The 48,773-nt window shown below is 68.5% G+C and carries 49 protein-coding genes (1 of these 49 only partly in view); 22 read left to right on the top strand and 27 right to left on the bottom strand.

Annotation, left to right across the window (positions count from 1 at the left end):
• From gloB to GGR89_RS16995, 4 genes are all read right to left on the bottom strand, one after another.
• A protein-coding gene (gene gloB / locus GGR89_RS16980; RefSeq protein ID WP_125976003.1) for a hydroxyacylglutathione hydrolase crosses the window boundary here: on the bottom strand, positions 1-54 show its 5' end (the start). The gene continues 681 nt to the left of window position 1, outside the view; 54 of the gene's 735 nt are visible here — the first part of the coding sequence; the start codon lies at positions 52-54; its stop codon lies beyond the left edge, outside the window.
• A gap of 4 nt (positions 55-58) precedes the next feature.
• Positions 59-493, bottom strand: coding sequence for a VOC family protein (locus GGR89_RS16985; protein ID WP_125976001.1), 435 nt, complete (start codon positions 491-493; stop codon positions 59-61).
• 63 nt (positions 494-556) lie between these two features.
• Positions 557-1,390 (bottom strand): tetratricopeptide repeat protein, encoded by an 834-nt coding sequence (locus GGR89_RS16990; RefSeq protein WP_125975999.1) that lies wholly within the window; start codon positions 1,388-1,390, stop codon positions 557-559.
• Positions 1,366-2,091 carry an alpha/beta fold hydrolase gene (locus tag GGR89_RS16995; protein WP_125975997.1) on the bottom strand — a complete coding sequence of 242 codons (726 nt, stop codon included), beginning with the start codon at positions 2,089-2,091 and terminating at the stop codon, positions 1,366-1,368. The genes GGR89_RS16990 and GGR89_RS16995 overlap by 25 nt, the downstream gene beginning before the upstream one ends.
• A 107-nt stretch (positions 2,092-2,198) precedes the next feature.
• Between GGR89_RS16995 and GGR89_RS22710 the strand changes: the two genes are divergently transcribed.
• Entirely contained in the window at positions 2,199-2,333 is a 135-nt protein-coding gene (locus GGR89_RS22710; protein ID WP_277600107.1) for a hypothetical protein, read from the top strand.
• Here the strand turns inward: GGR89_RS22710 and GGR89_RS17000 are convergent.
• Genes GGR89_RS17000 through ypfJ form a run of 3 tightly spaced genes read right to left on the bottom strand, consistent with a single transcriptional unit; the run spans position 2,330 to position 5,449 of the window.
• Positions 2,330-3,385: a M48 family metallopeptidase gene (locus tag GGR89_RS17000; protein WP_125975995.1), complete on the bottom strand. Its 1,056-nt coding sequence runs from the start codon at positions 3,383-3,385 to the stop codon at positions 2,330-2,332. The genes GGR89_RS22710 and GGR89_RS17000 overlap by 4 nt on opposite strands.
• A 13-nt stretch (positions 3,386-3,398) precedes the next feature.
• Positions 3,399-4,499: a YjgN family protein gene (locus tag GGR89_RS17005; RefSeq protein ID WP_425338774.1), complete on the bottom strand. Its 1,101-nt coding sequence runs from the start codon at positions 4,497-4,499 to the stop codon at positions 3,399-3,401.
• Positions 4,500-4,552: 53 nt separating this feature from the next.
• Positions 4,553-5,449: a KPN_02809 family neutral zinc metallopeptidase gene (gene ypfJ, locus GGR89_RS17010; RefSeq protein WP_125975991.1), complete on the bottom strand. Its 897-nt coding sequence runs from the start codon at positions 5,447-5,449 to the stop codon at positions 4,553-4,555.
• Positions 5,450-5,563: 114 nt separating this feature from the next.
• Between ypfJ and GGR89_RS17015 the strand changes: the two genes are divergently transcribed.
• Genes GGR89_RS17015 through GGR89_RS17030 form a run of 4 tightly spaced genes read left to right on the top strand, consistent with a single transcriptional unit; the run spans position 5,564 to position 9,500 of the window.
• Positions 5,564-6,712 (top strand): patatin-like phospholipase family protein, encoded by a 1,149-nt coding sequence (locus GGR89_RS17015; protein WP_125975989.1) that lies wholly within the window; start codon positions 5,564-5,566, stop codon positions 6,710-6,712.
• 13 nt (positions 6,713-6,725) lie between these two features.
• The gene (locus tag GGR89_RS17020) at positions 6,726-7,511 is read left to right on the top strand and encodes a 3-hydroxybutyrate dehydrogenase (protein ID WP_125975987.1); all 786 of its coding nucleotides are present in this window, start codon (positions 6,726-6,728) and stop codon (positions 7,509-7,511) included.
• A complete protein-coding gene (locus GGR89_RS17025) occupies positions 7,508-8,134 on the top strand; it encodes a DUF4893 domain-containing protein (RefSeq protein WP_125975985.1) in 627 nt (208 codons plus the stop codon). The genes GGR89_RS17020 and GGR89_RS17025 overlap by 4 nt, the downstream gene beginning before the upstream one ends.
• Positions 8,135-8,186: 52 nt before the next feature.
• The gene (locus GGR89_RS17030) at positions 8,187-9,500 is read left to right on the top strand and encodes an amidohydrolase (protein WP_125975983.1); all 1,314 of its coding nucleotides are present in this window, start codon (positions 8,187-8,189) and stop codon (positions 9,498-9,500) included.
• 211 nt (positions 9,501-9,711) lie between these two features.
• Here GGR89_RS17030 and GGR89_RS17035 read toward each other — a convergent pair whose 3' ends face one another.
• From GGR89_RS17035 to GGR89_RS17070, 8 genes are all read right to left on the bottom strand, one after another.
• Positions 9,712-10,350, bottom strand: a complete 639-nt coding sequence (locus GGR89_RS17035; protein WP_125975981.1) for a hypothetical protein — start codon at positions 10,348-10,350, stop codon at positions 9,712-9,714.
• A 106-nt stretch (positions 10,351-10,456) separates the two neighbouring features.
• Positions 10,457-11,089 (bottom strand): SURF1 family protein, encoded by a 633-nt coding sequence (locus GGR89_RS17040; protein WP_125975979.1) that lies wholly within the window; start codon positions 11,087-11,089, stop codon positions 10,457-10,459.
• 1 nt (position 11,090) lies between these two features.
• A complete protein-coding gene (locus GGR89_RS17045; protein WP_241213118.1) occupies positions 11,091-11,492 on the bottom strand; it encodes a DUF983 domain-containing protein in 402 nt (133 codons plus the stop codon).
• A gap of 1 nt (position 11,493) precedes the next feature.
• Complete coding sequence (locus GGR89_RS17050; RefSeq protein ID WP_125975975.1) at positions 11,494-12,378, bottom strand: cytochrome c oxidase subunit 3; 885 nt, start codon at positions 12,376-12,378, stop codon at positions 11,494-11,496.
• 36 nt (positions 12,379-12,414) lie between these two features.
• Positions 12,415-12,954: a cytochrome c oxidase assembly protein gene (locus GGR89_RS17055; protein WP_125975973.1), complete on the bottom strand. Its 540-nt coding sequence runs from the start codon at positions 12,952-12,954 to the stop codon at positions 12,415-12,417.
• Positions 12,951-13,121 carry a hypothetical protein gene (locus tag GGR89_RS17060; RefSeq protein WP_164521665.1) on the bottom strand — a complete coding sequence of 57 codons (171 nt, stop codon included), beginning with the start codon at positions 13,119-13,121 and terminating at the stop codon, positions 12,951-12,953. The genes GGR89_RS17055 and GGR89_RS17060 overlap by 4 nt, the downstream gene beginning before the upstream one ends.
• Positions 13,118-14,023 (bottom strand): heme o synthase, encoded by a 906-nt coding sequence (locus GGR89_RS17065; protein ID WP_125975971.1) that lies wholly within the window; start codon positions 14,021-14,023, stop codon positions 13,118-13,120. The genes GGR89_RS17060 and GGR89_RS17065 overlap by 4 nt, the downstream gene beginning before the upstream one ends.
• 40 nt (positions 14,024-14,063) lie before the next feature.
• Positions 14,064-14,348 carry a hypothetical protein gene (locus GGR89_RS17070; protein WP_121072049.1) on the bottom strand — a complete coding sequence of 95 codons (285 nt, stop codon included), beginning with the start codon at positions 14,346-14,348 and terminating at the stop codon, positions 14,064-14,066.
• Positions 14,349-14,579: 231 nt separating this feature from the next.
• Here GGR89_RS17070 and GGR89_RS17075 point away from each other — a divergent pair, with 231 nt between their 5' ends.
• A complete protein-coding gene (locus tag GGR89_RS17075; protein ID WP_125975969.1) occupies positions 14,580-16,661 on the top strand; it encodes a TonB-dependent siderophore receptor in 2,082 nt (693 codons plus the stop codon).
• A gap of 58 nt (positions 16,662-16,719) precedes the next feature.
• Here GGR89_RS17075 and ctaD read toward each other — a convergent pair whose 3' ends face one another.
• Complete coding sequence (gene ctaD, locus GGR89_RS17080) at positions 16,720-18,378, bottom strand: cytochrome c oxidase subunit I (RefSeq protein WP_121072043.1); 1,659 nt, start codon at positions 18,376-18,378, stop codon at positions 16,720-16,722.
• A gap of 3 nt (positions 18,379-18,381) precedes the next feature.
• A complete protein-coding gene (gene coxB / locus GGR89_RS17085) occupies positions 18,382-19,494 on the bottom strand; it encodes a cytochrome c oxidase subunit II (protein WP_125975967.1) in 1,113 nt (370 codons plus the stop codon).
• A 171-nt stretch (positions 19,495-19,665) separates the two neighbouring features.
• Between coxB and pyrE the strand changes: the two genes are divergently transcribed.
• The 7 genes from pyrE (at position 19,666) to GGR89_RS17120 (ending at position 26,256) form a co-directional block, all read left to right on the top strand.
• Positions 19,666-20,250, top strand: coding sequence for an orotate phosphoribosyltransferase (pyrE, locus tag GGR89_RS17090; protein WP_125975965.1), 585 nt, complete (start codon positions 19,666-19,668; stop codon positions 20,248-20,250).
• Positions 20,247-20,975, top strand: coding sequence for a pyridoxine 5'-phosphate synthase (locus GGR89_RS17095; protein ID WP_125975963.1), 729 nt, complete (start codon positions 20,247-20,249; stop codon positions 20,973-20,975). Before pyrE ends, GGR89_RS17095 begins: the two co-directional genes overlap by 4 nt.
• Positions 20,976-21,153: 178 nt before the next feature.
• Complete coding sequence (gene acpS, locus GGR89_RS17100) at positions 21,154-21,567, top strand: holo-ACP synthase (protein ID WP_125975961.1); 414 nt, start codon at positions 21,154-21,156, stop codon at positions 21,565-21,567.
• Positions 21,567-22,457 carry a signal peptidase I gene (gene lepB, locus GGR89_RS17105; RefSeq protein WP_125975958.1) on the top strand — a complete coding sequence of 297 codons (891 nt, stop codon included), beginning with the start codon at positions 21,567-21,569 and terminating at the stop codon, positions 22,455-22,457. The genes acpS and lepB overlap by 1 nt, the downstream gene beginning before the upstream one ends.
• The gene (locus GGR89_RS17110; protein ID WP_125975956.1) at positions 22,454-23,551 is read left to right on the top strand and encodes an AI-2E family transporter; all 1,098 of its coding nucleotides are present in this window, start codon (positions 22,454-22,456) and stop codon (positions 23,549-23,551) included. Before lepB ends, GGR89_RS17110 begins: the two co-directional genes overlap by 4 nt.
• A gap of 4 nt (positions 23,552-23,555) precedes the next feature.
• The gene (maiA, locus tag GGR89_RS17115; protein ID WP_125975954.1) at positions 23,556-24,197 is read left to right on the top strand and encodes a maleylacetoacetate isomerase; all 642 of its coding nucleotides are present in this window, start codon (positions 23,556-23,558) and stop codon (positions 24,195-24,197) included.
• The gene (locus GGR89_RS17120; protein WP_125975951.1) at positions 24,190-26,256 is read left to right on the top strand and encodes a TonB-dependent receptor; all 2,067 of its coding nucleotides are present in this window, start codon (positions 24,190-24,192) and stop codon (positions 26,254-26,256) included. The genes maiA and GGR89_RS17120 overlap by 8 nt, the downstream gene beginning before the upstream one ends.
• Here GGR89_RS17120 and GGR89_RS17125 read toward each other — a convergent pair.
• Both GGR89_RS17125 and GGR89_RS17130 read right to left on the bottom strand, forming a co-directional pair.
• The gene (locus tag GGR89_RS17125; protein ID WP_125975949.1) at positions 26,241-27,335 is read right to left on the bottom strand and encodes a glycosyltransferase; all 1,095 of its coding nucleotides are present in this window, start codon (positions 27,333-27,335) and stop codon (positions 26,241-26,243) included. The two genes, GGR89_RS17120 and GGR89_RS17125, sit on opposite strands and share 16 nt — an antisense overlap.
• Positions 27,336-27,536 carry a hypothetical protein gene (locus tag GGR89_RS17130; RefSeq protein WP_125975947.1) on the bottom strand — a complete coding sequence of 67 codons (201 nt, stop codon included), beginning with the start codon at positions 27,534-27,536 and terminating at the stop codon, positions 27,336-27,338. It abuts the gene before it with no gap.
• On the opposite strand from GGR89_RS17130, the gene GGR89_RS17135 reads away from it, so the two are divergent.
• The 3 genes from GGR89_RS17135 to GGR89_RS17145 are packed head-to-tail and all read left to right on the top strand — an operon-like array spanning position 27,535 to position 30,175.
• Positions 27,535-28,449, top strand: coding sequence for a hypothetical protein (locus tag GGR89_RS17135; RefSeq protein ID WP_125976090.1), 915 nt, complete (start codon positions 27,535-27,537; stop codon positions 28,447-28,449). The two genes, GGR89_RS17130 and GGR89_RS17135, sit on opposite strands and share 2 nt — an antisense overlap.
• Positions 28,446-28,964, top strand: a complete 519-nt coding sequence (locus GGR89_RS17140; protein ID WP_125975944.1) for a DUF2141 domain-containing protein — start codon at positions 28,446-28,448, stop codon at positions 28,962-28,964. Before GGR89_RS17135 ends, GGR89_RS17140 begins: the two co-directional genes overlap by 4 nt.
• A gap of 8 nt (positions 28,965-28,972) precedes the next feature.
• Positions 28,973-30,175 carry a glycosyltransferase gene (locus GGR89_RS17145; RefSeq protein WP_125975942.1) on the top strand — a complete coding sequence of 401 codons (1,203 nt, stop codon included), beginning with the start codon at positions 28,973-28,975 and terminating at the stop codon, positions 30,173-30,175.
• Here the strand turns inward: GGR89_RS17145 and GGR89_RS17150 are convergent.
• Complete coding sequence (locus GGR89_RS17150) at positions 30,109-31,659, bottom strand: hypothetical protein (RefSeq protein ID WP_125975940.1); 1,551 nt, start codon at positions 31,657-31,659, stop codon at positions 30,109-30,111. The genes GGR89_RS17145 and GGR89_RS17150 overlap by 67 nt on opposite strands.
• A gap of 269 nt (positions 31,660-31,928) precedes the next feature.
• Between GGR89_RS17150 and GGR89_RS17155 the strand changes: the two genes are divergently transcribed.
• A complete protein-coding gene (locus GGR89_RS17155) occupies positions 31,929-33,551 on the top strand; it encodes an alkaline phosphatase D family protein (protein ID WP_125975938.1) in 1,623 nt (540 codons plus the stop codon).
• Positions 33,552-33,683: 132 nt separating this feature from the next.
• On the opposite strand, the gene GGR89_RS17160 is transcribed toward GGR89_RS17155, so the two are convergent.
• Together GGR89_RS17160 and pepN are read right to left on the bottom strand one after the other, a co-directional pair.
• On the bottom strand, positions 33,684-35,192 hold the full coding sequence (locus GGR89_RS17160) for an ABC1 kinase family protein (RefSeq protein WP_125975936.1): 1,509 nt from the start codon (positions 35,190-35,192) through the stop codon (positions 33,684-33,686).
• On the bottom strand, positions 35,192-37,780 hold the full coding sequence (gene pepN / locus GGR89_RS17165; RefSeq protein WP_125975934.1) for an aminopeptidase N: 2,589 nt from the start codon (positions 37,778-37,780) through the stop codon (positions 35,192-35,194). The genes GGR89_RS17160 and pepN overlap by 1 nt, the downstream gene beginning before the upstream one ends.
• A gap of 191 nt (positions 37,781-37,971) precedes the next feature.
• Here pepN and GGR89_RS17170 point away from each other — a divergent pair, with 191 nt between their 5' ends.
• Genes GGR89_RS17170 through GGR89_RS17180 form a run of 3 tightly spaced genes read left to right on the top strand, consistent with a single transcriptional unit; the run spans position 37,972 to position 42,059 of the window.
• On the top strand, positions 37,972-39,624 hold the full coding sequence (locus GGR89_RS17170; protein WP_125975932.1) for a M28 family metallopeptidase: 1,653 nt from the start codon (positions 37,972-37,974) through the stop codon (positions 39,622-39,624).
• A gap of 6 nt (positions 39,625-39,630) precedes the next feature.
• Positions 39,631-41,235: a M28 family peptidase gene (locus GGR89_RS17175; RefSeq protein ID WP_125975930.1), complete on the top strand. Its 1,605-nt coding sequence runs from the start codon at positions 39,631-39,633 to the stop codon at positions 41,233-41,235.
• Positions 41,236-41,285: 50 nt separating this feature from the next.
• A complete protein-coding gene (locus GGR89_RS17180) occupies positions 41,286-42,059 on the top strand; it encodes a Rossmann-fold NAD(P)-binding domain-containing protein (RefSeq protein ID WP_164542660.1) in 774 nt (257 codons plus the stop codon).
• On the opposite strand, the gene GGR89_RS17185 is transcribed toward GGR89_RS17180, so the two are convergent.
• The 5 genes from GGR89_RS17185 to GGR89_RS17205 all read right to left on the bottom strand — a co-directional run bounded on the left by GGR89_RS17185 (position 41,969) and on the right by GGR89_RS17205 (position 46,807).
• Positions 41,969-42,886 (bottom strand): DMT family transporter, encoded by a 918-nt coding sequence (locus GGR89_RS17185; protein ID WP_125975926.1) that lies wholly within the window; start codon positions 42,884-42,886, stop codon positions 41,969-41,971. The genes GGR89_RS17180 and GGR89_RS17185 overlap by 91 nt on opposite strands.
• Positions 42,883-43,884 carry a threonine aldolase family protein gene (locus tag GGR89_RS17190; RefSeq protein ID WP_125975924.1) on the bottom strand — a complete coding sequence of 334 codons (1,002 nt, stop codon included), beginning with the start codon at positions 43,882-43,884 and terminating at the stop codon, positions 42,883-42,885. Before GGR89_RS17190 ends, GGR89_RS17185 begins: the two co-directional genes overlap by 4 nt.
• A 43-nt stretch (positions 43,885-43,927) precedes the next feature.
• Positions 43,928-44,905, bottom strand: coding sequence for an L-histidine N(alpha)-methyltransferase (gene egtD / locus GGR89_RS17195; protein WP_125975922.1), 978 nt, complete (start codon positions 44,903-44,905; stop codon positions 43,928-43,930).
• Positions 44,905-46,167, bottom strand: a complete 1,263-nt coding sequence (egtB, locus tag GGR89_RS17200; RefSeq protein ID WP_125976088.1) for an ergothioneine biosynthesis protein EgtB — start codon at positions 46,165-46,167, stop codon at positions 44,905-44,907. Before egtB ends, egtD begins: the two co-directional genes overlap by 1 nt.
• A gap of 73 nt (positions 46,168-46,240) precedes the next feature.
• Entirely contained in the window at positions 46,241-46,807 is a 567-nt protein-coding gene (locus tag GGR89_RS17205) for a cob(I)yrinic acid a,c-diamide adenosyltransferase (protein ID WP_125975920.1), read from the bottom strand.
• Positions 46,808-46,921: 114 nt separating this feature from the next.
• Between GGR89_RS17205 and GGR89_RS22395 the strand changes: the two genes are divergently transcribed.
• Positions 46,922-47,362 (top strand): DUF2231 domain-containing protein, encoded by a 441-nt coding sequence (locus GGR89_RS22395; protein ID WP_125975918.1) that lies wholly within the window; start codon positions 46,922-46,924, stop codon positions 47,360-47,362.
• Positions 47,362-48,654: a PQQ-dependent sugar dehydrogenase gene (locus GGR89_RS17215; RefSeq protein WP_125975916.1), complete on the top strand. Its 1,293-nt coding sequence runs from the start codon at positions 47,362-47,364 to the stop codon at positions 48,652-48,654. Before GGR89_RS22395 ends, GGR89_RS17215 begins: the two co-directional genes overlap by 1 nt.
• The last annotated feature ends 119 nt before the right edge of the window (positions 48,655-48,773 follow it).

A 48,773-nucleotide genomic window follows, 5' to 3' on the forward strand; every position in this document is an offset into this window, starting at 1 on the left:
CCAGACATAATTGTCGGTAAAGGCGGCGACGCGGACGATCTGGAGCGCGGTCATCGCCTCACCACTCGCCGGTGTTCGGCATCGACGCCCAGGGCTCCTGCGGGGGCAGGCTGCCGTTCTGGAGCAGCTCGATCGAGATCTTGTCGGGCGTGCGGACGAACGCCATGTGGCCGTCGCGCGGCGGGCGGTTGATCGTCACGCCGGCATCCTGCAGCCGCTGGCAGGTTGCGTAAATGTCGTCGACCTGGAAGGCGAGGTGCCCGAAGTTGCGGCCGCCGGTATAGTCTTCCGGATCCCAATTATGGGTCAGTTCCACCTCGGCGGTGCCGCGGCCGGTTGCCGGATCGATGTCCGCTTCGGTGGCGAGATAGATCAGCGTGAAGCGGCCCTTCTCGCTGGTGATGCGGTGGGTCTCCTTGAGGCCCAGCAGCTCGAAGAACTTGATCGAGGCGTCCGGGTCGGTGACGCGGATCATGGTGTGGAGGAACTTCACGGGGGCACTCCCTGGATTGGCGTTTCCCGCCAGATAGGGGCGCCCCGCGCTCGGTTCCACCCGCTACTTGGCCGGTGCGGCGTCGAACTGGGCGAGCGCGGCCCGGGCGGCGGTGGCTTGCGGGCTGCTCGGCGCGGCGGCGACGACCTTGTTCCACGCCGCCTTGGCGCCCGCTTCGTCGCCGCTCGCCGCCGCGATGTTGCCCGCCTCGATCTGGACCGCGGCGTCATCCCCGGCGCGCTTGACCGCCTCGGCGATGTCCTTCTGCGCACGCGGCAGGTCGTTCATTCGCCGCGCGAGCGTCGCCGAGAGCAGCCAGGCGAGCGGATCGTCGCCGGCCTTGGCAAGTGCGACGTCGATATCGGCACGTGCGCCGACATTCTCGCCGGAGGCGACAGCGGCGCGGGCGCGGTCGAGATAGGCCTCGCCCAGCGCCAGCCCCTTCAGCTGCCCGCTGGCCAGCGCGGCGTTGATCGCCGCGCGTGCCCTGGGCGGCTTCTTGGCGGCGAGCCAGGCATTGCCCGCCTGGGTCCAGTAGACCGCGGCACGGGCGCCGTCCTTCGCGGTCTCCGCCTCGCCTGCGGCCTCCTCGAACGCGGCCGCGGCCGAGTCCCAGCGGCCCTGGTTGGTATAGGCGACGGCGAGGCACTGCCGGGCGAACATGCCGCCCTTGTCGGTGCCCCATTTCACCGCCTCGTCGATCGCCGCGCCCGGATCGCCGGTGGCGAGATCCATGCACTTGGTGAAGCGCGGCGGCTCGCCCGCAGGCACCGGCGCGGCAGCCTTGGCGGCAGCGGCGCGGGCGCGCTCGGCATCGCGCAGCACCGGGCCGGCCTTGGGCGCGATGGCGGCGGGGGTCTGCTGCTGGGCGATCAGCAGGAGGAGGGGGAAGAGCATGCGATCAATACGTCCTCGGTGGCGCTAAGCAGCAGGCGGATGTCGGCGTCGCGCGACAGGCGGTGGTCACCGCCCTTGACCAGCGTCACCTGCACATCGTCTGAACGAAGCGTGTCGGCGAGCCGCAGCGCCAGTTCCCACGGCACCTCGGCGTCGCGCTGGCCCTGGAGCAGGCGCACCGGGCCGTCAAAGGCGATCGGCGCCTCCAGCACCAGGTTGGCCTCGCCCGAGGTCCAGAAGGGGAGGGTGGTGACCATCGGTTCGGGGCCATAGTCGCTCGGCTGTTCGAGCCGGCCCTCCTTGGCGAGCGTCGCCTTCTCGGCATCGGTGAAGCCCCAGCGGGTGAAATCGGGCGCGGCGGCGATGCCGACCATGCCCACGACGCGCCCGGGCCGCGCCTGCGCCACCAGCAGCATCAGCCAGCCGCCCATCGACGAGCCGACCAGCACCACCGGCCCTTCCACCACCGTGTCGATCATCCGCAGTGCGTCGTCGCGCCAGCTCGCCAGCGTCTGGTCTTCGAAGGCGCCCGCGCTTTCGCCGCAGCCGGCATAGTCGAAGCGCAGGAACGCCTGGCCGCGGTCACGCGCCCAGCCCTCCATCGCCAGCACCTTCGATCCCTGCATGTCGGAGCGATAGCCGGGGAGGAAGACGATGGTGGGGGCGGCGCCGGGCGTGTGGTGATGGGCGAGCATGGTCATGGCCGGCGGTGTAGCCGCTCCCGCCTTTCGCCGCCAGCGACGGAACCGATCACGGCCATCGGGATTGATCATAGGACATCGCATCCCGGAAGGAGCATCTAGGCGCCATGAGCAAAGTCGAGAAAGCCATCGCCCTGCCGGTCCGCCGGTTCGTCCCCAGCAGCCAGCTCGTCTTCGGCGCGGCGATTGTCGTGTCGGGCCTCTCGGTCCTCGCCGGCAAGCTGATCGCGGCGCTCGCCTAAGGGGCGGTCGCCGGGCTGTCGCCGCACATCGCGCGCAGCGCCTGCCATTGCTCGGGGCTGAGCGCGGGCTTGTACGCAGCGCCCGGTTTGGCGCTCGCCCGGAACGCCTGTTCGCGCGCCGTCGATAGCGGGTGCGAGGACAGATAGGTCATCATCACCGCTGCATTGCCGGGCTGCGCGTCCTGCTCGGCCAGCCGTGCGAACAGCGCGGCCGTCGGCAGCGGGGAGATATTGGCGGCCTGCAGCCGCCCGATCGCATAACCGTCCGCCCCCGCCTCGGCCTTGCGCGAATAGCGGGCGTTGAGCAGCGCGTTGCCATAGCCGCTGACATTGCCGTCGAACCCGCCGAGCAGCAGCTGCAGGCCATATTGGCGGATCAGTGCCTCCATGCCGTCGCGGTGGGCGACATGGCCGAGCTCATGCGCGAGCACCCCCGCCACCTCGTCCGGCGACTTGGCGTTCTGGATCAGCCCGTCGAACAGCACCACCTGCCCGCCGGGAAAGGCGACGGCGTTGATCATCGGCGCATGGACGACGCGGATGGTCACGTCGCCATCCTGGCGCAGCCGCGCGCCGAGGGCTTTCAGTGCGGCGTCGCCCTGCGGGCTGGCGCAGGCATAGGTGCCGAGATTGCCGACGATCAGCCGGCCCATCCGCTGCTCCACCGATTGCGGCACCAGTCGCGCCAGTAGCGGCGGCAGCTTGAGCGTGAAGGCGACGACCAGCACCGCGAGGATGGCGAGCACGCCCGCCGAGCGCCACAGCCCGAACCGATCGATCCAGGCCCCGTAGCGTGCCGGCTTGGGCAGTTGCACCGCGATTTCGGACGGCGGGAACTCGAGAAAGGTGATCCGCCAGCCCGGCCGTCCCTTCAGGCCGAAGGCGCGCTCATGGTGCGAGGTGCCGTGCGGCTCCAGGTCGGCAAAGGCATAGGGGCCCGGATCGGCGCCGTCGCCCTGGAGCGTGAATCGCCGCTCGTCGGCGCTCGGCACGAGCACCGGCATGCGCCGTTCGCCGCTGCGGCCGTCGTAATGCCAGACCCGGGTTTCCACCTGTTGCCCTCCCTCAGAACGCGCCCATGTCGAGGCTGTCGAACAGCCCCTCGCCCTGGCCGGGCGCGCGCGTGTCCGATTGCGTGAACTGCTCGAGATCCAGCGTACCATAAGCGCGCAGGTGGCGGATGAAGAACGCCCAGTTGCGATAGCCGATGAAGATCGAGCCGATGCCCAGCGTGCACACCACCAGGGCAACGGTGCCGAGCATCAGCTTCAGCCAGTCCTTGGTACGCGCGGTGAACTCGAACTCGAGGTGCCCGAGCGTCAGTGCGCCGATCGCCTGGCGAAAATAGGCGGCGTAGAAGGAAAGGCTGATCAGCCCGAACAGCGCCAGGAACAGCAGGTAGAACACGAAGAAGCCGACGATCAGGAACAGCGGGGGGGCGACGGGCCCAGGCGCCGTTTGCGGGGTCACACCGAACCACAGGCTGAGCGCCACGGCCACGATGCCGCCGATAACCAGCGCCACGGGCAGCAGGTAGAACAGCAGATAGCGCCGCATCAGCCCGTCCGAGCTGGCGCCGGAGCGAAACGGATAGGGCCCGAAGCTCATCGCGTTCCAGCGTTCGTTCCACAGCGTGACCAGCGCCCAGGGCACCAGCAGGCCGAACGCGGCGCTGCCCAGCATCATCCGCCAGAGATAGGAAAGACCGTAGCGAAACCCCTGGTCGTCGCTGCCGCCGCGGATGCCGTGCCAATAGGTGCGGCTCAGCCGGTAGCGCAGCGCGCGGAAGATCGCGACGCCGCCCAGCAGGAACAGGAACAGGTAGAGACCGAAGAAGAGCAGGCCGGCCGCAGCGGCGCCCTCGGGCGTGCCCCGCATCGCCAGCGCGCCGACCAGCAGGTTGAGCCCCGCTACCGGCACGAACACCAGCACCACCACGACGATATAGCCGAGCAGCAGTTCGCGCCCGGTGCCGGTCCATTCGAGTCGGTCGTCGATGAAGCGCGTCCGGCTCCACAGATACTGCCGGGTCCGCGTGCGGCCCCAGAAGTTGTAGATGCCGAGCGTTACGATGGTCAGCAGCAGGTTGGTGAACGCGATCGGGGCGTATTCGCGCCACGCGCCGTAAAACTCGAACGCACCGCGCTCGGCCTGTTCTTGCATGATGGTCCCCCTTGGCCGCCATCCAATAGCGGCCAAGGGTTGACGTCAAGTAACGATCAGAGCGCGCTGTTGAAGGTGTCGCACTGGCGCGGGTCGCCGGTCTCCATGCCGCGCTTGAGCCAGGCCATGCGCTGCGCCGAGGTGCCGTGGGTGAAGCTGTCCGGCACCACGCTACCTCGCGCCTCGCGCTGCAGCGTGTCGTCGCCGATTGCGTTGGCGGCGGTCATGCCTTCCTCGATGTCGCCGGGTTCCAGCCGGTCGCGGTTGCGCGCCGCCCAGACGCCGGCATAGCAGTCGGCCTGCAGTTCGAGCTTCACCGACAGGCGGTTGCCCTCGGTCTTCGAGGCGCGAGCCTGGGCCTGCGATACTTCGGTCGAGGTGCCGAGCAGGTCCTGGATATGGTGGCCCATCTCGTGCGCGATCACATAGTCGCGGGCGAAGTCGCCCTTGGCGCCGAAGCGGTTCTGCAGCTCGTCGAAAAAGGCGGTGTCGAGATACACGCCGTCGTCGCTCGGGCAATAGAAGGGGCCGACCGCCGAGGTCGCCGCGCCGCAGCCGGTATTGGCGCCGCCCTTGAAGAAGTTGATCGTCGCGGGCCTGTAGTCGCTGCGGCCCATTTCCTGGAAGATCTTGCCCCAGGTGTCGTCGGTGCTGCGCATCACCCGGCACGCTTCCAGCCGGCGCTCGTCGACGCGGCAGACCTGCTGGCCGGACTGGCCCGCGGTGGGCGAGCGGCCGCCGCCGCCGCCGCCGCCGCCGCTCTGCCCCAGCATGCCGCCGCCGCCGCCCAGCCCGAACATCACCAATGCGATGATGCCCACCAGCACGATGCCGCCGCAGCCCATGCCCCGGCCGAGGAACATCGGCAGCAGGCCGAGCAGCGGAAAGCCGCCGCCGCCGCCCGAGCCGAGATCGCGGGCATTGTCGGTAGGATCGAGATCGTCGAGCCGCATTGGGCCTCCCCTTGATTTGGTTGCCGTAACAATGCGCCAATCGTCTGCGCGTTGCACGTGCCGCTAGCAAGGTTCGTATTGCTCCGCAGCATGGGATGCGCCACATCGCACCGCATGGCCGATGCTGAGTCCCGCCCGCACCGTCGCCGCCATGCCGGACCCGGCATGCCGCTGCCGGATACCGTCGCGCTGGTGCTGCAGGGGGGCGGGGCGCTCGGCAGTTTCCAGGCCGGGGTCATCGAGGAACTCGCCACCGCCGCGATCGACGTGGACTGGGTGGCGGGCATTTCGATCGGCGCGGTCAATGCCGCGCTGTTCGCCGGCAATCCGCCCGAAAAACGGCTCGGCGCGATCCGCGCCTTCTGGGAGCAGGTGACCTCCGCACTGCCCGAATTCTCGCTGCCGATGAACGACCAGGCGCGCGAGATCAGCCATGAATGGGCCGCCGGCGCGGTGATGCTGGGCGGCGTTCCCGGTTTTTTCCGCCCGCGCCCGATCCCGCCCGCCTTCGCCGTGCCGGGTACGCCGGGCGCGCTGAGCTTCTACGATACCAGCCCCTTGCGCGAGACGCTGGATCGGCTGGTCGACTGGGACCTGCTGAACGACGGGCCGGTCCGGCTGTCGGTCGGCGCGGTCAATCTGCACAGCGGCAATTTCCGCTATTTCGATACGCGCGACGAACGCATCGATGCGCGGCACATCATGGCGTCTGGTGCGTTGCCGCCCGGGCTGCCGCCGGTCGAGATCGACGGTTGCTGGTATTGGGACGGGGGACTCGTCTCCAACACCCCGCTTACCCATGTCCTCGATCGGCAGGAGGCCGAGATGCTCGTCTTCCAGGTCGATCTGTTCCCCGCGGAAAACGAACTCCCGCGCACGATCATGGACGTGATGGGCCGCGAGAAGGAAATCCGTTTCTCCAGCCGCACCCGCGCCATTTCCGACGAACGGCTGCGGCTGCGCAAGGCGCGCGAGACGGTGCGGCGGCTGCTCGACAAGCTGCCCGAGCATGTCGCCGACGCGCCCGAGGTGCAGGCGGTGCGCGATCTGGTGACCGAATATCCGGTCAATGTCGTGCAGCTGATCTACCGCGCGAAGCTCTGGGAAGGCGGCTCGCGCGACTTCGAATTCTCCACACGGACGATGCACGAGCATTGGGAGGCCGGCCGTATCGCGGTCGCCGAAACCATGGCCAATTCGCGGCTCGTCGCGCAGAACATCCTCGACGGCAAGACTGCCGCTTTCGATCTCACCCAGCGTTAAAAGGAGTATGCCGATGTTCCTCAAGGGCAAGTCCGCGATCGTCACCGGGTCCACGTCGGGCATCGGCCTCGCCTATGCGAAGGCGCTGGCGGCCGAGGGCGCGAATGTGCTGATCAACGGCTTCGGCGACGCGGCGGCGATCGAGAAGGAGCGCGCGGCACTTGCGGAGACCAGCGGCGGCAAGGCGCTGTACGACGCCGCCGACATGACCAAGCCCGACCAGATCGCGGCGATGGTCGCGCGGGCCGAGGCGGAGTTCGGCGCGGTCGACATCGTCATCTCCAACGCCGGCATCCAGCATGTCGCGCCGATCGACGAATTCCCGCTGGAGAAGTGGGACGCGATCCTCGCGATCAATCTCAGCTCGACCTTCCACCTGATGCGCGCGGCGATCCCGGGCATGAAGCAGCGCAAATGGGGCCGGATCATCTCCACCGCCAGCGCGCACAGCCTGGTCGCCAGCCCCAACAAGTCGGCCTATGTCACTGCCAAGCATGGCCTGGCCGGCCTCACCAAGACGGCGGCGCTGGAAGTGGCGACCCACGGCATCACGGTGAACTGCATCTCGCCGGGCTATGTCTGGACGCCGCTGGTCGAGAACCAGATCCCCGACACGATGAAGACGCGGGGCCTGACCCGCGAGCAGGTGATCAACGACGTGCTGCTCGATGCCCAGCCGACCAAGCAGTTCGTGCTGCCCGAGCAGGTGGCCGCGCTGGCCCTGTTCCTGTGCCGCGACGAAGCCGCGCAGATCACCGGCGCGAACTATTCGATCGACGGCGGCTGGACTGCCGAATGATGGTGCGCACCCTGGTCGCCTTGGGGCTGGGCGCGGCGCTGGCCGGCTGCAGCGTCTATCACGAGGCGACCTCGCCGGGGATGGACACGCGCCTCCCCTGGCGCCGGATCGCGACCGACACGGATCGCACCAAGCTGCGCAACTGGCGCAAGGCGTGGAGCGAGGCGCTGCCGCTCGCCCGCGCCGCCGACGTGAAGCTGATCGAGGGCGACCCTGCGCTGTTCGATCCCGATCGGGCGCTGGACACGGCGATGCCGCCGGCCGGCGCCTATCGCTGCCGCACCATCAAGCTGGGCGGCGGCGGCACCGCGGTGACCGCGATCGTCACCTATGATTGGCGGCCTTGCCCGATCACCGCGGATGGCGACCTGCGGCACTTCCGCATCGAGGGGGGCTTGCAGCGGCCCGAGGGCAATTTCTTCCCCGACGTGACCGCCCGCGTGACCTTTCTCGGCACGCTGGAAGTGGGCGACGACAGCGCACCGCTTCGCTACGGGCTCGACAACAAGCGCAACCTGATCGGCTATGGCGAGCGGATCGGCGACCAGCGCTGGCGGCTGGTGATCCCCTATCCGGCGTTCGAATCGAAGGTCGACGTGATCGAGATCGTTCCCGCGGTTTGACAGGCGGGCGGCCAGGCGTGACACTCGTGTCCATGACCGCAAAGGGGGCCCGATGTTCACGTCTTTCCTGCTGGCCGGGGCAATGAGCCTCGGCACGCCCGCCGCTGCTGCCGCCGATCCGGTGCGCGACGCCACGGCCAGGGCGATGCCGCAGCTGATGGCGCTCTACCGCGACCTCCACGCCCATCCCGAACTCAGCCTGCACGAGGTGCAGACCGCCGCCAAGCTCGCCGCCGCCGCGCGCGAGGCGGGCTATGAGGTGACCGAGAAGGTCGGCGGCACCGGCGTGGTCGCGGTGCTGCGCAACGGACCCGGCCCCGTCGTGCTGATCCGCGCCGACATGGACGGGCTGCCGGTGGTGGAGAATACCGGGCTGCCCTTCGCCTCCAAGGTCCGCGCGACCACCGACGAGGGGATCGAGAGCGGCGTGATGCACGCCTGCGGGCACGACACCCACATGGCGAGCTGGGTCGGCACGCTGCGCAACCTCGCGGCGATGAAGGATCGCTGGCACGGCACCGTGGTAATGATCGCCCAGCCCGCCGAGGAGCGCGGGCGCGGCGCCAAGGCGATGCTCGACGACGGGCTGTTCACCCGCTTTCCCAAGCCGGGCTACGCGATCGCCTTCCACGACAGCGCCAGCCTGCCCGCCGGGCAGATCGGGGTGACACCCGGCTATGCGCTGGCAAACGTCGACTCGGTCGACATCGTGGTGAAGGGCGTAGGCGGCCACGGCGCCTATCCGCACACGACCCGCGACCCGATCGTGCTCGCCGCGCGGATCGTCACCACGCTGCAGACCCTGGTCAGCCGCGAGATGGATCCGCAGCAGCCGGCGGTGGTGACCGTCGGCGCGATCCATGGCGGATCGAAGCACAACATCATCGGCAACGACGTGACGATGCTGCTCACCGTGCGCAGCTTCACCCCCGATTCGCGCCAGCAGCTGCTCGACGGGATCGCGCGCATCGCCAAGGGCGAGGCGATCGCGGCCGGCGTGCCGGAGGACCGGATGCCGGTGGTGACGGTGAAGGACGAATATACCCCGGCCACCTTCAACACCCAACCGCTCGCGGGGCGGCTGCAGGGGCTGTTCACCACGCGCTTCGGCAAGGACCGGGTGGTCGAGACCAAGGCAGTGATGGGCGGCGAGGATTTCAGCCGCTACTGGCTCGCCGACAAGAGCATCCAGAGCACGATCTTCTGGGTGGGCGGCGTGCCCCAGGCGAAGTGGGACGCTGCGCAGGGCGGCAAGGCGATGCTGCCCTCGCTCCACAGCGCCGAATGGGCTCCCGATGCCGAGGCGGTGGTCAGCACCGCGACCGAGGCACTGACCGCGGCGGCGCTGGATATCCTGCAGCGGTAGCGGGCGGGAAGGTCTGGTGTCGTTATGCGGTCAGTTTCCGCTGCGGCCGAGCGCTCTCGCCAGTGCCCCGAAGATCGTCATCCCGGCGAAAGCCGGGGTCCATCCGCCTCTCCGCCGCTGCAAGAGCTTCAGGCGAGACCCCAATGGGCCCCGGCTTTCGCCGGGGTGACGGTTTGGGAGTAGCGATGGCTATTATCAGTGCGGCCTGGCATCAAAGCTTGCCGAACACCGCTTCATAGCCCGCCCTATCGCCCTCGGCGAGGAAGCGGGCCTGGTCGATCCAGCGGTCGCGGGTCATGCGGCCCTGGAAGCTGCCGAGCTGGGCGTCGAGCGCCTTGGCGCCGGCCTCGTCGAGCGCGGCGAGCTGGGCGAAACGGGTGATGCCGAGTTCGTTGAGCCGTGCGGCCAGCTTGGGGCCGACGCCCTTCAGCCGGGTGAGATCGTCACCGCCCGCTGCGGGCGCCGCTTCCACAGGTGCGGGCGCGACAGGCGCCGGTTGGGCATTGGTATCCGCCGCGAGCGCCGCCGATGGGGCCGCGATCGGCGCGGCGGCCGCAATCGGCTCGTCGGCGAGCGGGCCGGGCGCGGGCATGGGTGCCGGCACTTCGGGCGCGCTGGTCGTCACCGAGGGAGGCTCGATCGGCTTGGCCGGATCGACGACTTCGAGCTCGCCGCGCTCGTCCAGTTCCTCGCGCGCCTTGCGGCGGCGGATCGCCAGACGCGTGCCCCAGATCAGGATGAACACCGCCAGCGCCGCGCCCAGCGCGATGAGGACGAACGACGTGGTCAGCCAGCCCGTCTCGGCGGTAGCGGCGACCGCGCCATAGCCCTGGGAAACCTGATCGTTCATGCGTGCCGCTCCAAGGTTCGCTTGCCTTGTCCTTCCCTTAGCGTGCGGTGCGGCCGCGTCCACCCATCTGCGCGGCGGGACGCACGCTGCAGAGGATAGCCGGGCGTTAGCGGATTCGCGGCTCGGGCGCGCCGCGGGCGCGCAGGCGCAGTGCCAGGACGTAGATGATGATCGCCACGCCGGCGAACAGGAACCATTGCACCGCATAGGCGAGGTGGTTGTTGGGCACGCTGGCGATGTCGGGCGGGGCGCTCGGCTCCAGCCCCGGCGCTGCCTGGTCGGAGACCAGCATCAGCGGCTGGGGTGCGGAATCGAAGATGCCGGCGATCAGCGGGCGGTGGTCCGGCGCGCGGGTGAGGGTGCCGCTCACCACCCCGCCGGGCCAGTGCGGGCGGAACATCGGGTCGCGGGTCACTCCCATGTCGACCAGCAATGTCGCGTCGGCATGGGTGCGGCAGGTGGCGATCTGCCGCCAGCCCTGCAGGCCCTGGACCCCCCGCCCGCCCTGGCGCGCCCAGCGGGTGACCGACTGGCAGGCAGAACGGGCATGGCGGAACAGCAGCGAGGCATCGGCCGCGCCGCTCTCGATCGTGATCGTCGGCTGCATCGTGTTGGCGGCGAACACCGCCAGCGCGCTCTCCTTCTGCGCCCGCCGGTCGAGCTGCCAGAAGCCGAGCGCGATCATCGCCGCGACGGCGAGGCCGACTAGCAGGGTAGGGATCAGGGGCACGCCGCGCATGTCAGTCCTCGGCGATTCGGCCCTCATGGGCCCGGTTGCGAAATTCGAGCGCGAGCAGCAGCCCCTTGGCCACGCGCAGCGATCCCACCACCATCGCCAGCGTGACCGGCGGCCAGAGCAGCAGATGGACCCAGACGGGCGGGGAGAAGCTGAACTCCACCCATAGCGCCAGGATCGTCACCAGCGCGCCGATGCCGAGGGTGAGGAACACCACCGGCCCGTCGCCGACGTTGAACTTCGTGAAATCGAGCCCGCAGGCGGAACAACGCTCGGAAAAGGCGGTGAAGCTGCGGAACAGCGTCCTGGCGCCGCAGCGCGGGCAGCAGCCGTAGAGGCCCGATGCGATCGGGGGCGGCAACGCAACGCTGCCGCCCCCTGTGGGATCGGGTGTCGGTGCGGCCACGTCAGCCGGCGTGGACCGGCGCGCCCCAACCGCCCCAGACATAGATCGACGCGAACAGGAACAGCCAGACGACGTCGACGAAGTGCCAGTACCAGGCCGCCGCCTCGAAGCCGAAATGCTGGCGGGGGGTGAAGTCGCCGCGATAGGCGCGCACCAGGTTCACGACCAGGAAGATCGTGCCGACGATCACGTGGAAGCCGTGGAAGCCCGTCGCCATGAAGAAGGCGCCGCCATAGCTGGAGCCGCCCTCGCTCGCCGCCTTGAAGGGGAAGGGGGCCTCCATATACTCGTACGCCTGGAGGCAGCTGAAGATGAAGCCGAGCACCACGGTGAGCCACAGGCCCTTCTTCACCGTGTCGTTCTCGCCCACGCCGATCAGGCCCCACAGCCCGCGCAGTTCGCCGCCGCGCTCGTTGTGGATCAGGCCGTGATGCGCCCAGGTGACGGTGCAGCCCGAGCAGAGCAGGATCAGCGTGTTGAGCAGCGGGAACTGCCAGGCATCGAGCACCTCCATGCCCTTGGGCGGCCAGGTGCCGCCGACTGCCTCAACCGTGGAGGGGAAGAGCGCGAAATCGAACCAGGCCCAGAACCAGCCGACGAAGAACATCACTTCGGAGGCGATGAACAGGATCATGCCGTAGCGCAGATGGAGCTGGACGATCGGGGTGTGATCGCCGGCATGCGCCTCCTGGATCACCTTGCCCCACCAGCCGAACATGGTGAGCAGCACCAGCAGGAAGCCGGTGGTCAGCACCAGCGTTCCGTTCGCCATCTTGTGCATCCACATCACGGCGCCCGAGGCGAGGACCAGCCCGCCCAGCGAGCCCAGCAGCGGCCAGATGCTCGGCGGCAGGATATGATACTGGTGGTTCTTTGCTCCAGCCATGGGCGTATCCCAATCCTCTCTCTATTTTGCGCGATGCTAGCTTGGTGTCTTCGGCGAATCCACTGGATAAAATGTATAGGACAAGGTGATCTCCTCGACGTCGCGCGCGTCGGGATCGTTGAGAATCTTCGGGTCGACGAAGAAGATCACCGGCATGCGGACGGTCTCGCCCGGCTGCAGCGTCTGCTGGGTGAAGCAGAAGCACTGGATCTTGGTGAAATATTTGCCGACCTGCGCCGGCGTGACGTTGAACGTCGCGGTGCCGGTAAGCGGCCGGTTGGAGGTGTTGGTGGCGGTGAAGAAGGCCATGTCGCGGCCGCCGATGTCGATTGTGTCCTCGCGCCGCTCGGGCGCGAACTTCCACGGCAGCTTGGGGCTGACATTGCTGTCGAACGCCACCGTAATCTTCTGCCCCGTGGCGCCGGGCGCGCGCAGGCCGCGCTGGGTGGTGCCGTTGAGCCCGGTCGCCTCGCAGAACATCCGGTAGAGCGGCACCGCGGCAAAGCCCAGCCCGGTCATGCCGCACACCAGCACGGCACCCATCAGGCCGACGCGCAGGTTGCGGCTGATCCTCATCCGCCGTGCCCGAGCTGCATCTTCACGATCGAGATCGCGAACACCAGCACGACGAAGCCGCCGAGCAGCAGCGCCATCACCCGGGCGCGCGATCGCTGGCGCGCGCGGATCAGCTCCAGTTCCGATGCCGGCATGTCGTTACCATCCTCTCCGCGGGAATCGTTCATCCGATCCACCTGTCGATCACGAGCGCACCAAATAGCACGAACAGATACAATATCGAGAATTTGAACAGCCGCTTTTCCGGGATCATACGGTCTTCCGGTTCGGTGCGGCGGGTGGCGACCTGGATCGCCATGGCGAGGAAGATGCCGGACATCACCGCGGCGGTGAGGCCATAGACCATGCCGCTCAGCCCCAGCGGCCAGGGCGCGGCGGCGGCGGCGATCATCGGCAGGGTGTAGAGGCCGATCTGGATGCGCGTGGTGCGCTCGCCGGAGACGACCGGGAGCATCGGCACGCCGGCATTGGCGTAATCGGTCTTCACGAACAGCGCGAGCGCCCAGAAATGCGGCGGCGTCCACAGGAAGATCAGCGCGAACAGCAGCACCGGCAGCGTCGCGACATTGCCCGTCGCCGCCGCCCAGCCGATCAGCGGCGGGAAGGCGCCGGCCGCGCCGCCGATGACGATGTTCTGCGGCGTCCGGCGCTTGAGCCAGATCGTGTAGACGAACACGTAGAACAGGATCGAGACGGCGAGGATCAGCGTCGCGACGAGGTTGATCGCGACATACATCAGCACCAGGCTGAACACCGCGAGCCCCACGCCGAAATGCAGCGCCGACTGGCGGTCCATCCGGCCCGCGGGTAGCGGGCGCCCTTGCGTCCGCTTCATCTTGGCGTCGAGATCGGCCTCGTACCATTGGTTGAGCGCGCCCGCGGCACCGGCACCGAGCGCAATGCACAGGATCGCGGTGAAGCCGAGCACCGGGTGGATCGGCACGGGTGCTGCGAGCATGCCGCACAGCCCGGTGAAGACGACCAGCGTCATCACCCGGGGCTTGGTGAGGGCAAGGAAATCGCGCCAATCGGCGGGCAGTGCGGGATTGGCGTTGGTCACGGACATCATCGTTCCCGATATACGGCGCGCGCCCGGCGGGCGAAAGAGGTCAGCCGAGTCGCTTGGCGTTGGCCCGCACCTTGCGGCGATAATGCCGCAGCGTCTTGCTCGCCTGCGCCTCGGGCGTGCTGCCCAGCCGGCCGGTGGCGGCGGCGACCTGAAGCTCCCAGGCGGCCTGCATCTTCTCGGCGACCATGCGCTGTGCCTCGGCCGTCGCGCCGGGGCCGCCGGCAGCAAGCTTGGTCAGCCGCATCCCGATCACGGTCGAGGCCTCGATGCCCAGCATCCAGCTGTCGAGGCCGATCTTCATCCAGTCGGCATAGGGGCTGCGCATCGACGTCTCCAAAATACTACCGGACCAACGAGCAAACGCGCGAGCGACGCGTCCGGGGGCGTCGTGCAGGATAGCGGATAGAAGTTACCGAAACCGCTGATGCGCCCATCGTCGCGGCGAGGCCAGCCGATTCGGTGCCGGTGTGCCGCGTGGTGACACATGCTATTGCAACTGATTATTAATACGCCTATGCGGCCGCCCAACGAGAATATCTGCATCGGGGCGCATCCAATGAACCTATCCTCCCTTCGCCGGCACAGCATCCTGCTGGCCGCGTTGGCCAGCGGCGTCGCCATGCCCGCGGCGGCGCAGGCGTTGCAGGGAGAGGACGATATCGTCGTCACCGGGCGCACCGCCAATGCCAGCATCCTCGGTGCCGACGTGCCCGCCTTCACCTATCCCCAATCGGTCCGCGTGCTCGATCGCGATCTGATCGATGCGGTCAACCCGACGCGACTCGGCGATCTCTTCGATCTTTCCGGCGGCGTCGCGCGGCAGAATGATTTCGGCGGGCTCTGGGACAAGGTGTCGATCCGCGGCTTTGCCGGCGACGAGAATGCCGGGCCGGACATCCGCATCAATCGCTTCAGCAGCAATTTCGGCTTCAACGCGCCGATCGACGCGGCGACGATCGAGCGCGTCGAGGTGCTCAAGGGCGCCACCGCGGCGCTGTCGGGCATCGGCGAGCCGGGCGGGGCGATCAACCTCGTCACCAAGGCGCCGCTCGATCGCTTCCAGGGCAGCGCCGATCTGAGCGCGGGCAGCTGGAACAGCTGGCGGACGAGCGCCGACGTGACCGGGCCGCTCGCCCAGGGGCTCTCGGCCCGACTGATCGGCGTGGCGGAGGGGCATGACAGCTTCCGCGACCATGTCGACGGCTCGCGCCGGCTGATCGCGCCGTCGCTCGCCTGGGCGCCGGCGGCGGGGCTGCGGCTGCTCTACCAGGCCGAATATATGCGCAACACCAGCGTGCTGGACCGCGGCATCGTCGCGGTAGGTGGCAATGCGCGGGCGATGGACCGCCGCACCTTTCTCGGTGAGCCCGGCGACGGGCACATCGTGCAGAACGGCTTCTGGCAGCAGGGCAGCCTGTTCGCCGACCTGACCAAGGACGTACGGCTCGAGCTGGGTGCCAGCCAGCGCGACGGATCGCTGCGCGGCTTCGGCACGATGGTCGATTTCGGCCCCCGAGGCCTGCAGGCGGACGGGCGCACCGCCGGGCGCGACCGGCGCTATCACGATTTCGCCTGGAACGACCTGTCGCTCCGCGCGGAGCTGGCTGCCAAGATTACGCTGTTCGGCATGACGCATGATCTGCGAGTCGGCGCCGACCGCGTCCGCTACCATATCGACTTCGTGCTGAACCGCGCCCGCGGCACGCCGACCCGGCCGCTGCTGCCGATCGATCTGTTCGATCCCGTTTATGCCACCACCGCGCTGCCGGTGCCGCCGCCCTTCGCCAGCCGCGACAGCCGCTTCCGCAGCGAGAGCGTCTATGCGCAGGACCTGATCGGGGCGGGGCCGTTCACGCTGCTGCTCGGCGCGCGGTGGAACAGCTTCCGCGAGTCCGTGATCAACCGGCTGACCAATCGCCGCTTCGAGACGGTCGACAAGGGGGTGACGCCGCGCGCGGCGCTGACCTGGCGGGCGAGTGACGCGATCGCGCTCTACGCCAGCTGGGGCGAATCGCTGCGGCTCAACCCGTCGGACGGCACGACCAGCTTCGACGGCGAGCGCAGCCAGTCGATCGAGGGCGGGGTGAAGTTCGCGCTGTTCGGCCAACGGCTGACCGGCCAGGCGGCGCTGTTCGACATGATCAAGCGCAACGTGCTCAATCCCAATGCGGTCGATCCGTTCGTCAAGACGCAGATCGGGCGCCAGCGCTCGCGCGGGGGCGAACTCGAGCTCAACTGGAAGGTGGCGAACGACCTGCTCGTCACCGGCACCTACACCCATCTCGATGCCAAGGTGCGCAACGATGCCAATACCGCGCTGATCGGCACCGCGCTCAGCAACGTGCCGAGCGACATGGGCAGCCTGTTCGTGCAGAAGACGCTGGGGCCGGTGGCGCTGGGCGGCGGGGTGACGCATGTCGGCGCGCGGGCGGGGGATCCGTTTGGAACCAGCTATCGATTGCCCGCCTATACGATCGCGCGGGCCAATCTGAGCGTCGCGGTGAACGACCATCTCACGTTGCGGGCGGATGTCGATAACCTGTTCGATGCGTATTACATCGCCAGTTCCTACGCGAATGTGTGGACCACGCCCGGCGCACCCCGCAGCTTCCGGGTGACGGCGTCGACGCGGTTCTGACCAAAGAAAAAGCCCCGGAGGTTTCCCCCGGGGCTTTTGTCGTTCGGCTGCGGCCGGATCAGTCGATCTTGGGCAGCGTCTCGAACTGGTGGAAGGGTGGGGGGCTCGACAGCGTCCATTCGAGCGTGGTCGCGCCTTCGCCCCAAGGATTGGCTTCCGCCTTCTTGCCCGCGAGCAGCGAGTAGATGACGTTGACGAAGAACACCGCCATGCCCGCCGCCATGATCATGTAGCCGACGGTCGCAGTGTGGTTCCAATAGGCATATTGGTCGGTATAGTCGGGGATGCGGCGCGGCATGCCCTGCAGGCCCAGGAAGTGCATCGGGAAGAACAGCAGGTTCACGCCGGCGAAGAACACCCAGAAGTGGATCTGGCCGAGCAGCTCGCTGTACATCTTCCCCGTCATCTTCGGGAACCAGTAATAGAAGCCCGCGAACAGGCTGAACACCGCGCCCAGCGACAGCACATAGTGGAAGTGGGCGACGACGTAATAGGTGTCCTGCATATAGTCGTCGACGCCGCCATTGGCGAGGACGACGCCGGTCACGCCGCCGACGGTGAACATGAAGATGAAGCCGATCGCCCAGACCATCGGAGTCTTGAAGCTGATCGACCCGCCCCACATCGTCGCGATCCAGGAGAAGATCTTCACGCCGGTTGGCACCGCGATCACCATGGTCGCGGCGGTGAAGTACATCTTCACCTGCACCGGCAGGCCGGTGGTGAACATGTGGTGCGCCCAGACGACGAAGCCGACCAGGCCGATCGCCACCATCGCATAGGCCATGCCGAGATAGCCGAACACCGGCTTGCGGCTGAACGTCGCGATGATGTGGCTGATGATGCCGAAGCCCGGCAGGATCATGATGTACACTTCGGGGTGGCCGAAGAACCAGAACAGGTGCTGGTAGAGCACCGGATCGCCGCCATATTGCGGATCGTAGAACGCCGTGCCGAAGTTGCGATCGGTGATCAGCATGGTGATCGCCGCCGCCAGCACCGGCAGCGCCAGCAGCAGCAGGAAGGCGGTGACCAGCACCGACCAGGCGAACAGCGGCATCTTGTGCAGCGTCATGCCCGGGGCGCGCATGTTGAAGATCGTGGTGATGAAGTTGATCGCGCCGAGGATCGACGCCGCGCCCGCAAGGTGGAGCGAGAAGATCGCGAAATCGACCGACGGCCCCGGTTCGCCATAGGTGGAGAGCGGCGCATAGACCGTCCAGCCGGTGCCGGCACCCACCCCGACGAAGGGCGAGAGCATCAGCAGGATGAAGCCCGCCACGGTCAGCCAGAACGAGATGTTGTTCATCCGCGGGAAAGCCATGTCCGGCGCGCCGATCATGATCGGCACGAACCAGTTGCCGAAGCCGCCGATCATCGCCGGCATCACCATGAAGAACACCATGATCAGGCCGTGCGCGGTGATCAGCACGTTCCAGAAGTGCATCGCCTCGTCGAACGTGCCTTCGCCGTGCAGCTTGGCGACCCACCAGGGCAGGTACTGGATGCCCGGCTGCATCAGCTCGGCGCGCATGATGCCCGAGATCGCGCCGCCGATGATCCCCGCGAAGATCGCGAAGATCAGGTAGAGCGTGCCGATGTCCTTGTGGTTGGTCGACATGAACCAGCGCGCGAAGAAGCTCGGCTTGTGATCGGCGTCATGGTCGCCATGCGCATGGTCGTGCGCGGCGGAATAGGGGAGCGCGGTATCGGTCATGGCTCAGTTGCCCGTGTTGCCGGCGCCGGCGGGGTTCGCGGTCGCAGGCTGGTTGGACGGTGCCGGCGTGGCGGTGGCGTCGACGGTGGGTGCGTTCTCCATCGCGCCGTTGGCGGTGGCGTCGGTCGCATCGTTGCCCATGGCGGTGGTGCTCGCCGGCTCGGCCGCGGCGCCCGGCATGGTGCCGCCCTTGGAGGCGACCCACTGCGCGAACTTGGCCGGGCTCACCGCCTCGACCGCGATCGGCATATAGGCGTGGCGCGCGCCGCACAGTTCGGAGCACTGGCCGAAATAGACGCCTTCCTTCTGGATGACGAAGCTCGTCTCGTTGAGGCGGCCGGGGATCGCGTCGAGCTTGATCCAGAAGGCGGGCACCGCCCAGCTGTGGATCACGTCGGTCGCGGTCGTGACCAGGCGGATCGGCACGCCGACCGGCAGCACCACGCGCTGGTCGGTGGCGAGCAGGCGGGGACCGTCGGCATCGGTGCGATAGCGCTGATCCTTGCCGACCTGCCCCTCTTCCTTGAGCATGTTGGCGGTCAGCTGGATGTTGCCGTTATCCGGATATTCGTACGACCAGAACCACTGGTTACCGATCGCCTTGAGCGTCACTGCGTTCTTCGGCGCGGGCTTGAACTGCGCGGCGAGCAGCTTGATCGACGGGATCGCGATCGCGACCAGGATCAGCACCGGCGCCAGCGTCCAGACGATCTCGATCGCGGTATTGTGGCTGGTGCGCGAGGGCGTCGGGTTGGCCGCCCGGCGATAGCGGATGATCACCCACACCAGCAGCAGCAGCACGAAGATCGAGATGATCGTGATCAGCGGCAGCAGGATCACGTTGTGGAACCAGTGTGCTTCCTGGCCGGTGGGGGTCACCTGCTGCTGGAGCGAGAAGGCCTTGTCGACCGGCTCGCCGACACCGGGCACGGCGGTGTGCAGCGGCTTGCCGGCAGCATCGAGCGTAGGGTCGGCAACCTTGGGGGCGGGTGCGGCAGGCGCTGCAGCGGCGGCCGGCGATGCGGCAGGGGCCGGGGCGGCGGGTTGCGCCAGTCCCGGAGAAGCGAAGGCCAGCCCGGTGGCTAGCAGGATCGTCGGTACCAAGAAACTGCGCATAATGGTGTTGTCACCCCTCTCCAGGAACGCACAACCGGGGCATCCTAGCGGCCCTTTGAACCAAAGGTATAGCTGGGAAAAGGCCATGCTCAACCTTTTTCGCGTGCGGTTGCGGTAGCAGCCCCCGCCACTTAAAGGATCGTTCCACCGTTGACTTCAGGAGCCCAGACATTGACCGGAGACGCCATCCTCGACGAATTTCGCGACGCAGGTGCGTTGCTTGAGGGGCATTTTATCCTGTCTTCGGGTTTGCGCTCTCCCGTATTTCTCCAGAAGATGCGGATCTTCGAGGACCCGGTCCGCACCGAGCGGGTGTGCGGCGCGCTCGGCAAGCTGATTCGCGAGACCTTCGGCGAGGTCGACATCGTCGTCTCGCCCGCGATCGGCGGCATCATCCCCGGCTATGAGACGGCGCGCGCGCTCGGCTGCAAGGCAGTGTTCGTCGAGCGCGAGGACGGCGAGTTCCAGCTGCGCCGCAGCTTCGAGATCCCCGAAGGCGCGCGGGTGGTGATGGTGGAGGACATCGTCACCACCGGGCTCTCCTCGCGCGAGTGCATCGCGGCGATCCGCAAGCATCCCGGCACGCTGGTGGGTGCGGCCTGCATCGTCGATCGCTCGAACGGCAAGGCCGATGTCGGCGTGCCGCTGATTTCGCTGACCAAGCTCGACGTGCCGGCCTATCCGGCGGACCAGCTGCCCCCCGAGCTGGCGGCGATCCCGGCGGTCAAGCCCGGGAGCCGGGCGATCACCGCATGACCGGCAGGCTGCGCCTCGGGGTCAATATTGACCATGTCGCGACCGTGCGAAACGCGCGCGGCAGCGGCTATCCCGATCCCGTGCGCGCGGCGCTGCTCGCGGCCGAGGCGGGGGCGGATGGGATCACCGCGCACCTGCGCGAGGATCGCCGGCACATCACCGACGGCGACATCGCCCGGCTGGCGACCGAACTCACCGTGCCGCTCAACCTGGAAATGGCCGCGACCGAGGAGATGCTGGCGATCGCGCTGAAGCACCGTCCGCACGCCGTGTGCATCGTGCCCGAGAAGCGCGAGGAGCGGACGACCGAGGGCGGGCTGGATGCCGCCGGTATGTTCGACCTGCTCGCGCCGATGGTCGCCAGGCTGCGCGACAATGGCAGCCGTGTGTCGCTGTTCATCGAGCCCGAGGCGCGCCAGATCGACGCGGCGATCAGGCTTGGTGCGCCCGTGGTCGAGCTGCACACCGGCCGCTATGCCGAGCTGGAAGGCGAGGATCTCGCGGTGGAGCTGAAGCGGCTGTCCGACGCGGCGGCGCTGGCCGCGCGCAACGGCATCGAGCCGCATGCGGGGCACGGCCTCACCTTCGACAACGTGGTGCCGATCGCCGCGATCCCGCAGGTGATGGAGCTCAATATCGGCCATTTCCTGATCGGCGAGGCGATCTTCGATGGCCTCGGGCCGGTGGTGCAGCGGATGCGCGCGCTGATGGACTCGGCGCGGTGAGGTTTTCCTTCAATCCTCCCCGGCACGGGGAGGGAGACCACGCCGAAGGCGTGTTGGAGGGGCCGCCGCGCAGCAGCGGTAGATCCTGCGCCTTTCGGGACACCGCGTCTCCGGCGCGGCCCCTCCACCAGTCGCTGCGCGAATGGTCCCCCTCCCCGTGCCGGGGAGGAAGTTTGCCGTGATCCTCGGTCTCGGCTCCGACCTCTGCAACATCGAGCGGATCCGCAATTCGCTCGATCGCTACGGCACGCGCTTCGAGCAGCGCGTGTTCACCGAGGTCGAGCTCGCCAAGGCCGCCAAGCGCCCGCACAATTACGCGCCCACCCTCGCCAAGCGCTTTGCGGCCAAGGAGGCATTTTCCAAGGCGGTCGGAACCGGGTTCAGCCGGGGCGTGTTCATGAAGGATATCGGCGTGGTTAATGCACCGTCTGGCGCACCCACGCTCGCGCTGACCGGCGGGGCCAAGGCGAGACTTGACGCCATGACGCCACCGGGACACGTGGCCAAGGTGCACCTGACGCTTACGGACGACATGCCCTGGGCGTTCGCGATGGTGATGATCGAAGCCGTGCCGGCGGAAAAGGAAATGTAATGGGGGCGGACGAACTGGCGTTGAGCAGCAAGCGGAGCGAGCGACGCCAGAGCGCTACACGCCAGGGTACCGATTGGTGGGCCGAACTGCGCGGCCTCGTTTGGCTGGTGCTGGGGGTGCTCGCCTTCCACAGCCTGATCGCCAAGCCCTTCTACATCCCCTCGGAATCGATGCTCCCCACGCTGCGGGTGGGCGACCAGCTGATCGTCAGCAAATATCCCTACGGCTATTCCTTCGTTACGCCGACCTTTCATCTGCTGCCGCCGATCCCCGGGCGCATCCTCGGCCGGCTGCCGGCGCGCGGCGACATCGTCATCGTCACCCCGCCGCAGCACAGCACCGACTATATCAAGCGCGTGATCGGCCTGCCCGGCGACACCATTGCCGTGCGCGACGGCATCGTCTGGCTGAACGGCAAGCCGGTCCCGCGCGAGGCGCTGGGCGAGCGGCTGGTGCCGATCGACGGCAACACCCGCTGCGATCCCGATCCCGAGCGCGGCGGATCGATCTTCTACGAGGGCCGCCGCGTCGTCCACCAGGGCAAGGCCTATTGCAGCCTGACGCTGTTCCGCGAGACGCTGCCGAACGGCGCCAGCTATGACATCGCCGACCTGGGCGACTCCGCCGGCGACAATTTCCCGCCGACCGTGGTGCCGAAGGACCATGTGTTCCTGATGGGCGACAATCGCGACAACAGTGCCGACAGCCGCTTCAGCCTCGAACAGGGCGGGCTGGGCGGGCCGGTGCCGTGGGAAAATATCGGCGGGCGCGCCGAGTTCATCACTTTTTCGCGCGACGGCTCGTCGACATGGAACCCGCTGACCTGGTTCACGGGTTTCCGCGGCGATCGGTTCGGCATTTCGCTGCACCCTACCCACGAGGAACAATGAGCAACGATCCGCTGGAATCCGCGCACGTCCGCGTCGTGCGCGAGCCGGGCCCGAACGAGTTTCGCGACCCCGCCACCCGCGCCGAATTCAGGAAGGCCACGGTGTGGCTGGGTCTGGCGGTCGGCATCGCGCTGATCGTGCTGCTGGTCCAGCCGCTGCTGATCATCTTCGCGGGGCTGGTCTTCGCCTCGATGCTCGATGGCGGCGCGCGGCTGCTCGGCAAGGTGCTGCCGATCCCGCGCGGCCTGCGCATCGGGCTGGTGCTGCTCCTCGTCTTCGCGTTCTTCGGCCTCGTCTTCTACCGTACGGGCATGCAGATCTCCGAGCAGGCCGAGCAACTACGCACCACGCTGGAGGCGCAGGCCAATCGCGTCGCGCGCTGGGCCTCGGACATGGGGCTGATGCCCGGCCGTTCGGACATCAACGGCATGCTGCGCGAGGCGCTGGGCTCGGTGGGCAAGCTGACCAGCGCGGTCGGCACCGCGATCGGCGCGGTGACCAGCATGGTCATGATCCTGATCCTGGGCCTGTTCATCGCGCTGGAGCCGCGCATCTACGAGCGCGGGCTGCAGTGGATGGTCCCGCTCGACCAGCGCCACGCCTTCGCGCACATGCTGGGCGGCATGGCGACGACGATGCGACGGCTGCTGGCCGGGCGCCTGCTCGGGATGCTGTTCGAAGGCGTGCTGACCTGGATCCTGCTGAGCGTCGCGGGTGTGCCGATGGCGCTGCTGCTCGGCATCATCACCGGCGTGCTGGCGTTCATTCCCAATGTCGGCGCGATCATCTCGGGCGTGCTGATGGCCGCCGTGGGCTTCAGCGCCGGCCAGGAAACCGGCATCTGGGCGATCATCATCTATTTCGCCGTGCAGAATTTCGACGGCTATGTGGTGATTCCGATGGTCGCCAAGCGTACCGTCGACCTGCCGCCGGCGCTGACGCTCTCCTCGCAGATCCTCGCCGGCACGCTGTTCGGCGTGCTCGGGCTGGCGCTGGCCGATCCGATGGTCGCGATGATCAAGGTGGCCCTGGAGAGCAACGCCCGGCTCAACGGCAAGAAGCCGAAGCGCGACGGCGACTCCGAAAAGGACTGAGCCGATGCTCGTGCTGCACGACTATTTCCGCTCCTCGGCGGGGTATCGGGTGCGGATCGCGCTCGCCCTCAAAGGGGTGGAGCATGTGCGGCACGAGGTCCCCTTGCTGGAGAACGCCCAGCGCAGCCCCGCGCATCTCGCGCGCAACCCGCAGGGGCTGGTCCCCGCGCTGGAGGCGGACGGCCGCGTCTTCACCCAGAGCCTGGCGATCTTCGACTGGCTCGACGCGCGCTATCCCGAACCGCGGCTGATCCCGGCCGATCCGGATGCCCGGGCCGACGCGCTGGCGCGGGCGATGGTGATCGGGATGGACGTGCATCCGATCAACAATCTGCGGGTGATGCGCCATCTGGAGCATGGCGTCGGCGCCGATGCCGCGACGCGCTCGGCCTGGACGGCGCACTGGATGGCCGAGGGTTTTTCGGCGCTGGAGGCGATGGTGCGCAACTCCGGCGGCGACGGCCCGTTCCTCGGGGGTGCCGCACCCGACATCTCCGACTGTTTCCTGGTCCCGCAACTGTTCAACGCCCGGCGCTTCGCCGTGCCGCTGGATGCCTATCCCCTGCTGCTGCGCGCCGAAGCGGCGGCCGTTTCCCATCCGGCTTTCGTCGCCGCCCATCCGGATACCGTCGCACCACATGCTTGAAAAACTGGGATGCGCGGTTGCCGCGCTGTGCGTGGCGGCGCCTGCGGTCGCGCAGGATCGTTCGCAGGACGAGATCGTCGTCACTGGCCGCGGGCTCGACGTGCCGCCGGGCGATGCCGCCTATGCCGTGGTGACGATTGACCGCGCCCGGCTGGCCGACACCGCCAGCAACCGGATCGAGGACGTGCTGGCCGATGTCGCGGGGCTCGCGCAGTTCCGCCGCTCGACCTCCACCTCGGCGCATCCGACCAGCCAGGGGATCACGCTGCGCGGGCTGGGCGGCAATGCCTCGAGCCGCGCGCTGTTGCTGCTCGACGGCGTGCCGCAGACCGATCCGTTCGGTGGCTGGGTGCCGTTCCCGGCCTATATGCCCGGCCGGCTCGCCGGTGTGCGCGTGACGCGCGGTGGTGGCAGCGGCTTTGCCGGCCCCGGAGCGCTGGCGGGCACGGTCGAGCTGGAGAGCGGCAGTCCTACCGAGCTGGGCTCGCTGAACCTTGGTGCTTTCTACGGCAGCCGGAACAGCGTCGACGCCAACGCCGTCGCCGCGGTGCCGGTCAGCGGCGGCTTCTTCACGGTCGCGGCGCAATATGGCCGCAGCGACGGCTTCGTGCCGATCGTGAAGCCCGGCCGTGTCGATCGCGCAGCGCCCTATGAGCAGGCCAGCGTCGCGGTGCGGGGCGTCACCGACATCGGGGGCGGCACCGAACTCCAGACCAATCTCTCCGGCTTCACCGACCAGCGCGACCGCGGCACCGCCTTCACCGGTGTGCTGAGCAAGGGCGCGGACGCCAGCGTGCGCCTCGTCCACCGCGGCAACGGGCAGAAGGGCGAATGGGGCTGGTCCGCGCTCGCATATCTCCAGGTCCGCCAGTTCGAGAGCGGTTTCGCCAGCATCTCCGCCGCGCGCGACACGGTAAGCCCCGTCGTGCAGCAGGAAGTGCCCGCGACCGGCATCGGCGGCCGGATCGAAGTCGCCCCGCCGGTGGGCGGGGGCGTTACGCTGCGGCTCGGCGGCGACCTGCGCCGCGTCTCGGGCGAGACCCGCGAACTCTACACCTTCGTCGGCACCAGCCCCACGCGGCGGCGGATCGCCGGCGGCGCGAGCCTCACGACGGGCGGCTTCGCCAATGCCAGCTACACCAGTGGTGGCTGGACGCTCGATGCCGGCGGGCGCCTGGACCATTGGACGATCCATGACGGTAGCCTGTTCGAGGCGCCGCTCGCCGCCGGCCCGGTGCTGACCGACACGCGGTACAGCAACCGCCATGGCTGGGAGCCGACCGGGCGGCTGGGTGCCGCCTATGCGATGGGCCCGGTGACGCTGCGCGCGGCCGGCTATCGCGGCTGGCGGCTGCCGACACTCAACGAACTCTACCGCCCGTTCCGCGCGGGCGCCGACGCCACCGCGGCCAATTCGGGTCTCGATCCCGAGCGGCTATGGGGCGGCGAAGTGGGCGTCGACCTCCGGCCCGTGCCCGACCTCGTCTTCCGCGCGACCGGCTATTTGAACCGGCTCGACGGCGCGATCGCCAACGTCACGCTGTCGCGCGGACCGGGGACCTTCCCCGGCGTCGGCTTCGTCTCGGCGGCGGGGGCCTATCGCCAGCGACAGAATCTCGAAGCGGTCGAGGCCAAAGGTATCGAACTGGACGGCCACTGGACGCTCGGCGCCTGGAGTCTCGCCGGTTCCTGGGCCTATGCCGACAGCCGCGTCCATGCCTCCGGCGCAGCCACGTCGCTCGACGGGCTGCGCCCGGCGCAGACCCCGCGCTTTCAGGGATCGGCGACGCTCGCCTGGCGCGCGGCGCTGGCCAATGCGTCGGTGACGGCGCGTTATGCCGGGGCCCGGTTCGAGGACGACCAGAACAGTGCCGAGCTCGATTCGGCCTGGACCGTCGATGCGACGCTGGGCGTGCCGGTCACCCGCGCGCTGCGGATCGAAGGCCGCGCCGAGAATCTGTTCGATGCCGAAGTGCAGGCGGGGATCAGCGGCGGCAACGTCATCGAGCGCGCGACGCCGCGTACGCTGTGGATCGGCCTGCGCTACGCGATGCGCTGACGGGCGAGCCGGCTGAACAGCGCGAGATAGTCGCCGACGGGATCACCTTCGTCGGCGCGAGGGGCTGGACGGGGCCGGCCGGGCACGAGCCAATGGTCGAGCGCCGCGACCAGCGCATCGCCATCCTCGCGCGGAACCACGGTGCCGAGCGCCGGCGAGTCGATAAGTTCGCGCACCGCCACGCTCGCCTCGGTCGCGACCACCGGCGTGCCCTGCGACAGTGCCTCGCGGACCACGCCGGGCACGCCTTCATAATCCGAGGTCAGCGCCGCCACGGTGGCGTGCTTCAATGCCGGGAGCGGATCGCTGACATGGCCGGGCATCGTCACCCGGTCGGCGAGGCCGAGCCGCGCCACCTGCGCCTCCAGCGGCGCACGCGCGCTGCCTTCGCCGAGCAGCAGCAGCCGGATCTCCGGATCGGCGAGCCGCGGCAGCGCATCGATCAGCCGGTCCCAGCGCTTCTGCGCCTCCAGCCGGCCGACGCCGACGATGTAGCGTGCGTCCGGCAGCGCGATCGGCGCGGCATCGGCGATGCGCTCGGCTGGCGGGTTGGCGATCACGCTCACCCGATCCGCGGGCAGGGCCATCTTCGCCATCGCCTCGCGCGCCATCGCCGGGGTCATCGCCACGACGTGATCGAGGAACCGGGGGTGCCAGCGGAGCCAGCGGTTATAGCCCCACGCGACCATCCGCCACATCTCGTGCCGCACCAGCGCATTCGACACCTTGGCGATGATCGGCGGGCAGTCGCGGCCGAGGCGGAGGCGGATCATCGCGGCGGCGGCGGTGTAGTAGTTGCCCGGGCAGAACACCACGTCGGGATCGACCTTGCGGACGACGCCGGGCAGCCGCATCAGGATCGGATAATGCGGGCTGCCCAGCTCGATCAGCTCGATGCCGGCGGGGAGTTCGGCTGCCAGCGGCCCCTCGCACGCCCCCAGCACCAGCGTTACCCGATGTCCCCGTTCGCGCCATCCCGCGGTCATGCGCAGCAGCGCACGTTCGACGCCGCCGCCCTGCAGAGTCTCTGCGAACGCCAGGATGTGGAGCGGCGTGGAGGGGGGGGAGCGGTACAGCATCTACTTGCGGTTTGCCTTTCTAAAGCCCAAATCGCTGCCGGAATAAACCGCAATGTGTTGGGAAAGCCTAGCGTCGCGCGACGCGACCCGGATGGGGAAGCCGTCGAAACGCGGGAAGTGAGTGAATGTTTCGGTCTTGTCGGTGGCGCTTTTGAATGGATTGAACAGGCAGGCTGGGGAGGCTTCGGTGAACACGCGCATGGCCGAAGCCGCGATTCCGGCTGCACCCGATCTTGGCGGCCTTGAGCCCGTCGAGAAGATCAAGCGTCGCTGGCCGATGTGGCTGGGCGCGGGTCTCACGCTGCTGATGGTGGCGGGGCTGGCGCGCGAGCTGTTCGGCGGCGGGCTGACCGGGCTGGCGCGGGCGATGCCCACCAACCCGCTCTTCTACCTCGTCTTCGTGCTCTATTATCTCGGCTCGCCGACCTTCGACTACATCATCTTCCGTAAGCTGTGGCGGATCCCGATTGACGGGATGATCGCGCTGCACAAGAAGCGGATCGCGAACGAAGTGCTGCTCGGCTATTCGGGCGAGGCCTATTTCTACGCCTGGGCACGGCAGCGCACCCAGATGGTCGCGGCCCCCTTCGGCGCGGTGAAGGACGTGACGATCCTCTCGGCCATCGCCGGCAACGCGATGACGCTGGCGGTGGTGGCGATGGCACTGCCCTTCGGCATCGACCTGCTGAAGCCCGCCGAGTTCAACACGCTGATGGGCTCGGTCGCGCTGATCTTCGCGATGTCGCTGCCGTTCCTGATCTTTTCCAAGCGGGTCTTCTCGCTGCCGCGCGGCGCGCTGTGGTGGGTGTTCGGGATCCACTGCATCCGCATCATCACCAGTTCGGTGCTGATCGCCTTCGCCTGGCATTTCGCGATGCCGCAGGTCTCGATCGGCATCTGGCTGCTGCTGTCGGCGGGCCGCCTGCTCGCCTGGCGCCTGCCGCTGGTGCCGAACAAGGAACTGCTGTTCGCCAGCTTCGCGATCATGATCATCGGCCAGGGCGAGGCCTTGTCCGAACTGATGGCGCTGATCGCCGGCCTTTCGCTGGCCGCGCACATGGTCCTGATCGCGGGCTTCGGCCTGCACGCTTTGCTCACGAGGAAAACCGCATGACGCGCACCGCCCTTCTGGCCGCGACACTGCTTGCCGCTGCCGCCGCGCATCCGGCCACCGCGCAGACGCTGGGCGAGGACGCCGGCGCCTGCACCAGCGGTCGCGGCCCGGCCATCCAGGCCGAGATCACCGGCCTCAAGGATCGCAGCGGCCGGTTGAAGCTGGAACTGTATCCGGCGACCGAGGAGGATTTCCTCAAGGACGACCGGGACCTGGCCAAGGAAGGCAAGACCTTCCGCCGCATCTGGGCCAACACGCCGCCCTCGGGCCCGGTGATCCTGTGCATCCGCGTGCCGGCCCCCGGCGAATATGCGGTGCTGTTCACCCATGACCGCGACGGCAAGAACAAGTTCAACTTCTGGTCGGACGGTGCCGGCTTCCCGTCCAACCAGCGTCTGGGCCGCAGCCGTCCCAAATTGCGGCAGGCGATGGTGCGCGTCGGGAACGGAGTGACTACGGTGAACATTCGGGCGCAGTATCTGCGCGGCCTGGGAGGGTTCAGCCCGCTCGATTGAGGACCAGCATGCGCATCGTCGACGTCAACGAGTTCTACTCTCCCACCGGCGGCGGCGTACGCACTTATCTCGATCGCAAGATGGGCCTGATGGCCGATCTGGGGCACGAGCTGATCGTCGTGGCGCCCGGTGCGGAAAATGCAGTGGAGGAGCGCCCCGGCGGCGGCGCGATCCACTGGATCAAGGCCCCGCCGCTGCTGCTCGATCGCAATTACCGCATCTTCGTCAAGGACGAGCCGGTCTGGGCCGCGCTCGATCGGCTCAAGCCCGACATCGTCGAGAACAGCTCGCCCTGGCTCCCTGCCTGGACGGTGGGGCGGTGGCAGGGCGATGCGCTCAAGGTCTATTTCGCGCATGGCGACCTGGTCGGCACCTATCCGCAGCGCTGGCTCGACAATGTCGCGACCCCGCTCCAGGTCGAGCAGGCGTTCGGTTGGTATACCAAGTATATGGCGCGGTTCCTGGCGCACTATGACGCGTTCGTGACCAACGGTCCCGCGCTTGCCAAAAGGTTCGAACGGCGCGGGCTCAAGGTCGATGCCTCGGTGCCGCTGGGGATCGACCGGGGCTGGTTCTCCCCCGATCTGCGCGACGAGAAGCTGCGGGTGTCGCTGCTCGCGCAACTGGGCCTGCCGCCCGAGGGGCATTTGCTGCTCGGGCTCGGGCGCCAGCACAAGGAGAAGCGCTGGCCGCTGGTGATCGAGGCGGTGGAGGCTGCCGCGAACGACCTGCCGGTGGGGCTGATGCTGCTCGGCGACGGGCCGCAGCGCGCGCAGCTCGAGGCGCTGATCGCCGACAGCCCGCACATCCGCATCTTCCGCCCGGTCTATGACCGACTGCGGCTCTCGCGCATCATCGCGAGTTGCGATGCGCTGATCCACGGTTCCGATGCCGAGCCGTTCGGGCTGGTCGCCTGGGAGGCGCTCGCCTCGGGCCTGCCGCTGATCGGACCGGACGAGGGCGGGTTTGCCGAGATTGCCGAGCCGCCCTTTGCCGAGACCTATGCGGCGCGCGACACGCTGTCGGCGGCGGATGCGATCCGCCGGCTGTTCGCGCGCGACCAGACGATCCTGCGCCATGCCGCGCGCGTGGGCGCCGCCAAGGTGCGCAGCGACGCCGATCACGCCGCCGCGCTGATGGACTATTATGCCGGCTTGCTGGCCGCCCGGCGCGGCGGTGCGGTGGTCGAGGACATCTCGGGCGCGGCATAGACGGTGGTCGGCACGGTGCCCATCCAATAGGTGCCGCGCGACGCATAGCCGAGGCGGTGGAGATAGCGCTGCACATGCGCGCGCACCGCCAGCCGCTCGCCGCGGAACGGCGTGCGCATCACCACCACCGCCGGGCGCTGCGCGAAGATGCGGTCGACTTCGGCGATCTGATCCACTCCGAGCGCGCCGTTTTCGCGCTCGCGCGACAAATGGCTGGGGAACAGCCAGGGGCTCAGTGCGCAGCGGCCGGTGGCGCCGTAGAGCATCGAATCACCCGACTGGACGTAGAGGCAGCCCGGCCCCCGGCCGATGGCGTCGGCGATCGTCGCCAGCTGGGCGGCGCTGCCGCGCTTGGCTTGGGCGGCGAGCACGCAGATCGTGCCCGCGATCAGGGCCACCGCGAGGAGGACGGGGGCGACGATGCGGCGGCCGATCCGGTCCTGCGCAAAGAAACCGGCGCAGCACAGGCTTCCCGGTACCATCGCCGGCAGCGCATAATGCGGGAACCAGGAGCCGAATACGAGCAGTCCGACCATCGCCGCGACCAGCCAGCCGAGCAGCAGCCCCTCGGCGGCGGAAGGGCCGCCCGCGCGCCGCATCCGCGCCCAGCCGAGGCCGCTCAGCACCAGCAGCGGCGCGAGCGGCACCATCACTTCGAAGAAGGCGCCGACCAGGTCGATGAACGGGTCGCTGCGGCGGTCGAGGATCGAGCCGAAATTGGCATAGGCCCAGGCATCGAAATGGCCGAGCCAGGCATAGGCGCCGGCGGCGAGCAGTGTCGGCAGCATCGCCATGCCGGCATAGCCGAGACCGCGCCGGGCGACATGGTGGAGGTTCGCACCGAGCACCGATTCGCGGCGCAGCAGCCACAGGCCGAGGAACAGGCCCTCGAACAGCACGGTGTACTTCACCTGCAGCGCCAGCCCGATCAGCAGCATCGCGAGCAGGTTGCGCCCGATGCGGACCGGATCGCCATCGCGATCGTCGGCGCGCGGCAGCAGCAGTGCGACCGCACCCATGGTGAGCAGGTTGTAGAAGACCGGCGCCTGACCGCCCTGGCCGTCCGCCACGTTGAGCATCAGGATGTAGAGCAGGGCAGCCGGCAGCGCGCCGGCGCTCCAGCCGACCCGGTCGGCCGTCCGTGCGATCATGCCGGCGGTGAGCACCACGCAGGCGAGCGCCATCAGCTGATAGGTGAGGATGCCCCAGGGCATGCCCAGCGCCGCCGCGGGGGCATAGAGCAGGAACAGTCCGACGGGCTTGCGATCCCAAATGTCGACGAAGGGTAGCGCGCCGTCGAGCAGTCGCTGGGCGGTGACCCAGTAGAATTGCTCGTCCACCGCCACCAGCGGATTGCCGAAGGTGACGGCGCGCACGGCGACCGCCGTCGCCAGCAGCGCCATCCAGCGTGGCAGGGCTGCTGCTGCCGCGGCGAGCCCGGCTTTCGGCTCGGCAATGCCGAGGGAAGCGATACGCGTTGCCATCAGCGGGCGATGCTGCGCGCCAAGGAGGGTGGAGCCGCAGTCATGCGGCGAGGCGACCGGGCGAGGCCCGGCGCGGTTGGGAATGCCTTCACGTGCGCCTTCGTCTCCGTGCCGCCGGCGGTCTTCCCGCTCGGCAGGGTGCGTTCCCCCAGTTGTCACGCCCCAAAAACCCGATTCGCCGAAATGCCTAGCCTAGCTTTGCGTCGCTGTCACGAACACGACACCTAGCCGCGGCAGGGAGCGGCCGACCGAACAAGGGACGCGACAAGATGACTCTCCGACTCGACCGCCGCGCGCTGCTGCTCACCGGAACCCTGGGAATCGGTGCGCTGGCACTTCCCGGCATCGCGCTTGCCCAGGCGACCGCCCGCGGCTTCACCCATTCGGTGGCGAGCGGCGAGCCGGGGCCGGACACGATGCTGCTATGGACGCGCTACGTGCCCGCCGATGGCGGCGCGGTGAAGTTGCGCGCGCAGATCGCCACCAGCGCCGACTTCACCCGCATCGTCGCCGAAGGCGAGCAGATCACCGGCGCGTGGCGCGACCACACCGCCAAGGTGACCCTGGCCGGCCTTTCGCCCGACACGCGCTATTTCTACCGTTTCGTGGCACCCGACGGCAGCTTCTCGCCGGTGGGCCGTACCAAGACCCTGCCGCTGGGCGATGCGCGCCGCTTCGGCATCGCAATCTTCTCCTGTTCGAACCTGCCGTTCGGCTGGTTCAACGCCTATGGCCATGCCGCCGCCCGCGACGACATCGACCTGTGGGTGCACCTGGGCGACTATCTCTACGAATATGCCAAGGGCGGCTACGCGCCGGCCGGCGGCGCGATCGGTGGCCGCTGGCCCGAGCCGGCGGGCGAGATGATCCACCTCGCCGATTACCGCCTGCGCTACGCCAGCTACCGCGCCGATCCCGATCTCCAGGCGCTGCATGCAAACAAGCCGATGCTCGTCCAGTGGGACGACCATGAAAGCGCGAACGACAGCTGGGAAGGCGGCGCCGAGAACCACCAGCCTGACAAGGAAGGGGATTGGAGCGCGCGCAAGGCCGCGGCGATGCAGGTGTTCCGCGAGTGGATGCCGGTGTCCGAGACGCCCTGGGGCAGTTACGAGATCGGCACGCTGGCGACCTTCTTCCGCACCGAGAGCCGGCTGCTCGCGCGCAGCCAGCAGCCCGATGTCGCCCCGCTGTTCAAGGAAGCCGATCCGGTCAAGGCGCTCACCGCGTTCCGCGACGGGGCCTGGCACGATCCGGCGGTGACGATGCTCGGCAGCGAGCAGGAAGTGTGGCTCGACCATGCGATGCGCCGCTCGGTCAAGGCGGGGCAGCGCTGGCAGGTGGTCGGCTTCGGCACGATCATGGGCAACCTCACCACCCCGGCCGATGCGATGGGCTGGCTGGCGCCGGACGCCGATCCGCGCGCCAAGGCCTATGTCCAGGCGGGCGTGCTGGCGGGCAGACTGGGCCTGCCGCTCGGCTATGACAGCTGGGGCGGCTATCCGGCGGCGCGGGCGCGATTCCTGAAGTCGTCGCAGAGCATGGGCGCGAACCTGCTCGTCGTGTGCGGCGACAGCCACAATGCCTGGGCGTTCGATCTCGCGCAGGACGGCAAGGCGGCGGGCGTCGAGTTCGCCGGCCATGCGGTGACCTCGCCGGGCTTCGAAAGCGCGCTCAAGACCGATCCGAAGGTGGTCGCCGCCGCGATGGTCAAGGCGAATCCCGAGCTGAAATGGTGCGACACCAGCCGCCGCGGCTATATGGCGCTGACGCTCACGCCCGATCAGGCGCGCAACGACTGGGTGTTCATGGACACGGTGACCGACCGCAGCCTGAAGGCGAGCGTGGGGCATAGCGCGATCGTGCAGCGCGGCCGGAACGTGATGGGGTGACCTCGTTCCCCTCCCGCTTGCGGGAGGGGTTAGGGGAGGGGCTGACGTGGAGGCTTTTGCTGACGCGTCTTGTTGCGCGAAACCGCCATCCCCTCCCCCGACCGCTCCCGCAAGCGGGAGGGAAGCGAAGGCTTAAGCCAGCCAGAGCGCCGCAGCGATCAGCCCCGCGCCGGCCACTAGCGCCGTCGCGATCCACCCGCCCGCCTTGGTGACCGCCGCTGCCACGCCGGTATCCGCCGCCGGCGCTTCGAGCCGCGCCGCCGCCGCGCGCAGCAGGCGTGGCGCGTCCTCGCCGAGCTCCACCAATGCCAGTGCCAGCGCCGCCGAGCTGGCCGCCATCCGCGCCGGGCCGAAGCGGTTCGCCAGCAGCGCGACCTGCGCCCGTCCGATCGCACCCGACAGGTCGAAACCCGGTGCGATGCGGTCGAGCACGCCGTCCATCGTCACCATCGCCTTGAACACCAGCAGCAGGTCCGGCGGCAGCACCAGCCTTTCCTCGCGCAGCAGCCGCAGGAAATCGGGCATCATCGCCGAGAGCACGAGCTTGCCGCCGCCATGGCGCTGAACAATCGCCTCGGCCGCGCGGTCGATCGTGCGGCGGGGGACGGCATGCCCCTCGCTCCATAGCGCCAGCGTGTCGGCGAGCGCCCGGGCGTTGCCGCCGGTCAGCGCCAGCACGAAGGCGATGAACTCGTCGCGGCGCTTCGGCCCGACATGGCCGATCGAGCCGAGGTCCAGCAGCGCCAGCCTGTCGCCGGGCAGGCAGAGCAGATTGCCGGGGTGCGGATCGGCATGGAAGCGGCCGTTGACCAGCACCATCGCGATCACGGTATCGGCGCCCAGCTCGGCGATGGCTTCGGGATCGATCCCGGCGGCCCGCAGCGCTTCGCCGGATACCGGCTTCACGCCGGCGATATAGTCCATCACCAGCAGCGTCTCGGACGTCCACTGCCAATGGATCTCGGGCACCACGACGCGCGGCGTGTCGGCCATGTCGGCGCGCAGCAGATCGGCGTTGCGGCCCTCGTTGGTGAAGTCGAGCTCCTCCAACAAGGCCTGGCGGAGCTGCCGGGCGAGCGCCACCGGCTCGAACCGTCGCGCCTCCGCGCTGCTCTGTGCGACCAGCGCGGCGAGCTCGCCGATCAGCCGCAGGTCCGCCTCCATCGCCGCGCGGATGCCCGGGCGGCGCACCTTCAGCACCACCTCGCGGCCATCCGCCAGCCGCGCACGATGGACCTGCGCCATCGAGGCAGCAGCCAGCGGCGTCGGGTCGAACGAGGCGAACGCTTCTTCCGGCGGCATGCCGAGCGCGGCTTCCACCTCGCCGCGGATCGCCTCGAAGGGCAACGTCGGCGCGGCGCTCTGGAGCCGTTCCAGCTCGGCGATCCACTCGGGCGGCAGCAGGTCGCCGCGCGTCGCGAGAATCTGGCCGATCTTCACATAGGTGGGGCCCAGCGCCTCCAGTGCCAGCCGGGTGCGGCGGGGCAGGGGCAGGGCACCGGTCTCGGGATCGGCGGCATCGGCCTCGCCCGCAAAGCCGAGCGTCTCCAGCAGCACGCCCAGCCCGAAGCGCGCCGCCACGGCCGCCACTGTCCGCACCCGGGCGGAATCGCGGACCGTGGCGGTGAGCAGCCGGAGCATCAGTCGAGCGACTTGGTGGCCTGTTCGAACATGTCCTTGCTCAGGCCCGGGCTGGCGACGATCCGTTCCAGCTCGCCGCGCATCTTGGCGGCGCGGTCGGCGTCGAAGCGCTTCCAGCGGCCGAGCGGCGGCACCAGCTTGGCGGCAGTCTGCGGATTGAGCTTGTCGAGCGCGATCAGCTGGTCCGCGACGAAGCGATAGCCGCGCCCCGAAGGATCATGAAACGCCCGCTGGTTGATGCTGAACGCGCCGACCAGCGCCCGCGCCCGGTTGGGGTTGGCGAGCGTGAAGTCGGGATGCCTGGCGAGCTTCTCCACCGCCGCAAGCGTGTCGTCGCGCGAAGACAGTGCCTGGGTCTGGAACCACTTGTCCAGCACCAGCGCGTTGCCGGCATAACGCTGGTAGAAGGCTTGAATCGCCTTCTCCCGCAGCGACGACGTGCCGTTGACCAGCGTGGCGAGCCCGCCCTGGCGATCGGTCATGTTGTCGGCCGCGTCGAACTGCGCATAGGCGAGCTCCGCCGCATCGGCCGCGCCGCTGGCGGCGATATAGCCGAGCGCCACGTTCTTCAGGCGGCGCGCGCCCTTGGCGGCCGGCGAATATTCGAAGCGGTTGGCCCGTGCGCCTTCGTACGCCGCGCGCCATTCGGGCTCGAGCAGGTTGCCGAGATCGGCGCGCAAGGCTTCCCGTGCGCGGAAGATCGCATCGGGATCCACCACCGCCATCTGGTCGCCGATGAAGCTGTCCGAGGGGAGCAGCACCGCCTCGGCGATGAAGGCGCGGTCGAGCGACGGATCGGTCAGCGTGTTGCGGACCGCGTCGATCAGCGCGCCATGCTCGCCCTTGCCGGTGGTCACCGCGGCGACTAGCGTGTCGAGCATCAGCTGCTGCATCGCCTCGTAGCGCGCGAAGGGATCGTCGTCATGCGCCGAGAGGAAGGCGAGGTCGGCCGCGCTGCGATTGGCGTCGACGATCACCGGTGCCGAGAAACCGCGGTTGATCGACAGCACCGCGCGCTCGGGCAGGCCCTCGAAGCGCAGTTCCTGCTCGGGCTTGTCGAGCAGCACCAGCTGTTCGTCGGTCAGCGGCGCACCGCTCTTCTCGCCGAACAGGCGGATCTTGAGCGGGAGGACCATCGGCTCCTTGACCGGCTGGCCCGGCGTCGGCGGCACGGTCTGGGCGAGCGCGAGGCGGGTGGTCGCACCGTCCTGCACGAGGTTGGCGGAGACGCGCGGGGTGCCCGCCTGGCTGTACCAGCGGCGGAACTGGCCGAGATCGACCCCGCCGGCCTCCTCCATGCTGGCCACGAAATCCTCGCAGGTTGCGGCGGTGCCGTCGAAGCGATCGAAATAGAGGTCGGTCGCGGCGCGGAACTTCTGCGGGCCGAGGATGGTGGCCATCATCCGGATCAGCTCGGCGCCCTTGTTGTAGATGGTCGCCGTGTAGAAGTTGGAGATCTCGATATATTCGTCCGGACGCACCGGGTGCGCGAGCGGGCCGGCATCCTCGGGGAACTGGCTGGCGCGCAAGCTGCGCACATCCTCGATCCGCTTGACCGCCGCCGAGCCCTGATCGGCCGAGAAGCTCTGGTCGCGGAAGACGGTGAACCCTTCCTTCAGGCTCAGCTGGAACCAGTCACGGCAGGTGACGCGGTTGCCCGACCAGTTGTGGAAATATTCGTGCGCGACCACCGCGGCGATCGCGTCATAGTCCCAGTCGGTGGCGGTGTCGGGATCGGCGAGGATGTAGCGGCTGTTGAAGACGTTCAGCCCCTTGTTCTCCATCGCGCCGAAATTGAAATCGTCCACCGCGACGATGTTAAACACGTCGAGATCATATTCGCGGCCATAGACGTCCTCGTCCCACTTCATGCTGAGCTTCAGCGCGTGCAGGGCGTGGTCCGTCTTGGGCAGGTCGGGCGCGCGGACATAGATGCCCAGCTGCACCTCACGCCCCGACATGGTCGTGAAGCTGCCGGTGTTGGCGACGAGGTCGCCCGCGACCAGCGCGAACAGGTAGCTCGGCTTGGGGAAAGGATCGTGCCACTCCGCCCAGTGGCGGCCGCCCTCGGCTGGCCCTTGCGCGATCGGGTCGCCATTGGCGAGCAGCACCGGGAAGCGCGCCTTGTCGGCGGTCATGCGGACCTTGTACTTGGAGAGAACGTCCGGGCGATCGGGGAAGAAGGTGATGCGCCGGAAGCCCTCGGCCTCGCACTGGGTGCAGAGCATCCCCGACGAGGCATAGAGGCCCTGGAGCTGGGTGTTGCGCTCGGGCGCGATCACCACTTCGGTCTCGATCGTGTGGGCATCGCCGGTGAGCGGGATCACCAGATCCTGGCCGTCCATCCGCCAGTTCTGCGCGGCAACGCCATCGACCTTCACCGATGCGGCTTCGAGCCCGTCGCCGTTCAGCACCAGCGCGCGATCATGCGCGCCGTTGCGGGTGACGTGGAGCGTGGCCCGCACCCGGGTCGCGGCGGGGTCGAGATCGAAGTCGAGCGCAATCTCCGGCACCAGCCAGTCGGGTTGGCGATAATCCTCACGGCGAATGGCCTGGGGGGCTGCGGCGGCGATGCGGGCGTCACTCATACCGGTTCGATATAGGACAAGCCGCCCCGGCTGCTACTCTATTCTCTCGATTACCTTGCTCGAAAACTTCATTCGCGCTTCGACATGCGGGTACGGCAGCGAAATGGCGCGAAGGGGGCAACGGGTGGGAATTGACCGCCCGGGCATCCCTGCTAGGCTTGAAATATTCTTGCGATCCACAGGGAAACCCGATGCTTCGACCGACTGCGCCGCTTGCCCTTCTCCTCGTCGCGGCGTCGCCCGCCCTTGCCCAGACCGTTGCCGAGCGGAACGCCGTCATCTACGCCCCGCTGCCGCCGGAGCAGGCGGCGCTGAAGAGCCATGTGATGTTCCTCGCCTCCGATGCGCTGAAGGGCCGCGAGGCGGGATCCCCGGAGTTCGAGATCGCAGCGGACTATGTCGCGTCGCAATTCTATGCGGCGGGCCTCAAACCGGCGGGCGACGACGGCGGCTATCTGCAGAAGGTGCCGCTGGTCAGCTACAAGCTGGACGGCAGCGGCGCGATGTCGATCGGCCGCGGCAAGGGTGCGCCAGTCACGCTCGAAGCCGGCAAGGACTTCATCGCGGGTGCCAACCCCGAGAAGCCGGAATACAGCGTCACCGCGCCGGTGGTGTTCGTCGGCTATGGCATCGTCGGGCTGGGCCGCGACGACTACAAGGGCGTCGACGTGAAGGGCAAGATCGTCGCCTTTTTCGGCGGTGCCCCCTCCAGCTTCCCCGGCGAAGAAGGCGCGCACTTCCAGAATCCCGCCGCCAAGGCCGAGATCGCGAAGAAGCACGGTGCGATCGGCTATATCACGCTGGAGTCGCCGCTGACCGCCAAGACGCGGCCCTTCGCGATGTACGCGGCCTATGCCAACCGCCCGCGCGTCACCTGGGGCAATGCCGATGGCACCGGCCATATCGCTGCACCGGGCACGCCGGGCCTGGGGCTGCTGAGCCTTGCAGGTGCCGAGAAGCTGTTCGCCGGCGCCAAGACCCCCTGGGCGTCGATCGCCAAGGCCGCCGCAGTCGACGGCGCGACCTTCAAGGCGATCCAGCTGCCGGGCACGCTGACGATCGCGATCAAGACGGCATTGACGCCGATGCCGAGCTTCAACGTGGCGGGCCTGATCGAGGGCAGCGATCCCAAGCTGGCAGGCGAGGTCGTCGTGCTTTCCGCGCATCTCGATCATATCGGCGTGGGCAAGCCCGATGCGAAGGGCGACACGATCAACAACGGCGCGCTCGACGACGCGATCGGCACCGCCTCGCTGATCGAGGAAGCCAAGCGCTTCAAGGCGGCGGGCACCAAGCCGCGCCGCTCGATCCTGTTCCTGGCAGTGACGGCGGAAGAGAAGGGGCTGGTCGGCTCCGACTATTTCGCCAACAACCCCACGATCAAGAACACCATCGTCGCCGACGTGAACCTCGACATGCCGATCATCACCTATCCGTTCGAGGATATCGTGGTTTACGGCGCCAATCATTCGACGCTGGGGCCGATCGTCGCCAAGGCGGCGGCCGAGATCGGCGTGAAGATGTCCGAGGACCCGCTGCCCGGCGAGAATATCTTCGTGCGTTCGGACCATTACAACTTCGTGCGCAAGGGCGTGCCCTCGGTGTTCCTGTGGCCGGGTGCGGGTGGCCCGGGCCGCGCGGCGATCGATCACTTCATGAAGAACCATTACCACCAGCCCTCGGACCAGATCGACCAGCAGCCGGCGATCAACTGGCAGTCGGGCGTGCGTTTCGTCGACGTCAACTTCCGCATCGCCAACGCGATCGCGAATGGTGACGAACGGCCGGTGTGGAACAAGGGCGACTTTTTCGGCCTCACCTATGACGGTCCGGGCGCGAAGTAAGCGCTGGTGAAGCGCGCGCTGCTTGCCCTGCTCCTGCTCGCCGGCCCCGCGCTGGCGCAGCAGGCGCCGCCGCTCACCCCCGAACAGGCGGCGATCAAGGCGCATGTCCAGTTCCTCGCCTCGGACGCGCTGCGCGGTCGCGAGGCGGGGACGCGGGACTATGACGTGGCGGCCGAATATGTCGCCGCGCGGATGCTGGCGATGGGACTGGAGCCTGGCGCGAGTGGCGGCTGGTTCCAGCCGGTCAAGCTCGTCACCTATCGCCCGGCGGAAAAGGCGACATGGACGCTCAAGCGCGGCGGCAAGGACGTGCCGTTCGCCTTCGGCAAGGACTTCGTCAACGAACCGGTGCCCTCGTCGCCCGACTTCAAGGCGGAGGGCGAGCTGGTCTTCGCCGGCTATGGCATCGTCTATCCGCAGGGGAAGCGGGACGACTACAAGGGCCTCGACGTGCGCGGCAAGATCGTCGCGATCCTCGACGGTACCCCCAAGGGCCTGCCCAACGAGGTCAACGCCCATTTCGGCGACGACGGACAGAAGGCGCGGCTGGCGGCGGCGCGCGGCGCCAAGGCGGTGCTGATCGTCGAGACGATCGCGCGCGCCAGGGAGTTCAGCGTCGAGAAGTTCGCGCCCTATTATGCCTATCCGCGCACCGGCTGGGCGGGCCCCGACGGCGTCGCGAATGCGGTATCGCCCCCGGCCCCGGTTGTCGGCCAGGTGAGCCAGGCCGGCGCGGCCAAGCTGTTCGTAGGCGCGAAGCTGCGCTGGGCCGACGTGCTCGCCGCGCAGGCGCGCGGCAGCCGCATGCCGACCGGGCCGCTCGCAGGCACGCTGGCGGTGGCGAGCAAGACCCGGCTGTCGACGCGCGACAGCCACAATGTCATCGGCAGGATCGAAGGCAGCGATCCCGCACTCAAGGCGCAGACGGTGGTGCTGTCGGCGCATCTCGACCACGTCGGCGTCGGCGAGCCGGTGAAGGGCGACACGATCTACAACGGCGCGATGGACAATGCGATCGGCGTGTCGATGCTGCTCGAGATCGCCAAGGCCATCCAGGAAAGCGGCAAGCGGCCGCGTCGCTCGCTGCTGTTCGTAGCCCTCACCGCCGAGGAGAAGGGGCTGATCGGCTCCGACTATTTCGCGCATTTCCCGACGGTCCCCAGGGGGGCGATCGTCGCCGGCGTCAATTTCGACATGCCGATCCTCACCTACCCGCTGGTCGACCTCGTCGTGCTCGGCGGCGAGCGGTCGAGCATCGGTCCGGTGGTCGCCGCCGCGGCCAGGGCCGAGGGGCTGGGCGTCGTGCCCGATCCCGCGCCGGAGGAGATGTTCTTCGTCCGCTCGGACCATTACAGCTTCGTGCGGGCGGGCATCCCCGCGGTGTCGCTCGACACCGGGCCGGGCGGCACCGGCGCGGTGGCGGCGCGCAAGTTCCTCGACGAGAATTATCACAAGCCTTCCGATCAGATCGACCTGCCGTTCGACTGGAATTCGGCGGTGAAGTACAAGCGTGTCGGCCTCGCGACGGTGCAGGCGCTGGCCGATGGCGATGCGCGCCCGCGCTGGAACCACGGCGACTTTTTCGGCACGCTGTTCGGGGGCGGGCAGTGAGCGTCGTTCGCCTGCTCGTCTTCGGTCCCGGCTATACCGCGTCGCGGCTGATGGCGGCGGTGCAGGCGGCGGGCGGCCAGGTGGAGACCGTCACCCGCGCCACCTTCGCCGATCGGGCACGTACCCGCGTGGAAATCGCGGCGGCGACCCACATCCTCTCCAGCATTCCGCCAGGGGATGCCGACCCGGTGCTCGCCGCTTACGGCGCCGAGATCGCGGCAAGCGGCAAGTGGCTGGGCTATCTCTCCTCGACCGGCGTCTATGGCGATACCGGCGGCGGCTGGGTGGACGAGAGCGCACCGCTCCGGGGGCGGCGCGGCGGCCGGGTCGAGGCGGATCTCGGCTGGGGCGCGCTGCCCAATGCGCATGTCTTCCGCTTGCCGGGCATCTACGGCCCCGAACGCTCCGCGCTGGAGCGGATGGCGGCGGGGGCGACGCGCGTCTATTTCCCCGGCCAGGTGTTCAGCCGGGTGCATGTCGACGATCTGGTCGCAGGCGTGATCGCGGCGTTCGAGGGGCCGCCCGGCGCGTACAACCTCGCCGACGACCTGCCCGCGCCCCAGGCCGAAGTGCTCGCCTATGCTGCCGAGCTGCTGGGCATCGATCCCGGCCCGGCGGTGAGTCCCGACGAAGTGGAGCTCAGCGCCGCCTCGCGCGCCTTTTATGCCGAGAACCGGCGGGTGGCGAACGGCAAGGCCAGGCGACTGCTCGGCTGGCGGCCGCGCTATACCGATTACCGGTTGGGCCTGCGCGCCCTCAAGGCCAGCACCAGCCCGACCAGCACCAGTACGCCGCCGCCCACCGCGAGCAGCGACCAGCGATAGCCTTCGAACAGCGTCGAGAGCAGCATCGCGATCACCGGGATCAGCACGCTGGTATAGGCCGCCTTGGCCGGGCCGATGGTGCGGATCAGCTGGAAATAGATGGTGAAGGTGATCGAGGAGCCGATCACGCCAAGATAGAGGATGCCGAGCAGATAGGCGGGCCGCGTCTCGATCACGGGCGGCCCGACCGTGGCGAGCGCGAAGCCCGCATCGAGCGCGGCGCCGATCAGCATCGCCCAGCCGAGCGTGGAGGCCATCGGATAGGCCTTGGCGGTGCCGGTCGCCTGCATCACGTTCGCGACCGAGGCGGAGAGCACCCCCGCCAGCGCGATGCCGATCCCGAGCAGCGCTTCATGCGGGCCGACGGGGTTGAGCCGCGCCTCATGGACGAACAGCAGCGACACGCCCGCCATCGCCACGACCGAACCGATCAGCAGCTGCCTTCCCATCTTCTGGCCCAGGAAGATCCGCGCCAGGATCGCGTTGGGCACCAGCAGCAGCGCATAGACCACCGCTACCACACCCGAGGTGACGTGCGCCTCGGCGCGGTAGACGAAGTTGAAGTTGAGCACGAACTGGGCGAGACCCAGGCAGGCGGCAAAGGCAAAGCCGCGGGCATCGAGCAGCAGCCGGTCGCGTCGGAACGCCGCCCAGAGCAGCGTCGTCACCCCGGCGACGAGGAAGCGATAGCTCACCGACCAGCTTGGCGGCACCACCGCCAGCTGGTCCTTGATGACGAGCCAGGTCGAACCCCAGATCAGCGTGACCAGCAGGAACGGAATAAGGACCGTCAGCCGGGCGGAGCGGGGCGTGTCGGCGCCGATCACAGCGCCGCGATCGCCTGGGCCAGCGGCCGGATCGCGTCCTCCGCCTGGTCCCAGCTGGTGACGAGGCGCACCTCGCCCTCGGCCCAGTCGTAGAAGTCGAAGCCGAGCGCGCGCAAGGCTTCGGCTTCCGCCGGGTTTGCCTTCAGGAACACTTCGTTCGCCTGCACCGGGTGCACCAGCCGGTCGCCTGCCGCTTCGGCCAGCAGCCGCGCCCCGGCATTGGCGGCGCGGGCGTTGGCGAGCCACACATCGTTCTCCAGCATCGCCAGCAGCTGCGCGGCGAGATAGCGGCCTTTGGAGAAGAGCAGCCCGGCGCGCTTGCGGCGGTAGAGCGTCACATCGGCCAGTTCGGGGCGGAAGAACACCAGCGCCTCGGCGCTCATGCCGCCATTCTTGACGAAGCCGAAGCTCAGCGCGTCGACGCCCGCGCGCCAGGTAACGTCGCCCGGATGGCAGCCGAGATGCGCCACGGCGTTGGCGAAGCGCGCCCCGTCCATGTGCAGGCCGAGCTTGCGCGCCTTGGCGAGGTCGCCGATCGCCGCCACTTCGTCGGGCGTATAGACCAGACCGTACTCGGTCGCGTTGGTGATCGAAATCGCGTGCGGCTGCACTTGATGCACGTCGTTGCGGATCGGGTCGACCACTGCATGGATCGCCTCGGGGGTCAGCTTGGCGCCCGGGCCGGCGGCGGTGAGCAGCTTCGCGCCGTGCGTGTAGAATTCGGGCGCACCGCCCTCGTCGCAGTTGATGTGCGCGTCGCGGTGGCAGACGATGCCGCCATGCGGGGGGCAGAGCGCGGTCAGCGCCAGGCAGTTCGCCGCGGTGCCGGTAGGCACCCACAGCGCGCGGACTTGCGTTCCGAACAGATCGGAAAAGGCGCCGTCGAGCCGCTTCGACCAGGCATCGCCGTCATAGGCGGTGTCGAGCGTATTCGCCTCGACCAGCGCCTGGAGCACAGGCGGGCAGACGGCGGCGGCATTGTCCGAGAAGAAGCGCATGGCCAAGTCCTTGCGGCCTGGCACACGCCCGGTCAACGGTCTGTTACGGCGCCCGACGCAGCGGCTGGGCCTCGCAGAGGATCAGCGCGAACCAGTCCTTGTCGTCGGTCCATTGTTCGATCGGCGTCCAGCCGCCCGCGCGGAGCAGCTGGCGCGCGCCGTTGGGGCCGTATTTGTGGCTGTTCTCGGTGTGGATCGTCTCGCCCGCCGCCATGCTGAACGGGCGGCCGTCGACGGTGAAGTCGACATCGCGCTGCGCCTCGAGATGCATTTCGATCCGGGCATAGTCGGCGTTCCAGATGGCGCGGTGGCGGAAGGCGTCGACCGGGATCGTCCCGTCCAGCTCGCGGTTGATCCGGCTCAGCAGGTTGAGGTTGAACGCCGCGGTTACGCCCGCTGCATCGTCATAGGCTGGGACGAGGATCTCGGGCGACTTCACCCGGTCCATCCCGATCAGCAGTCGTGCGCCTTCGCCCAGCCATTCGCGCATCGCGCGCAGCAGGTCGACCGCGTGCCAGGCGTTCATGTTGCCGATCGTCGAGCCGGGGAAGAAGCCGAGCTTGGGCATCTTCGCCACCTGCTCGGGCAGCGGCACGGGCCGCAGGAAATCTGCCTCCACCGGATAGACGGGCAGGCCAGGGAATGCCTGCGAGAGCTGGGCGGCGGAATGACGAAGGAACTCGCCCGAAATGTCGATCGGCACATAAGCGGCCGGTTCGATCGCGCGGAGCAGCCGCGGCGTCTTCACCGACGAACCCGAGCCGAACTCCACCACCGCCGCATTGGGCGCGGCAAGGTCGCCCAGCGCGCCCGAGATCGATTCGAGCAGTGCCGTCTCGGTGCGCGTCGGGTAATATTCGGGAAGCTCGGTGATCTCCTCGAACAGTTCCGAGCCGCGGCGGTCGTAGAACCAGCGCGCCGGGATCGCGCGCGGGCTGGCGGCGAGGCCGGTCAGCACGTCGGCGCGGAAATGGGGGTCGGCAAGGCTGGCCTGGCCGTCTTCGAGTTCCTGCTTGAGCATCAGAGGTCCTTCGCCAGACGCACGCCGGTGAACTGCCAGCGCTGATGGGGGTAGAAGAAATTGCGGTAGCTGGCGCGCACATGGCCGCGCGGGGTGGCGCAGCTGCCGCCGCGCAGCACGAACTGCCCGCTCATGAACTTGCCGTTATATTCGCCGACCGCGCCCTCGGCAGTGCGGAAGCCGGGATAGGGGCGATAGGCGCTGCCGGTCCATTCCCACACATCGCCGAACCAGGCGGGGCCGCCCGTCGACGGGCGCGGTTCGACCGGGCCGGCAGCATCGAGCTGGTTGCCCGAGCGCGGATCGGCGCCGGCCGCCGCGGCCTCCCATTCGAACTCGGTCGGCAGCCTGGCACCGGCCCAGCTGGCATAGGCGTCCGCCTCGAAGAAGCTGACATGGGTGACCGGCGCGGCCGGATCGATCGGGCGGCGGCCGTCGAGCCCGAAGCGGGTCCAGACGCCGTCGACCTGCTGCCAGTAGAGCGGCGCGGTGATGCGGTTGGCCTGCACCCAGGCCCAGCCGTCCGACAGCCAGTGGCGCGGATCGGCATAGCCGCCAGCGGCGATGAACGCCGCCCATTCGCCATTGGTCACAGTGCGATCGGCCAGCGCATGCGGGGGAAGAAGGGTGGGGTGGCGTGGGGTCTCGCAGTCAAAGGCGAAGCCCGCCAGGTCCTCGGGCATATCGATGCCCGCGCTGACTTGGCCCGCAGCACCTTCGATCCAGCCGATCGGTCCGGGCATCGCCACCGGCACCTTGGCCGCGCCCGGCCACATCGCCGGCTCGAGCGGGTTGACCGAGAAATGGTGGAGAATGTCGGTGAGCAGCAGTTCCTGGTGCTGCTGCTCGTGCTGGCAGCCGAGCGCGATCAGCGTCAGCGCCTCGGCCGGCAGCATCGGCATCGCCTCGACGATTGCCTTATCCACCGCCGCGCGATAGGCTTGGACCTCGTCCAGCGTCGGGCGCGAGAGCATGCCGCGGCGGGAACGGGCGTGGCGCTGCCCCTCGGCCTCATAATAGCTGTTGAACAGGAACGGCCAGCGCTCGTCGAACAGGCGATAGGTGGGGACATGGTCGCGCAGCACGAAGGTCTCGAAGAACCAGGTCGTATGCGCGAGGTGCCACTTTGCCGGGGAGGCGTCGTCCATCGACTGGAGCGTCGCATCGGCATCGGAGAGCGGCGCCACCAGCGCGGTGCTGAGCGCGCGGACGCCCGCGAACTGCGCCGCCAGGGCGTCCGGGGTGGCGGCAGTGGCGGGCATCGTTCGCATTCTGTTCTCCTACCGCAGACCGGCTGCCGGGGCAACCCATACGGAGGGATGCGCACAGCAACGGCTATTGGTTACGAGGTCCCCCAGGGACCCACAAAACGTCCGCGGCTCCCTTTTGGTTCATGGTGCGGGCGGCGACGAACAAAAAATCTGAAAGTCTATTGAGATAGATGAGCGCGTTGCTGCTCAGCGTCCCCTGGTCGTTGGCGGCAACCGCGGCACGTTCGGCACGGCGGGTGATGGCGCGGGCGAGGTGGATCGCTGCCGCCGCCGGGCTGCCGCCGGGCAGGACGAAGCTGTTGAGCGGTTGGAGATCGTCGTTGAGCGTGTCGATCGCGGCTTCCAGCCATGCGATTTGTTCGGGCGTGATCCGCAGCGCGCCCTCACCATTTCCCGGCGTGGCGAGATCGGCGCCGAGATCGAACAGGTCGTTCTGGATGCGAGCGAGCGTGGCGTCGAGCGGATCGCCGGGCGCGAGCGTGGTGCGCGCGACGCCGATCGCGCTGTTCGCCTCGTCGACATCGCCGATCGTCTCCATTCGGGCCGAGGCCTTGGAAACGCGCGAGCCGTCCGCAAGGCCGGTGGTGCCGGCGTCGCCGGTGCGGGTGTAGATCTTGTTGAGCTTGACCATGGGTAGGGAAGGTACGGTGGACGCGCCGCCGAGGCTAGCGTCTTCAGGGGAAGCGGCGGAACCCCTTGATAGTGCGACCGTTCGAAGGACCTGCCTCGTCTGGGGAGACGTCCCGTGCCCGATCCCGTACCGCTTCGCACCCGATCCTATGGCCTGCCGCTGCACCCGATCGTGCTGGGATTGCCCTTTGTGTGCTTCTTCGCAGGCATGATCGCCGACATCGCCTATTTCCGCAGCTACGACATTGCGTGGAAGAATTTCGCCGACTGGCTGATCGCCGGGGGCATGGTGCTCGGCGCGCTCGGCGCCATCGTAGGGATCGTCGATCTGGTGCGGCCGACGGTGCGGGCGAACCGACTGCTGGTCCCGTATGCGATCGCCTATGCCGTCGCCATGGTGTTGGCACTGCTCAACAATTTCATCCACAGCCGCGATGCCTACGGCGCGATGCCGGCGGGGCTGATCCTGTCGGTGCTGACCGTGCTCGTGCTGACCGGCGCCTCGGCGCTCGGCGCGATCCTGCTGCGCCAGAGCCGTTTCGGAGGGTTCCGCTGATGCGTGCACTGCTTCTCGCCGCGGGCGCCACGCTCGCGCTCGCCGGATGCGCCAGCAAGGGCGGCGATACCAGCCAGCAGATCGGCGGCGATCCCAAGCTGCCGGAGATCCAGCAATATCTCGTGCCGCCGATGCACGTGGTGCCGCCCGCCCCCTGGGGGTCGGCCAAGCCAAAGGTACCGGCGGGCATGAAGGTCCAGGCCTTCGCCACGGGCCTCGCCAAGCCGCGCTCGGTCTACACCCTGCCCAATGGCGACGTGCTGGTGGTCGAGACCGACGGCCCGTCCGAGCCGATTCATCGGCCCAAGGACGTGGTGATGAACCTCATCCAGGCGCACGCCCATGGCGGCGGCAAGGCGGGAATGGACGTCATCCTGCTGCGCGACGCGAACGGCGACGGCGTACCCGAGCTCAAGACCAAGTTCCTCACCGGGCTCAACTCGCCGTTCGGCGTGGCGCTGGTCGGCGGGGATCTCTACGTCGCCAATACCGATGCGATCCTGCGCTTCCCGTATCAGACGGGGCAAACCAGCATCACCGCGGCGGGCACCAGGCTGGTCGACCTGCCCGGCGGCCCGATCGACCACCACTGGACCAAGAGCCTCGTCGCCAGCCCCGACGGCACCAAGCTCTATGTCGGGGTGGGGTCGAACAGCAACATCACCGAGAACGGCATGGATGCCGAGCGCGGCCGCGCCGCGATCTGGGAAGTCGATCGCGCGAGCGGCGCCCACCGGCTCTATGGTACCGGGCTGCGCAATCCCAACGGGCTGCAGTTCGAGCCGCTGACCAACGTGCTGTGGACCGTGGTCAACGAGCGCGACGAGCTGGGGCCGGACCTGGTGCCGGATTACCTGACGTCGGTGCGCGACGGCGGCTTCTATGGCTGGCCGTACAGCTATTGGGGCCAGCATGTCGATCCGCGGGTGAAGCCGCAGCGGCCGGACCTCGTCGCCAAGGCGATCAAGCCCGATTACAGCCTGAGCAGCCATGTCGCGCCGCTGGGGATGGTGTTTGCCGCCAACGCGGTCGCGCTACCGCCGCAGTGGCGCTCGGGCGCGTTCATCGGCGAGCATGGCAGCTGGGATCGCGGCCATCTCAACGGCTACAAGGTGATCTATGTGCCGTTCGCCGAGGGACGCCCCTCCGGCAAGGCGGTCGACGTGGTGACCGGATTCGTCGAGGGCGAGACGGCGCATGGCCGCCCGGTGGGGCTGGGGCTCGATAGGACCGGCGCGCTGCTGATCGCCGACGATCTCGGCAACACGGTGTGGCGGGTCAGCGGCGGCTGACGCTACGCTTCTAGCCTTACCCGTAAACCTGATGGGGTGGACGCCCCCCGACGGCATCAATGTGCCAGAGTGGAGGTGTTGAAGCACCACTGAGGGAGGCGTCCGTGTCGCAGGTTATC

Source organism: Sphingomonas trueperi, assembly GCF_011927635.1.
GTDB lineage: Bacteria > Pseudomonadota > Alphaproteobacteria > Sphingomonadales > Sphingomonadaceae > Sphingomonas > Sphingomonas trueperi.

What these genes read in the sequence shown, in the direction of transcription:
- ctaD (WP_121072043.1), bottom strand. Translation starts at nt 18,378, where the DNA reads ATGACCGATACCGCGCTCCCCTATTCCGCCGCGCACGACCATGCGCAT.
- GGR89_RS17110 (WP_125975956.1), top strand. Translation starts at nt 22,454, where the DNA reads ATGAGCAACGATCCGCTGGAATCCGCGCACGTCCGCGTCGTGCGCGAG.
- GGR89_RS17095 (WP_125975963.1), top strand. Translation starts at nt 20,247, where the DNA reads ATGACCGGCAGGCTGCGCCTCGGGGTCAATATTGACCATGTCGCGACC.
- GGR89_RS17215 (WP_125975916.1), top strand. Translation starts at nt 47,362, where the DNA reads ATGCGTGCACTGCTTCTCGCCGCGGGCGCCACGCTCGCGCTCGCCGGA.
- lepB (WP_125975958.1), top strand. Translation starts at nt 21,567, where the DNA reads ATGGGGGCGGACGAACTGGCGTTGAGCAGCAAGCGGAGCGAGCGACGC.
- coxB (WP_125975967.1), bottom strand. Translation starts at nt 19,494, where the DNA reads ATGCGCAGTTTCTTGGTACCGACGATCCTGCTAGCCACCGGGCTGGCC.
- GGR89_RS16995 (WP_125975997.1), bottom strand. Translation starts at nt 2,091, where the DNA reads ATGACCATGCTCGCCCATCACCACACGCCCGGCGCCGCCCCCACCATC.
- GGR89_RS17205 (WP_125975920.1), bottom strand. Translation starts at nt 46,807, where the DNA reads ATGGTCAAGCTCAACAAGATCTACACCCGCACCGGCGACGCCGGCACC.
- ypfJ (WP_125975991.1), bottom strand. Translation starts at nt 5,449, where the DNA reads ATGCGGCTCGACGATCTCGATCCTACCGACAATGCCCGCGATCTCGGC.
- maiA (WP_125975954.1), top strand. Translation starts at nt 23,556, where the DNA reads ATGCTCGTGCTGCACGACTATTTCCGCTCCTCGGCGGGGTATCGGGTG.
- GGR89_RS17070 (WP_121072049.1), bottom strand. Translation starts at nt 14,348, where the DNA reads ATGCGCAGCCCCTATGCCGACTGGATGAAGATCGGCCTCGACAGCTGG.
- GGR89_RS17140 (WP_125975944.1), top strand. Translation starts at nt 28,446, where the DNA reads ATGACGCGCACCGCCCTTCTGGCCGCGACACTGCTTGCCGCTGCCGCC.
- GGR89_RS17035 (WP_125975981.1), bottom strand. Translation starts at nt 10,350, where the DNA reads ATGAACGATCAGGTTTCCCAGGGCTATGGCGCGGTCGCCGCTACCGCC.
- GGR89_RS17150 (WP_125975940.1), bottom strand. Translation starts at nt 31,659, where the DNA reads ATGGCAACGCGTATCGCTTCCCTCGGCATTGCCGAGCCGAAAGCCGGG.
- GGR89_RS17050 (WP_125975975.1), bottom strand. Translation starts at nt 12,378, where the DNA reads ATGGCTGGAGCAAAGAACCACCAGTATCATATCCTGCCGCCGAGCATC.
- egtD (WP_125975922.1), bottom strand. Translation starts at nt 44,905, where the DNA reads ATGCTCAAGCAGGAACTCGAAGACGGCCAGGCCAGCCTTGCCGACCCC.
- GGR89_RS17130 (WP_125975947.1), bottom strand. Translation starts at nt 27,536, where the DNA reads ATGCGCGTGTTCACCGAAGCCTCCCCAGCCTGCCTGTTCAATCCATTC.
- GGR89_RS17060 (WP_164521665.1), bottom strand. Translation starts at nt 13,121, where the DNA reads ATGAACGATTCCCGCGGAGAGGATGGTAACGACATGCCGGCATCGGAA.
- GGR89_RS22710 (WP_277600107.1), top strand. Translation starts at nt 2,199, where the DNA reads ATGAGCAAAGTCGAGAAAGCCATCGCCCTGCCGGTCCGCCGGTTCGTC.
- GGR89_RS17125 (WP_125975949.1), bottom strand. Translation starts at nt 27,335, where the DNA reads ATGCTGTACCGCTCCCCCCCCTCCACGCCGCTCCACATCCTGGCGTTC.
- GGR89_RS17180 (WP_164542660.1), top strand. Translation starts at nt 41,286, where the DNA reads ATGGCGGCGGTGCAGGCGGCGGGCGGCCAGGTGGAGACCGTCACCCGC.
- GGR89_RS17020 (WP_125975987.1), top strand. Translation starts at nt 6,726, where the DNA reads ATGTTCCTCAAGGGCAAGTCCGCGATCGTCACCGGGTCCACGTCGGGC.
- pepN (WP_125975934.1), bottom strand. Translation starts at nt 37,780, where the DNA reads ATGAGTGACGCCCGCATCGCCGCCGCAGCCCCCCAGGCCATTCGCCGT.
- GGR89_RS17055 (WP_125975973.1), bottom strand. Translation starts at nt 12,954, where the DNA reads ATGAGGATCAGCCGCAACCTGCGCGTCGGCCTGATGGGTGCCGTGCTG.
- GGR89_RS17040 (WP_125975979.1), bottom strand. Translation starts at nt 11,089, where the DNA reads ATGCGCGGCGTGCCCCTGATCCCTACCCTGCTAGTCGGCCTCGCCGTC.
- GGR89_RS17075 (WP_125975969.1), top strand. Translation starts at nt 14,580, where the DNA reads ATGAACCTATCCTCCCTTCGCCGGCACAGCATCCTGCTGGCCGCGTTG.
- egtB (WP_125976088.1), bottom strand. Translation starts at nt 46,167, where the DNA reads ATGCCCGCCACTGCCGCCACCCCGGACGCCCTGGCGGCGCAGTTCGCG.
- GGR89_RS17135 (WP_125976090.1), top strand. Translation starts at nt 27,535, where the DNA reads ATGGCCGAAGCCGCGATTCCGGCTGCACCCGATCTTGGCGGCCTTGAG.
- GGR89_RS17170 (WP_125975932.1), top strand. Translation starts at nt 37,972, where the DNA reads ATGCTTCGACCGACTGCGCCGCTTGCCCTTCTCCTCGTCGCGGCGTCG.
- GGR89_RS17160 (WP_125975936.1), bottom strand. Translation starts at nt 35,192, where the DNA reads ATGCTCCGGCTGCTCACCGCCACGGTCCGCGATTCCGCCCGGGTGCGG.
- GGR89_RS17155 (WP_125975938.1), top strand. Translation starts at nt 31,929, where the DNA reads ATGACTCTCCGACTCGACCGCCGCGCGCTGCTGCTCACCGGAACCCTG.
- GGR89_RS17030 (WP_125975983.1), top strand. Translation starts at nt 8,187, where the DNA reads ATGTTCACGTCTTTCCTGCTGGCCGGGGCAATGAGCCTCGGCACGCCC.
- GGR89_RS16990 (WP_125975999.1), bottom strand. Translation starts at nt 1,390, where the DNA reads ATGCTCTTCCCCCTCCTCCTGCTGATCGCCCAGCAGCAGACCCCCGCC.
- GGR89_RS17145 (WP_125975942.1), top strand. Translation starts at nt 28,973, where the DNA reads ATGCGCATCGTCGACGTCAACGAGTTCTACTCTCCCACCGGCGGCGGC.
- GGR89_RS17025 (WP_125975985.1), top strand. Translation starts at nt 7,508, where the DNA reads ATGATGGTGCGCACCCTGGTCGCCTTGGGGCTGGGCGCGGCGCTGGCC.
- GGR89_RS17190 (WP_125975924.1), bottom strand. Translation starts at nt 43,884, where the DNA reads ATGCGCTTCTTCTCGGACAATGCCGCCGCCGTCTGCCCGCCTGTGCTC.
- GGR89_RS17120 (WP_125975951.1), top strand. Translation starts at nt 24,190, where the DNA reads ATGCTTGAAAAACTGGGATGCGCGGTTGCCGCGCTGTGCGTGGCGGCG.
- GGR89_RS17065 (WP_125975971.1), bottom strand. Translation starts at nt 14,023, where the DNA reads ATGATGTCCGTGACCAACGCCAATCCCGCACTGCCCGCCGATTGGCGC.
- GGR89_RS17015 (WP_125975989.1), top strand. Translation starts at nt 5,564, where the DNA reads ATGGCCGATGCTGAGTCCCGCCCGCACCGTCGCCGCCATGCCGGACCC.